Origin of the sequence: Sphingobium sp. LF-16, assembly GCF_003711185.1 — a bacterium.
Classification (GTDB): domain Bacteria; phylum Pseudomonadota; class Alphaproteobacteria; order Sphingomonadales; family Sphingomonadaceae; genus Sphingobium; species Sphingobium yanoikuyae_A.
In genome coordinates this window covers 2,212,442-2,267,608 of the sequence record NZ_CP029335.1, presented here as the reverse complement: position 1 = coordinate 2,267,608, position 55,167 = coordinate 2,212,442, and the positions used below count along the sequence as shown (strand labels likewise).

General features: G+C 64.5%; 56 protein-coding genes and 2 tRNA genes (2 of these 58 only partly in view). 40 read left to right on the top strand and 18 right to left on the bottom strand.

Features of this window, described 5'->3' with window-relative positions; genetic code table 11:
* The 3 genes from DIZ22_RS10635 to DIZ22_RS10625 all read left to right on the top strand — a co-directional run.
* Positions 1 to 690 carry the 3' portion of a 3-methyl-2-oxobutanoate dehydrogenase (2-methylpropanoyl-transferring) subunit alpha gene (locus DIZ22_RS10635; protein ID WP_010337241.1) on the top strand. 606 nt of this gene lie to the left of the window's left edge, so the window shows 690 of its 1,296 coding nt (coding positions 607-1,296); the start codon falls outside the window, past its left edge; it ends in the stop codon at positions 688 to 690.
* A 53-nt stretch (positions 691 to 743) separates the two neighbouring features.
* A complete protein-coding gene (locus tag DIZ22_RS10630; RefSeq protein WP_048937382.1) occupies positions 744 to 1,748 on the top strand; it encodes an alpha-ketoacid dehydrogenase subunit beta in 1,005 nt (334 codons plus the stop codon).
* Positions 1,749 to 1,851: 103 nt separating this feature from the next.
* Positions 1,852 to 3,147, top strand: coding sequence for a dihydrolipoamide acetyltransferase family protein (locus DIZ22_RS10625; RefSeq protein ID WP_048937346.1), 1,296 nt, complete (start codon positions 1,852 to 1,854; stop codon positions 3,145 to 3,147).
* Between the two features lie 48 nt (positions 3,148 to 3,195).
* Here the strand turns inward: DIZ22_RS10625 and DIZ22_RS10620 are convergent, their stop codons facing one another.
* Entirely contained in the window at positions 3,196 to 3,666 is a 471-nt protein-coding gene (locus tag DIZ22_RS10620) for a hypothetical protein (RefSeq protein ID WP_048937345.1), read from the bottom strand.
* Positions 3,667 to 3,831: 165 nt separating this feature from the next.
* Between DIZ22_RS10620 and DIZ22_RS10615 the strand changes: the two genes are divergently transcribed.
* The 3 genes from DIZ22_RS10615 (at position 3,832) to DIZ22_RS10605 (ending at position 5,261) form a co-directional block, all read left to right on the top strand.
* Entirely contained in the window at positions 3,832 to 4,986 is a 1,155-nt protein-coding gene (locus DIZ22_RS10615; RefSeq protein WP_004211703.1) for an AI-2E family transporter, read from the top strand.
* Positions 4,987 to 5,027: 41 nt separating this feature from the next.
* Positions 5,028 to 5,104: transfer RNA gene (locus DIZ22_RS10610), tRNA-Asp, on the top strand.
* An 80-nt stretch (positions 5,105 to 5,184) separates the two neighbouring features.
* Positions 5,185 to 5,261 (top strand) — tRNA-Asp (locus tag DIZ22_RS10605).
* 101 nt (positions 5,262 to 5,362) lie between these two features.
* On the opposite strand, the gene aqpZ is transcribed toward DIZ22_RS10605, so the two are convergent.
* The 5 genes from aqpZ to DIZ22_RS10580 form a co-directional block, all read right to left on the bottom strand.
* Entirely contained in the window at positions 5,363 to 6,094 is a 732-nt protein-coding gene (gene aqpZ, locus DIZ22_RS10600; RefSeq protein WP_048937381.1) for an aquaporin Z, read from the bottom strand.
* A 255-nt stretch (positions 6,095 to 6,349) separates the two neighbouring features.
* Complete coding sequence (locus DIZ22_RS10595; RefSeq protein ID WP_010337236.1) at positions 6,350 to 6,592, bottom strand: DUF2842 domain-containing protein; 243 nt, start codon at positions 6,590 to 6,592, stop codon at positions 6,350 to 6,352.
* A 5-nt stretch (positions 6,593 to 6,597) separates the two neighbouring features.
* Entirely contained in the window at positions 6,598 to 7,179 is a 582-nt protein-coding gene (locus tag DIZ22_RS10590) for a 5-formyltetrahydrofolate cyclo-ligase (RefSeq protein ID WP_048937344.1), read from the bottom strand.
* Positions 7,180 to 7,375: 196 nt separating this feature from the next.
* The gene (locus DIZ22_RS10585; RefSeq protein ID WP_048937343.1) at positions 7,376 to 7,711 is read right to left on the bottom strand and encodes a cell division protein ZapA; all 336 of its coding nucleotides are present in this window, start codon (positions 7,709 to 7,711) and stop codon (positions 7,376 to 7,378) included.
* Positions 7,704 to 8,036 carry a hypothetical protein gene (locus tag DIZ22_RS10580; RefSeq protein WP_137405447.1) on the bottom strand — a complete coding sequence of 111 codons (333 nt, stop codon included), beginning with the start codon at positions 8,034 to 8,036 and terminating at the stop codon, positions 7,704 to 7,706. The genes DIZ22_RS10585 and DIZ22_RS10580 overlap by 8 nt, the downstream gene beginning before the upstream one ends.
* Before the next feature lie 32 nt (positions 8,037 to 8,068).
* On the opposite strand from DIZ22_RS10580, the gene tkt reads away from it, so the two are divergent.
* The 3 genes from tkt (at position 8,069) to DIZ22_RS10565 (ending at position 12,357) form a co-directional block, all read left to right on the top strand.
* The gene (gene tkt / locus DIZ22_RS10575; protein WP_048937342.1) at positions 8,069 to 10,036 is read left to right on the top strand and encodes a transketolase; all 1,968 of its coding nucleotides are present in this window, start codon (positions 8,069 to 8,071) and stop codon (positions 10,034 to 10,036) included.
* A gap of 36 nt (positions 10,037 to 10,072) precedes the next feature.
* Positions 10,073 to 11,083 carry a type I glyceraldehyde-3-phosphate dehydrogenase gene (gap, locus tag DIZ22_RS10570; RefSeq protein WP_004211711.1) on the top strand — a complete coding sequence of 337 codons (1,011 nt, stop codon included), beginning with the start codon at positions 10,073 to 10,075 and terminating at the stop codon, positions 11,081 to 11,083.
* A 71-nt stretch (positions 11,084 to 11,154) separates the two neighbouring features.
* Positions 11,155 to 12,357, top strand: a complete 1,203-nt coding sequence (locus DIZ22_RS10565) for a phosphoglycerate kinase (RefSeq protein ID WP_037507546.1) — start codon at positions 11,155 to 11,157, stop codon at positions 12,355 to 12,357.
* 20 nt (positions 12,358 to 12,377) lie between these two features.
* Here the strand turns inward: DIZ22_RS10565 and DIZ22_RS10560 are convergent, their stop codons facing one another.
* Both DIZ22_RS10560 and DIZ22_RS10555 read right to left on the bottom strand, forming a co-directional pair.
* A complete protein-coding gene (locus tag DIZ22_RS10560; RefSeq protein ID WP_048937341.1) occupies positions 12,378 to 13,589 on the bottom strand; it encodes an MFS transporter in 1,212 nt (403 codons plus the stop codon).
* Positions 13,590 to 13,668: 79 nt separating this feature from the next.
* Positions 13,669 to 14,166 (bottom strand): TlpA disulfide reductase family protein, encoded by a 498-nt coding sequence (locus tag DIZ22_RS10555; RefSeq protein ID WP_053094329.1) that lies wholly within the window; start codon positions 14,164 to 14,166, stop codon positions 13,669 to 13,671.
* Between the two features lie 259 nt (positions 14,167 to 14,425).
* Here DIZ22_RS10555 and DIZ22_RS10550 point away from each other — a divergent pair, with 259 nt between their 5' ends.
* Positions 14,426 to 15,331 (top strand): fructose bisphosphate aldolase, encoded by a 906-nt coding sequence (locus DIZ22_RS10550; RefSeq protein WP_048937340.1) that lies wholly within the window; start codon positions 14,426 to 14,428, stop codon positions 15,329 to 15,331.
* 5 nt (positions 15,332 to 15,336) lie between these two features.
* Positions 15,337 to 15,906, top strand: a complete 570-nt coding sequence (locus tag DIZ22_RS10545; RefSeq protein WP_048937339.1) for a hypothetical protein — start codon at positions 15,337 to 15,339, stop codon at positions 15,904 to 15,906.
* On the opposite strand, the gene DIZ22_RS10540 is transcribed toward DIZ22_RS10545, so the two are convergent.
* Positions 15,818 to 16,945 carry a P1 family peptidase gene (locus DIZ22_RS10540; protein ID WP_048937338.1) on the bottom strand — a complete coding sequence of 376 codons (1,128 nt, stop codon included), beginning with the start codon at positions 16,943 to 16,945 and terminating at the stop codon, positions 15,818 to 15,820. The two genes, DIZ22_RS10545 and DIZ22_RS10540, sit on opposite strands and share 89 nt — an antisense overlap.
* Positions 16,946 to 17,019: 74 nt before the next feature.
* Between DIZ22_RS10540 and thiE the strand changes: the two genes are divergently transcribed.
* From thiE to DIZ22_RS10415, 25 genes are all read left to right on the top strand, one after another.
* On the top strand, positions 17,020 to 17,712 hold the full coding sequence (gene thiE / locus DIZ22_RS10535; RefSeq protein WP_010337227.1) for a thiamine phosphate synthase: 693 nt from the start codon (positions 17,020 to 17,022) through the stop codon (positions 17,710 to 17,712).
* Positions 17,713 to 17,786: 74 nt separating this feature from the next.
* The gene (locus DIZ22_RS10530; protein WP_004211722.1) at positions 17,787 to 18,155 is read left to right on the top strand and encodes a DUF1622 domain-containing protein; all 369 of its coding nucleotides are present in this window, start codon (positions 17,787 to 17,789) and stop codon (positions 18,153 to 18,155) included.
* Between the two features lie 48 nt (positions 18,156 to 18,203).
* A complete protein-coding gene (locus tag DIZ22_RS10525) occupies positions 18,204 to 19,322 on the top strand; it encodes a L,D-transpeptidase family protein (RefSeq protein ID WP_048937337.1) in 1,119 nt (372 codons plus the stop codon).
* Entirely contained in the window at positions 19,319 to 19,885 is a 567-nt protein-coding gene (locus DIZ22_RS10520) for a M23 family metallopeptidase (RefSeq protein ID WP_048937336.1), read from the top strand. Before DIZ22_RS10525 ends, DIZ22_RS10520 begins: the two co-directional genes overlap by 4 nt.
* 214 nt (positions 19,886 to 20,099) lie before the next feature.
* Complete coding sequence (gene efp / locus DIZ22_RS10515) at positions 20,100 to 20,663, top strand: elongation factor P (RefSeq protein ID WP_004211725.1); 564 nt, start codon at positions 20,100 to 20,102, stop codon at positions 20,661 to 20,663.
* On the top strand, positions 20,663 to 21,019 hold the full coding sequence (locus DIZ22_RS10510) for a hypothetical protein (protein ID WP_010337223.1): 357 nt from the start codon (positions 20,663 to 20,665) through the stop codon (positions 21,017 to 21,019). Before efp ends, DIZ22_RS10510 begins: the two co-directional genes overlap by 1 nt.
* A gap of 36 nt (positions 21,020 to 21,055) precedes the next feature.
* Complete coding sequence (locus DIZ22_RS10505) at positions 21,056 to 21,868, top strand: inositol monophosphatase family protein (protein WP_004211727.1); 813 nt, start codon at positions 21,056 to 21,058, stop codon at positions 21,866 to 21,868.
* Positions 21,869 to 22,163: 295 nt separating this feature from the next.
* Positions 22,164 to 22,538 (top strand): NADH-quinone oxidoreductase subunit A, encoded by a 375-nt coding sequence (locus DIZ22_RS10500; RefSeq protein ID WP_004211729.1) that lies wholly within the window; start codon positions 22,164 to 22,166, stop codon positions 22,536 to 22,538.
* 26 nt (positions 22,539 to 22,564) lie between these two features.
* Positions 22,565 to 23,083, top strand: a complete 519-nt coding sequence (locus DIZ22_RS10495) for an NADH-quinone oxidoreductase subunit B (protein ID WP_017501785.1) — start codon at positions 22,565 to 22,567, stop codon at positions 23,081 to 23,083.
* Position 23,084: 1 nt separating this feature from the next.
* Positions 23,085 to 23,873, top strand: coding sequence for an NADH-quinone oxidoreductase subunit C (locus DIZ22_RS10490; protein ID WP_048937335.1), 789 nt, complete (start codon positions 23,085 to 23,087; stop codon positions 23,871 to 23,873).
* Positions 23,873 to 25,108 carry an NADH-quinone oxidoreductase subunit D gene (locus tag DIZ22_RS10485; RefSeq protein WP_048937334.1) on the top strand — a complete coding sequence of 412 codons (1,236 nt, stop codon included), beginning with the start codon at positions 23,873 to 23,875 and terminating at the stop codon, positions 25,106 to 25,108. Before DIZ22_RS10490 ends, DIZ22_RS10485 begins: the two co-directional genes overlap by 1 nt.
* On the top strand, positions 25,108 to 25,791 hold the full coding sequence (locus tag DIZ22_RS10480) for an NAD(P)H-dependent oxidoreductase subunit E (protein WP_004211734.1): 684 nt from the start codon (positions 25,108 to 25,110) through the stop codon (positions 25,789 to 25,791). The genes DIZ22_RS10485 and DIZ22_RS10480 overlap by 1 nt, the downstream gene beginning before the upstream one ends.
* The gene (nuoF, locus tag DIZ22_RS10475; RefSeq protein ID WP_122928170.1) at positions 25,788 to 27,134 is read left to right on the top strand and encodes an NADH-quinone oxidoreductase subunit NuoF; all 1,347 of its coding nucleotides are present in this window, start codon (positions 25,788 to 25,790) and stop codon (positions 27,132 to 27,134) included. The genes DIZ22_RS10480 and nuoF overlap by 4 nt, the downstream gene beginning before the upstream one ends.
* A 2-nt stretch (positions 27,135 to 27,136) precedes the next feature.
* A complete protein-coding gene (nuoG, locus tag DIZ22_RS10470; RefSeq protein WP_048937333.1) occupies positions 27,137 to 29,143 on the top strand; it encodes an NADH-quinone oxidoreductase subunit NuoG in 2,007 nt (668 codons plus the stop codon).
* Positions 29,140 to 30,189 carry an NADH-quinone oxidoreductase subunit NuoH gene (nuoH, locus tag DIZ22_RS10465; RefSeq protein WP_017501781.1) on the top strand — a complete coding sequence of 350 codons (1,050 nt, stop codon included), beginning with the start codon at positions 29,140 to 29,142 and terminating at the stop codon, positions 30,187 to 30,189. Before nuoG ends, nuoH begins: the two co-directional genes overlap by 4 nt.
* Positions 30,186 to 30,671: an NADH-quinone oxidoreductase subunit NuoI gene (nuoI, locus tag DIZ22_RS10460; RefSeq protein ID WP_004211738.1), complete on the top strand. Its 486-nt coding sequence runs from the start codon at positions 30,186 to 30,188 to the stop codon at positions 30,669 to 30,671. The genes nuoH and nuoI overlap by 4 nt, the downstream gene beginning before the upstream one ends.
* Before the next feature lie 29 nt (positions 30,672 to 30,700).
* Positions 30,701 to 31,312: an NADH-quinone oxidoreductase subunit J gene (locus DIZ22_RS10455; protein ID WP_004211740.1), complete on the top strand. Its 612-nt coding sequence runs from the start codon at positions 30,701 to 30,703 to the stop codon at positions 31,310 to 31,312.
* A complete protein-coding gene (gene nuoK / locus DIZ22_RS10450) occupies positions 31,309 to 31,614 on the top strand; it encodes an NADH-quinone oxidoreductase subunit NuoK (protein WP_004211745.1) in 306 nt (101 codons plus the stop codon). The genes DIZ22_RS10455 and nuoK overlap by 4 nt, the downstream gene beginning before the upstream one ends.
* A gap of 10 nt (positions 31,615 to 31,624) precedes the next feature.
* A complete protein-coding gene (nuoL, locus tag DIZ22_RS10445) occupies positions 31,625 to 33,721 on the top strand; it encodes an NADH-quinone oxidoreductase subunit L (protein ID WP_017501780.1) in 2,097 nt (698 codons plus the stop codon).
* Positions 33,721 to 35,274 (top strand): NADH-quinone oxidoreductase subunit M, encoded by a 1,554-nt coding sequence (locus DIZ22_RS10440; protein WP_007714750.1) that lies wholly within the window; start codon positions 33,721 to 33,723, stop codon positions 35,272 to 35,274. Before nuoL ends, DIZ22_RS10440 begins: the two co-directional genes overlap by 1 nt.
* A complete protein-coding gene (gene nuoN / locus DIZ22_RS10435; protein ID WP_048937332.1) occupies positions 35,274 to 36,710 on the top strand; it encodes an NADH-quinone oxidoreductase subunit NuoN in 1,437 nt (478 codons plus the stop codon). Before DIZ22_RS10440 ends, nuoN begins: the two co-directional genes overlap by 1 nt.
* Complete coding sequence (locus DIZ22_RS10430; protein ID WP_080993553.1) at positions 36,707 to 37,420, top strand: biotin--[acetyl-CoA-carboxylase] ligase; 714 nt, start codon at positions 36,707 to 36,709, stop codon at positions 37,418 to 37,420. Before nuoN ends, DIZ22_RS10430 begins: the two co-directional genes overlap by 4 nt.
* Before the next feature lie 10 nt (positions 37,421 to 37,430).
* Positions 37,431 to 38,213 (top strand): type III pantothenate kinase, encoded by a 783-nt coding sequence (locus DIZ22_RS10425; protein WP_037507523.1) that lies wholly within the window; start codon positions 37,431 to 37,433, stop codon positions 38,211 to 38,213.
* Complete coding sequence (locus DIZ22_RS10420) at positions 38,210 to 39,847, top strand: ribonuclease J (protein ID WP_037507521.1); 1,638 nt, start codon at positions 38,210 to 38,212, stop codon at positions 39,845 to 39,847. Before DIZ22_RS10425 ends, DIZ22_RS10420 begins: the two co-directional genes overlap by 4 nt.
* A 168-nt stretch (positions 39,848 to 40,015) precedes the next feature.
* Positions 40,016 to 40,285 carry a DUF1467 family protein gene (locus tag DIZ22_RS10415; protein WP_007714730.1) on the top strand — a complete coding sequence of 90 codons (270 nt, stop codon included), beginning with the start codon at positions 40,016 to 40,018 and terminating at the stop codon, positions 40,283 to 40,285.
* A gap of 656 nt (positions 40,286 to 40,941) precedes the next feature.
* Here the strand turns inward: DIZ22_RS10415 and DIZ22_RS10410 are convergent.
* Positions 40,942 to 42,117 carry a VWA domain-containing protein gene (locus DIZ22_RS10410; protein WP_048937329.1) on the bottom strand — a complete coding sequence of 392 codons (1,176 nt, stop codon included), beginning with the start codon at positions 42,115 to 42,117 and terminating at the stop codon, positions 40,942 to 40,944.
* A gap of 146 nt (positions 42,118 to 42,263) precedes the next feature.
* Between DIZ22_RS10410 and DIZ22_RS10405 the strand changes: the two genes are divergently transcribed.
* Positions 42,264 to 43,628, top strand: coding sequence for a methyl-accepting chemotaxis protein (locus DIZ22_RS10405; protein WP_172438601.1), 1,365 nt, complete (start codon positions 42,264 to 42,266; stop codon positions 43,626 to 43,628).
* On the opposite strand, the gene DIZ22_RS10400 is transcribed toward DIZ22_RS10405, so the two are convergent.
* The gene (locus DIZ22_RS10400; protein WP_048937327.1) at positions 43,616 to 44,470 is read right to left on the bottom strand and encodes a DUF817 domain-containing protein; all 855 of its coding nucleotides are present in this window, start codon (positions 44,468 to 44,470) and stop codon (positions 43,616 to 43,618) included. The two genes, DIZ22_RS10405 and DIZ22_RS10400, sit on opposite strands and share 13 nt — an antisense overlap.
* Before the next feature lie 121 nt (positions 44,471 to 44,591).
* Between DIZ22_RS10400 and DIZ22_RS10395 the strand changes: the two genes are divergently transcribed.
* Positions 44,592 to 45,461, top strand: a complete 870-nt coding sequence (locus tag DIZ22_RS10395; protein ID WP_048937326.1) for a DUF3617 family protein — start codon at positions 44,592 to 44,594, stop codon at positions 45,459 to 45,461.
* A 60-nt stretch (positions 45,462 to 45,521) separates the two neighbouring features.
* Here DIZ22_RS10395 and DIZ22_RS10390 read toward each other — a convergent pair whose 3' ends face one another.
* From DIZ22_RS10390 to DIZ22_RS10360, 7 genes are all read right to left on the bottom strand, one after another.
* Complete coding sequence (locus DIZ22_RS10390; RefSeq protein WP_048937325.1) at positions 45,522 to 46,568, bottom strand: hypothetical protein; 1,047 nt, start codon at positions 46,566 to 46,568, stop codon at positions 45,522 to 45,524.
* Between the two features lie 250 nt (positions 46,569 to 46,818).
* Complete coding sequence (locus tag DIZ22_RS10385) at positions 46,819 to 47,664, bottom strand: MoxR family ATPase (RefSeq protein WP_010337204.1); 846 nt, start codon at positions 47,662 to 47,664, stop codon at positions 46,819 to 46,821.
* Between the two features lie 99 nt (positions 47,665 to 47,763).
* Complete coding sequence (locus DIZ22_RS10380) at positions 47,764 to 48,447, bottom strand: hypothetical protein (RefSeq protein WP_037507512.1); 684 nt, start codon at positions 48,445 to 48,447, stop codon at positions 47,764 to 47,766.
* 220 nt (positions 48,448 to 48,667) lie between these two features.
* Complete coding sequence (gene rpoD / locus DIZ22_RS10375; RefSeq protein WP_004211766.1) at positions 48,668 to 50,707, bottom strand: RNA polymerase sigma factor RpoD; 2,040 nt, start codon at positions 50,705 to 50,707, stop codon at positions 48,668 to 48,670.
* A gap of 43 nt (positions 50,708 to 50,750) precedes the next feature.
* Positions 50,751 to 52,640: a DNA primase gene (gene dnaG, locus DIZ22_RS10370; protein ID WP_122928169.1), complete on the bottom strand. Its 1,890-nt coding sequence runs from the start codon at positions 52,638 to 52,640 to the stop codon at positions 50,751 to 50,753.
* Between the two features lie 4 nt (positions 52,641 to 52,644).
* Positions 52,645 to 53,046, bottom strand: a complete 402-nt coding sequence (locus DIZ22_RS10365) for an endonuclease domain-containing protein (protein WP_080993551.1) — start codon at positions 53,044 to 53,046, stop codon at positions 52,645 to 52,647.
* A gap of 77 nt (positions 53,047 to 53,123) precedes the next feature.
* Positions 53,124 to 53,576 (bottom strand): GatB/YqeY domain-containing protein, encoded by a 453-nt coding sequence (locus DIZ22_RS10360; RefSeq protein WP_004211770.1) that lies wholly within the window; start codon positions 53,574 to 53,576, stop codon positions 53,124 to 53,126.
* Positions 53,577 to 53,729: 153 nt separating this feature from the next.
* On the opposite strand from DIZ22_RS10360, the gene carA reads away from it, so the two are divergent.
* Entirely contained in the window at positions 53,730 to 54,908 is a 1,179-nt protein-coding gene (carA, locus tag DIZ22_RS10355) for a glutamine-hydrolyzing carbamoyl-phosphate synthase small subunit (RefSeq protein ID WP_122928168.1), read from the top strand.
* On the top strand, positions 54,905 to 55,167 hold the 5' portion of the coding sequence (locus DIZ22_RS10350) for a ribonuclease E inhibitor RraB (RefSeq protein ID WP_010337196.1). 106 nt of this gene lie beyond the right edge of the window; only the first 263 of its 369 coding nucleotides appear in the window; the start codon lies at positions 54,905 to 54,907; its stop codon lies off the right edge, out of view. Before carA ends, DIZ22_RS10350 begins: the two co-directional genes overlap by 4 nt.

Sequence of the window (55,167 nt, the reverse complement as noted above, 5' to 3'; positions counted from 1 at the left end):
CCCCAGGCTGTGGGCTGGGCGATGGCGAGCGCGGCCAAGGGCGATACCCGCATCGCTGCCACCTGGTGCGGCGAGGGCTCCACGGCGGAGGGCGACTTCCATTCGGCCTGCACCTTCGCCAGCGTCTATCGCGCGCCCGTCATCATGAATGTGGTGAACAACCAGTGGGCGATCAGCAGCTTCTCCGGCTTTGCCGGGGCGGAAGCGACCACCTTCGCCGCGCGCGCGATCGGCTATGGCATTGCCGGGCTGCGCGTCGACGGCAATGACGTGCTGGCCGTCTATGCCGCCACCCGCTGGGCCGCCGATCGCGCCCGCGCCAATGGCGGCCCGACCCTGATCGAGCATTTCACCTATCGCGTCGAAGGGCACAGCACGTCCGACGATCCGACCGCCTACCGCTCGGCCGAGGAAAGCAGCAAATGGCCGCTCGGCGATCCGATCGCGCGGCTGAAGCAGCATTGCATCACGCTGGGCATCTGGGACGAGGAACGCCACGCCGCGATGGACCAGGAACTGGCCGAGATGGTCCGCGACGCCGCGCGCGAGGCCGAAAAGAACGGCATATTGGGCCATGGCCTCCACCATCCGATGGAAAGCATGTTCCAGGACGTGTTCGAGGACATGCCCTGGCACCTGAAGGAACAGCAGCAGCAGATGCTCGACGAATGGAAGGCGGCAGGGCTGTGAACGACATGCGCATGGAAACGGTCGCCGCCGGCGGCCAGGACGAACCCGTCCAGATGAACATGATCCAGGCGATCAACAGCGCGCTGGACGTGATGATGGGCCGCGACCCCGATGTCGTGGTGATGGGCGAGGATGTCGGCTATTTCGGCGGCGTGTTCCGCGCCACTGCGGGCTTGCAGCAGAAATATGGCAAGAACCGGGTGTTCGACACGCCGATCACCGAATGCGGCATTATCGGCGTCGCGGTCGGCATGGGTGCCTATGGCCTGCGGCCGGTCCCCGAAATCCAGTTCGCCGACTATATCTATCCCGCGCTCGACCAGCTGGTGAGCGAGGCGGCGCGGCTGCGCTATCGCTCGGCCGGCGAGTTCATCTCGCCGATGACGGTGCGCTCGCCCTTTGGCGGCGGCATCTTCGGCGGCCAGACCCACAGCCAGAGCCCGGAGGGCATCTTCACCCATGTGTCCGGGGTCAAGACGGTGATCCCGTCCACCCCCTATGATGCCAAGGGCCTGCTGATCGCGGCCATCGAGGATAATGACCCGGTCATCTTCTTCGAGCCCAAGCGCATCTATAATGGCCCGTTCGACGGCCATTATGACACGCCGGCCAAGAGCTGGGCGGGCCATGTAGATGCGCAGGTGCCGCAGGGCTATTATCGCATCGACCTTGGCAAGGCGCGGATCGCCCGCCCCGGCGCGGCGCTGACCATCCTCTGCTATGGCACGATGGTCCATGTCGTCGAAAATACCGTGGCGAAGCTGGGCATCGATGCCGAGATCGTCGACCTGCGCAGCCTGGTGCCGCTCGATATCGACACGATCGAGGCGTCGGTCAGGAAGACCGGCCGCTGCCTGATCGTGCATGAAGCGACGCGGACCAGCGGTTTTGGCGCCGAACTGTCGGCGCTGGTGCAGGAACGCTGTTTCTATCATCTCGAAGCGCCGATCGAGCGCGTCACCGGCTTCGACACGCCTTATCCGCACAGTCTGGAATGGGCCTATTTCCCCGGCCCCGTGCGCATCCGCGAAGCCATCAACAAGATCATGCGGGACTGACCATCCCGCACCCCTTCCGTTCGTTTCGAGCGAAGTCGAGAAACGGAAGCGCCGCCCTATGATAAACGTGTCTCGACTTCGCTCGACACGAACGGAGAGTAAGATGGCCCTATTCACCTTCAAGCTGCCGGACATCGGCGAAGGCATTGCGCAGGCGGAGATTGTCGGCTGGCACGTCCAGGTCGGCGACCGGGTCGAGGAAGACCAGCCGATCGCCGACATGATGACCGACAAGGCGACGGTCGAGATGGAAAGCCCGGTCGCGGGCACGGTCGTCCGCCTGGCCGGCGAGCCGGGCGATCAGGTGTCGATCGGATCGATGCTGGTGGAGATCGAGACGGAAGGCGAGGGGGCGGCTGCCGCGCCCGTGCCGTCGGTCGAAACGGTCGAGGCCTCCATTGATGCTCCCCTCCCTTCCAGGGAGGGGCCGGGGGTGGGTGGCGAGCAAAGCGAGCTGCCTGCCGTTGAGCCAGAAGCACCGGCTTCGCCGGTACCCACCCCTAACCCCTCCCTGGAAGGGAGGGGGCCTGATGTTGCCGCCCCCATCCTCGCGTCCCCTGCCGTCCGCGCACGCGCCAGGGAACTGGGTGTCGATCTCGCCCTGGTGAAGCCGAACGGCGACCATATCCGCCACGCCGATCTCGACGCCTATCTCCTCTACGGTTCGGGGCAGGGCTATCGCCCGGCCGGCCGTACCGCACCGCGCGCCGACGAGCAGGTGAAGGTGATCGGCATGCGCCGCCGCATTGCCGAAAATATGGCCGCGTCCAAGCGCCACATCCCGCATTTCACCTATGTCGAGGAAATCGACGTCACCGCGCTGGAGGAGGCGCGGGCGCAGCTCAACGCGCACCGCGGCGATCGGCCCAAGCTCACCATGCTGCCGCTGCTGATCGTGGCGATCTGCAGGACGCTGCCCGACTTCCCGATGCTCAACGCCCGTTATGATGACGAGGCGGGCGTGGTGACGCGCCATGGCGCCGTCCATCTCGGCATGGCGACGCAGACCGACGCGGGCCTGATGGTCCCGGTGATCCGCGACGCGCAGGACAGGAATGTCTGGCAACTCGCGACCGAGATCCGCCGCCTCGCCGACGCCGCGCGCAGCGGCAAGGCGACGTCGGCCGAACTGTCGGGTTCCACCCTGACCCTGACGTCGCTTGGGGCCCTCGGCGGCATCGCCACCACCCCGGTCATCAACCGACCCGAAGTGGCGATCATCGGCCCCAACCGGGTGATCGAGCGGCCGATGTTCCGGGGGAAGGAGATCGTCGCGGCAAAGCTGATGAACCTGTCGATCAGTTGCGACCATCGCGTGGTCGACGGCTGGGACGCGGCCAGCTTCGTCCAGGCGGTGCGCAAGCTGCTGGAAACGCCGGTCCTGCTGTTCGAGGGCTGATGAATGCACGGGACCGGGGCGGCCATTGTCGCCCCGGTCCAGCCTGCGTCAGCGCACCTGCGCCCGATAGGTCAGCCGTCCCGATTGTCCCGGTGCCACGCTGTCGGGCAGGCGCCAGCGTATATGGGTAATATCCTCGGGCGTAGCGCGGCGGACACCGCCCAGCGGCGTCGGCAGCCATAATTGCTCCAGTCGGCCCCAATGGGCGCCGCCATCGACCGATGCCTGCATGGCGGGATCGGTCAGGTCGAGCAGGGTGCCGCGCGGCACCTGGCGAACCACGGTCAGCCCATGGGCCGTCCGGCTGCCTTCATGGCGCCAGTCGACCACGACGATCAACTGGTCGCCCGACATGGCGCGTTCGGCATTGGCGATGGTGCGGCGCGGGCGGCCATTGATGTCGGCCTGCACCCGTTCGACGAAGGTCCGGCTGTCGAGCCGCATATCCTGCGCCCCGGCCTGCCAGGATGCGGCCATGCCTGCGATCAGGCCCAGTCCCGCGATCAACCCTCTTGCCATGCGATATCCCCCTTATCGAATGTCCGCATCTCCTACGGCCAGTCTCCCCAATATTTGGTTAAGCCCCTGTTTGCCGTCTTCCTGATGCGATTCGCCGATGGCATTTGACCGGCCGGAGCGCCGGGTGCAGAGCAACATGGCGAATGCACAGGGGACGGATCGGGCGTGACCACCAACGAGGAACTGGAAGTCAATCGGCGGCGCGACCGTTTGCTGGCGTCGATCGCCTTGTCCTCGGGCGTCGGCCTGTTGCTGGCCTTGCCCTTCGCGCTGCGCGCGGGGGCCGAATTTTTCCTGCCGCTGACCGCCGCGCTGGTGATCGCGATCGCGCTGGTGCCGCTGCTCGAATGGCTGGAGCGGCGCGGGCTGCCCTCGGGCCTGTCGGCGCTGCTGGCGGTCGTCGCCTTCCTCAGCGTCGCCAACACCGCGCTGGTGCTGATCGTGGTGCCGGCGACCGACTGGTTCCGCATCCTGCCCCAGCGCCTACCCAAGATTCAGGCGACGCTGGCGCCGCTCATCGATTTTTATTCGCAGGCTCAGCGATTCGTCGACGAAACCGTCCAGATGCTGGTCGCGGGGCCGGCATCGGTCGCGCACCGGGCGGCGGTGGAAACGCCCGGATCGCTGCTGCAGTTCGCGGCCGCCTCCGCCCCGTCCGCGATCATCCAGATGGTGTTTGCGCTGCTCATCATCTATTTCTTCCTTGCCGGCTGGACCCGGCTGCGCCGCCGCACGATCAACAGCCGGGGCAGTTTCGACGGCGCCATGGCGGTCGCGCGGGTGATCCAGAATGTGGTCGACGCGACCTCCGCCTATGTGATGACGATCGCCACCATCAACCTGTGCCTGGGGCTCGCCGTGGCGCTGGCGCTCTGGCTTATCGGCATGCCCTCGCCCTGGATGTGGGGCGGCATCGTCGCATTGCTCAACTTCATTCCCTATTTCGGGCCGATGCTGGCCGCCGTGCTGCTGGCGCTGGGCGGCCTCATGGTGTTCGACGATGTCTGGACGGCGCTGCTGCCCGCCTTTCTCCAGATCGGCTTCCATCTGGTGGAGGCCAATGTCATCACGCCCACCATCCTTGGCCGTCGCCTGACGATGAACCCGCTGCTGATTCTCGTCTCGCTGACCTTCTGGGGCTGGGTCTGGGGCACGCCCGGTGCGCTGCTCGGCGTCCCGTTGCTCATCATCGTGCAGACCGTGGTGGCCGCCGCCGGCACGCCCGACATTGCCGGTTTCCTGTTCGAACAGGGGACGCTGACGGTCAGCCGTCGCAAAGAAAATGCAACAAGTGAAGAAACTGATGGCGAGGACGGTTGACAGCTTGGCCGGACCCGCATAGACGGCCGCCCACACCGAACGCGGGTGTAGCTCAGTTGGTTAGAGCGCCGGCCTGTCACGCCGGAGGTCGCGGGTTCGAGCCCCGTCACTCGCGCCACTTTCCCTGACAGGAAAGTCGGAAGGTAAACAGATTTGCATCATCTGGTGGCCATGGGTCACGATAGGATGCCGCCCTGCGCGGGTGTAGCTCAGTTGGTTAGAGCGCCGGCCTGTCACGCCGGAGGTCGCGGGTTCGAGCCCCGTCACTCGCGCCACTTCATCTTTGAAGTGATCCGATCGCAAGGCGATCCCTTCTTCCTCACATCGACATTGGCGGCGGGCCGACACCAACGGTATCGGCCCGTGACGATTCGTCTCAGAGGTGCTCGCCGGTCACATGCGGCGGCAGCGGTTCGTTGGCGAGCCAGCGATAGACGCCGCCGGCGGCCAGCGCGCCGATGATCGGCGCCACCCAGAACAGCCAGAGCTGATGCAGGGCCAGCCCGCCGACCAGCAGGGCAGGGCCGGTGCTGCGCGCCGGATTGACCGAGGTGTTGGTGACCGGGATGCTGATCAGGTGGATCAGCGTCAGCGCCAGGCCGATCGCGATCGGGGCAAAGCCCGCCGGCGCGCGGCTGTCGGTCGCGCCCAGGATGACGCTCAGGAAGCCGAAGGTCAGCACCATCTCGATCGCCAGCCCCGATGAGAGCGTGTAGCCGCCCGGCGAATGCAGGCCATAGCCATTGACCGCCAGGCCGTTGGGCGCCAGCTCATAGCCCGGCTGGCCGCTGGCGATGAACAGCAGCAGGGCGGCTGCGATCACTGCGCCCACCAGTTGCACGACGATATAGGGGGCGATGTCGCGGGCCGGGAAGCGCCCGCCGGCCCACAGGCCGATCGTTACCGCCGGATTGAGGTGACAGCCCGAAATATGACCGATGGAGAAGGCCATGGTCAGCACCGTGAGGCCGAAGGCCAGCGCCACGCCCAGCAGGCCGATGCCGACATCGGGAAAGGCGGCGGCCAGCACGGCGCTGCCGCACCCGCCGAACACCAGCCAGAATGTGCCGAAACATTCGGCAAATAGTCGCTTGCTCAATGGAACCATCGGATCCTCCTGTTGCACTGTGCGCCCGCCACCGGACATGGCTTGAGACCGGTGCGGGGTGGCGCCGCCCGGAGAATGCAGGATGACAGGAGGGGCGGTCCGCGGCATGGGCGGCCGATGCTGGTGACTGGCGCATGGACATGCCGTTGCCCCCGTTTCCGGCGAGCCGCCTGCATCGCGCAGAGCCGCGATGCGTCCGTTACGGTCGCCTAACGCTCAGGGATAAGGCGAAACACCATGGGCTGGGCATCGGGATTAACCCTGACGCCAGCGCCCCGTTTCCATCCAGGCGAGCAGCCGCCGCAGCGGCAGGATCCAGATCCAGATCAGGCCCAGGAAAATATAGACCGGCACCTGGCCCCACATCGGCAACTGGCCGATCAGCGGCGACAGGCTGCCGACCAGCACGGCCCAGCCCAGGATCAGTCCCAGGATCGCGAACATGCCGGCCGGCTTGCGCCAGCTGGGCTGATGATAATGGCGCGGGTCGATGCTCATCGGGTTCAGCCTGCCTCGATCACGGCGGTTTCGGTCAGGATCATGTCGAGCGGCAGATCCCACGGGTCGGCCGGCACATCATCCAGTTCCTGCGCCGACCAGGCAAGGCCGACGCGCAAGGCATCGGGATGGCGGGCAAAGGCGCGGTCATAATAGCCGCCACCCTGGCCAAGGCGGTTCATCCGCTGGTCGAAACCCAGCAGCGGCGCGATGATGACATCCGGCACCACCGCACCGCCTGACGGCTCGGGGTGGCTGGTGCCGAACAGGCCGGGGAACAGCTGGTCCTCGGGACGCCACAGCAGGAAATCCATGCTGCCGAGCCGATCGAGTACGCGCGGCAACGCCACCTGCTTGCCCATAACGCCCAGTTGCGGGGCCAGACGCTGCGCCGGCGCCTCGTCATCCAGCGCCATGTAGAGTGCGATCACCTGCGCGTCGGCGATACGCTGGGCGAGCGGGGAGGGGACGGCCTTGAACGCCAGCCTGTGGGTCAGCGCGTCGAGCGAGGCGACGAAGTTGCGCCGCCGCTGCCGGGCGATCGCGCGCAGGGTCGACTTGTCGGCGGCATCACTGTCGTCGGGCATGGGGTGCCTTTGCTGGGAAGAGGAGGGTGACGGGACCGCCTTGGCCGTTTGCTGGAATATCCTCTGACGCCTCAACGTCAGGTGGGGACCATGTAGATCGGGCCAGAGCCCGCCCAGGGACAGCCCCCGTGGATGTGATTATCGCCTCAGGGATGTTCGCTAAAGCTCGCACCAGGCAGTGCCCGTCGCCGCCAATCTAGGCGTCGGCGGCGCGGGCGGCAAGAGCCTCGCTCAGCTTTTCTACGCGCGCAGCCAACGCCTCGACCGCGCGGGCGGTCGGTTCGTCATCGCCATCCAGCGCCAGTTGCTCCTGTCGGCCGGCTGCGGCGCGCTTCAGTTCGTTGAGTTCGTCCGCCATGAACAGCGCCGCGAACAGCAAGGTGCGCACCTCGGTCAGGCCCGGCGTGCTGCGCTGCGCCTGATAGGCCTTGTCCTCGATGATCTGGGCCAGATGCGCCATATGCGCTTCCTCGCCATCGCGGCAGCGCAGCTGATAGGGGCGGCCGGCGATCTGCAGCATGATTTCAGCCATCGGTGCGCCCTCGCAATTCTCCGATCAGATCGTCCAGCGATTGCAATGCCGCCTGGGCGGCCATCTGGTCGATGCCGGAATTGCCATGGGGGACAGCCTGCGAAAGGCTGGCCACATTCTGTTCAAGCCGACTGATCGCGCGCTCCAGCGTGCCGATCGCCTGCATCATGCGGTCGCTTGCCATATTTTCTGCATAGCCAATGTTTTCGCCTTGCAAAAGCGCTGTTTGGACGGCTTGCCGCGCGCCGCGCCCCGCCTGCGGTTGACGCATGTGGATTGACGCGACAAAGGGAACCCAAATCGACTCGCCCGTTCGCGCGGGCATTCCATGCCAGTCATGAAAGACATCTTCCCGCTATGACCGTTTCCGACACGCAGCTCGCCAACGCCATCCGGGCGCTTTCCATGGACGCCGTGCAGGCTGCCAACAGCGGCCATCCCGGCATGCCGATGGGCATGGCTGACGTCGCCACCGTGCTGTTCAAGGATTATGTGAAGTTCGATCCGGCCGCGCCGAAATGGGCCGATCGCGACCGCTTCGTGCTGTCGGCCGGCCATGGCTCGATGCTGATCTACTCGCTGCTGAACCTCACCGGCTATGCCCGTCCGACGATGGACGACATCCGCGACTTCCGCCAGCTCAACAGCCCCTGCGCCGGCCACCCGGAGAATTTCGAGCTGGCAGGGGTCGAAGCGACCACCGGCCCGCTGGGTTCGGGCCTTGCCACCGCCGTCGGCATGGCGATTGCCGAGCGTCACCTGAATGCCGAGTTCGGCGACGATCTGGTCGATCACCGCACCTGGGTGATCGCCGGCGACGGCTGCCTGATGGAAGGCATCAACCATGAGGCGATCGGCCTTGCCGGTCACCTCAACCTCTCGCGCCTGATCGTGCTGTGGGACGACAACAAGATCACCATCGACGGCGCCGTCGATTTGTCGAGCAACGAAGATGTCCGCGCCCGCTATGCCGCCACCGGCTGGCATGTCGTGTCGTGCGACGGCCATGACGTTGCCGATGTCCGCCGCGCTATCGACGAAGCACTGGCCGATCCGCGTCCCTCGCTGATCGCCTGTGCCACCAAGATCGGTTATGGCGCGCCGAACAAGGCCGGCACCTCGGGCGTCCACGGCTCGGCGCTGGGCGAGGCCGAAGTCGCCGCCGCCCGCGAGTTCCTGGGCTGGACCGCCGAACCCTTCGTCGTCCCCGCCGACATCGACGCCGCCTGGAAGGCGATCGGTGCCAAGGGTGGTGATGTTCGCAAGGCCTGGGAAGGTCGCCTGGCAAATGCTTCGGAAGGCGCTGAATTTTTGCGGCGTATGGCGGGCGAACTGCCGGCTGGCTTCTCGCTCGACGCCTATATCGACAGCCTGATCGCCAACCCGCAGAAGGTCGCCACCCGCAAGGCCAGCGAACTGGCGCTGGGCGCGATCAACGATCTGCTGCCCGAAACCGTCGGCGGCTCGGCCGACCTCACCGGCTCGAACAACACCAAGACCAAGTCGACCGGCCCGCTGACCCGTGACGATTATTCGGGCCGCTATGTCTATTATGGCATCCGCGAATTCGGCATGGCCTGCGCGATGAACGGCATGGCGCTGCATGGTGGCGTGATCCCCTATGGCGGCACCTTCCTGGTCTTCTCCGACTATATGCGCGCCGGCATTCGCCTCGCCGCGCTGCAGGAACAGCGCGTGATCCACGTCCTCACCCATGACTCGATCGGTCTGGGCGAAGACGGCCCGACCCACCAGCCGATCGAGCATGTCATGTCGATGCGCATGATCCCGAACCTCGACGTCTATCGCCCGGCCGACATCGTCGAGACGGCGGAGTGCTGGGAATTGGCGCTCAAGGATGCGACCGGCCCGTCGGTGCTGGCGCTGACCCGCCAGAACCTGCCGCAGCTGCGCCTGGAAAAAGCTGAGAATCTGTCGGCCAAGGGCGCCTATCGCCTGGTCGCCGCGACCGCCGATCGCAAGGTCGTGCTGCTCGCCACCGGTTCGGAAGTCGAGATCGCCGTCGCCACCGCAAAGGCGCTGGAAGAGCAGGGCATCGGCGCCGACGTCGTGTCGATGCCCAGCTGGGCCCATTTCGACGCGCAGGACGCCGCCTACAAGGCCGACATCCTGCCCGCCGGCGTGCTGCGCGCCTCGATCGAGGCCGGCACCACCTTCGGCTGGGAACGCTATACCGGCCTTGACGGCCTGCGCTTCGGCATCGACAGCTTCGGCGCGTCGGCCCCTGCCGAAGTGCTCTACGACCATTTCGGCCTGACCGCCGCCAAGATCGCTCCGCAGATCAAGGCCGCGCTCGGCGCCTGAGCCCAAGACCTACACGCAAACCGGGAGACAAGTGCAGTGGCAACGAAGGTAGCAATCAACGGTTTCGGCCGCATCGGTCGTCTGGTGGCGCGCGCCATCCTCTCGCGCACCGACCATGATCTGGAACTGGTGAGCATCAACGACCTGGGCGATGCCAAGGCCAATGCCCTGCTGTTCAAGCGCGACTCGGTCCATGGCAACTGGGCCGGCGAAGTCAGCGTCGACGGCGATTTCCTGGTGGTCGACGGCAAGAAGATCAAGGTGACGGCAGAGCGCGATCCCGCCAACCTGCCGCACGCCGAACTGGGCGTCGAAATCGCCCTGGAATGCACCGGCATCTTCACCAGCAAGGACAAGGCCGGCGCCCACCTGACCGCCGGCGCCAAGCGCGTCGTCATCTCGGCACCGGGTACCAATGTCGACAAGACTGTCGTCTTCGGTGTCAACCATGACGAGCTGACCGCCGACGACATCATCATCTCGAACGCCAGCTGCACCACCAACTGCCTGGCGCCGCTCGCCAAGGTGCTGAACGATTCGATCGGCATCGAACGCGGCTTCATGACCACGATCCACAGCTACACCAACGATCAGAACACGCTGGACCAGATCCACAAGGACATGCGTCGCGCCCGCGCCGCTGCCCTGTCGATGATCCCGACCACCACCGGTGCCGCCCGCGCCGTGGGTGAGGTTCTGCCGGCGCTCAAGGGCAAGCTGGACGGTTCGTCGGTCCGCGTGCCGACCCCGAACGTCTCGGTCGTCGACCTGAAGTTCATCCCCAGCCGCGCCACCACGGTCGAGGAAGTCAACGGCCTGCTCAAGGCTGCGTCGGAATCCGGCCCGCTCAAGGGTATCCTCGGCTATTCGGACGAGCCGCTGGTCTCGATCGATTATAATGGCGATCCGCGCAGCTCGACCGTCGACAGCCTGGAAACGGCCGTGATCGAGGGCAACCTGGTCCGCGTGCTCAGCTGGTACGACAATGAATGGGGCTTCTCGAACCGCATGATCGACACCTCGGGTGTCATGGCGAAGTTCCTCTAAGCCTTCTCAGCCCCGCCGGATCAACCGGCGGGGTTTTTCTTCTGATATAATTCCAAATTCTAGGAGCGATCATGGCAAAGCCGTTCAAGACACTCGACGACATGGGCGACATCACCGGCAAGGTGGTGCTGGTGCGCGAGGATCTGAACGTGCCGATGCAGGACGGTTCGGTCAGCGACGACACCCGTCTGCGCGCGGCGATGCCGACTATCCTGGAACTGGCCGATCGCGGCGCCAAGGTGCTGATCCTGGCCCATTTCGGCCGGCCCAAGGGTCAGAAGAACCCGGAATTTTCGCTGAGCAAGATCACCCGTCCGCTGACCCAGGTGCTGGGCCGCGAGGTGCAGTTCATTCCCGACTGCCAGGGTGAAGCCGCGACCGACGGTATCAAGGTGATGCGCAACGGCGACATCGCCATCCTCGAAAATACCCGCTTCCATGCCGGCGAGGAAAAGAACGACCCCGCGCTGGTCGATGCGATCGCCGCGATCGGCGATCTCTATGTCAACGACGCCTTTTCCGCCGCGCACCGCGCCCATGCTTCGACCGAGGGGCTGGCCCACAAGCTGCCCGCCTTTGCCGGCCGCTCGATGGAAAAGGAGCTGGACGCGCTCGAAGCCGCGCTCGGTGCCCCGGTCAAGCCGGTCGCGGCCGTCGTCGGCGGCGCCAAGGTGTCGACCAAGCTCGACGTGCTCAACAATCTCGTCACCAAGGTCGATCATCTGATCATCGGCGGCGGCATGGCCAACACCTTCCTCCATGCCCGTGGCGTCGATGTCGGCAAGTCGCTGTGCGAAAAGGATCTGGCCGACACGGCGGACGCCATCTTCGACAAGGCGGAAGAAGCCGGCTGCATCATCCATCTGCCCTATGACGTGGTCGTGGCGAAGGAATTTGCCGCCAACCCGCCGTCGGTCCGGACCTGCAACGTCCATGAAGTCGCCGAGGACGAGATGATCCTCGACGTCGGTCCGGCCGCGGTCGAGGCGCTGGGCGATGCGCTCAAGAATTGCCGCACCCTGGTGTGGAACGGCCCGCTCGGCGCGTTCGAGATCGCGCCCTTCGACGCCGCGACCGTCGCCCTTGCCAAGACCGCGGCGGCGCTCACCAAGGAAGGGCAGCTGGTCTCGGTCGCGGGCGGTGGCGACACCGTCGCCGCGCTCAACCATGCCGGCGCGGCCGCCGACTTCACCTTCATCTCGACCGCTGGCGGCGCCTTCCTCGAATGGATGGAAGGCAAGGAACTGCCGGGCGTGAAGGCGCTCTACGCCTAAGCCTTTTGACGGCGGGGGCGTCAGCGCGTGGCGCTGGCGCCCCGGTCGAACAGGATGAAGACCAGCGCGGCCACGCCGCCAATCGCTGCACCTGCGATCGCGCTCAGGCTCCAGCCGCCCGCTTCATAGGTGGTCGACCCGATCACCGATCCCAGCGCCCCCACCACGAACATCACCGTCATATAGGCCGCGTTGATCCGGCCGCGCGCATGGGGATCGAGCGAGAAGATCAGCTTCTGCCCGGTGATCTGGCTGACCTGCACCGCCGCATCGATCAGCACCGCCATGATGGTGAAGCCGATCAGGCTGCCCGCCGCCACCGTCCAGTCCGCCAGCAGGAAGCCGATCGATAGCGCGATCAGCGCGCCGAGCGAGGCCGGGCCGGTCAGGCGCCGGTCCGCCAGCCAGCCCGCCACCGGCGCCACCAGCGCGCCGCCTGCGCCAGCGAGCGCAAAGGCGCCGATGCCGTTATGGCCCAGGCCAAAGTCATGGATCAGGCTTAGCGGCGCGGCGGTCCAGAACAGGTTGAACGCCGCGAACATCGAGGCCTGGTAGAAGGCGCGCATCCGCACGACGCGATATTTGCCAAGCTGCGAGAAGGTGGAGCTTAGGACTTCGCCATAATGCATGCCGCCCTTGGGCCGGCGCTGCGGACAGGCGATCAGCAGCGCGATCGCGACCAGCGCGATCACCCCGGCCGACAGCAGGAAGGTCGCACGCCAGCCCATCGAACCAGCAAGGAAGCTGGCGATCGGCCGCGACAGCATGATGCCGAACAGCAACCCGCTCATCACTGTGCCGACCACGCGCCCCTGCCGCTCGGGTGGGGCGAGGTGAGAGGCCAGCGGGATCAGCACCTGCACGCCGGTCGCGCCGACGCCGGTCATGACCGACGCGATCAGGAAGGTCGCGGGACCATTGGACAGGGCGATGGCGATACAGCCCAGCACCGTCGCCACCGCCGATATCAGCACGATCCGCCGGTTCTCGAACAGGTCGGCCAGCGGCACCACCAGGATGATGCCCAGGCCATAGCCAAGCTGCGTCAGCGTGGTGATGAGGCCTGCGACCCCGGCCGACATGCCGATCTCCGGCCCGATCACGTCGATCAGTGTCTGGGCATAATAGAGGTTGGCCACCATCGTCCCGCACGCGACCGCCATCAGCAATATGGCAAAGCGGGACAGGGGCGCATCATCGCGCGGCAGGGGCAGGGCGGCAGAATGGGTCATGCCGCCCTAATGGTCACCCCCGGAAGCGCTTTCAACCCGATGACGGAAATTTCATTGTGCAATGCAACGGAAATTGGCCTCAGGCGGGCGGCTGTTCGTTGAGCAAGGGCACCAGCAGCGCATTGAGATCCTCCAGATCGAACGCGCCTGACTTGGCGTAGCGCAGCCGGCCCGCCCGATCGATGACGAAATTGGTCGGCACCCCGGTCAGTGGGCCATAAGGCCCCTTGATCCTTTTGGCCGACGGGATGTGCATCGCAGCGAACAATTGCTTCAGCTGCGCGATCGGCACCGATCCTTCGGTCGTGATCGCGAATATCTTCAGCCCATGTTTCTTCTGGAGCCCATAATAGCTGTCGAGCGTCGGTAATTCCTTGCGACACGGTACGCACCAGGTCGCCCAGAAATTGAGCAGCACCACCTGGCCCTTCAGTTCCGTCAGCGACACCTTGCTGCCGTCGATCAGCGTCAGCTCGAAATCCGGCGCCATCTCGCCGACGACCGGCTTGGTCGCCGCCTGCGCCGCCCCGATATCGAGCAGCCCCAGCATCAGCGCGGCCGCCATGACGGGCCGCATCTTCCCGATCCCCATTCTTCCCCCGATTCAGACCTTTGGCCACAGCCTATCAGGCACTTTCGCACGCGCCAACGATATTGGCGGCCGCCCCGTCGCCGCGCGGGGTCAAGCATCTTGCGGTGCGACATGGGACTAGCTAACAGCCCGGATACCGGCGGGCCTGACGGCGCGCTACAGTCATGCCCTCGGGTTTGCCCGATGGCTTCCATCTTTCCGCGCTGCCGAGGGGGCGGCGCGCCCCAAGAGAAGGTATGTGCAGATGCTGGATCAGGACATGGTCAAGAAGGTTTCCGACGGTCAGGGCTTTATCGCCGCGCTCGACCAGAGCGGCGGTTCCACGCCCAAGGCGCTCAAGGGCTATGGCGTCGAAGAAAGCGCCTGGAGCAATGACGAGGAGATGTTCGGCCTGATCCATGGCATGCGCAGCCGTGTCATCACTTCGCCCGCCTTCACCGGCGACAAGGTGCTGGGCGCGATCCTGTTCGAGCGCACCATGGACGGCACCGTCGACGGCAAGCCGACCCCGACCGCGCTGCTCGAACGCGGCGTCGTGCCCTTCATCAAGATCGACAAGGGGCTGGAGGATGAGGCGAACGGCGTGCAGCTGATGAAGCCGATGCCCGAACTCGACGCGCTGCTCGCCCGCGCCAAGGGCCTGGGCGTGTTCGGCACCAAGGAACGCTCGGTCGTCAACCTCGCCAACCGTGAGGGCATTGCCGCCGTGGTCGCGCAGCAGTTCGAAGTCGGCCGCCAAGTGCTGGCCGGCGGCCTGATGCCGATCATCGAACCCGAAGTGAACATCAAGTCGCCCGAACGCGCCGAGGCCGACCAGATCCTGCTCGAGGAAATCCTCAAGCAGCTCGACGCCCTGCCCGAAGGCGAGCAGGTGATGCTCAAGCTCTCGCTGCCCGCCAAGGCCGGCCTGTTCGATCCGCTGGTCGATCATCCCAAGGTGCTGCGCGTCGTCGCCCTGTCGGGTGGCTTCAGCCGCACCGAAGCCTGCGCCGAACTGGCCAAGAATCGCGGCATCATCGCCAGCTTCAGCCGCGCGCTGCTGAACGACCTGCGCCACCAGATGAGCGACGACGAATTCAACGCGTCGCTGGGCGGCGCGATCGACGAGATCTACGCTGCTTCGGCCACCAAGACCCCGGTCGCGGCCTGACGCATATGGACGGCGCCGGGCAGAGGGAAAATCCCGCCGGCGCCGTCTTTTCCTATCATCGCGCGGTCGCGCCGATGCTCTGGGTTTTATTGGGCCTGATGGTCGTCGAGACGTCCGTGGTCCATCTGCTGGTCGCGCTGTGGAGCCCGCGCGCGGCGCTTGTCCTTTCGCTGCTGAGCCTCGCCACGATCGGTTGGTTCATCCTTTTCATCCGATCCTTCCGCGACCATCCGGTGCGGATCGGCCCGGACGGGCTGGTCTGGCCTGTGGGCAAGCTGCGCAGCCTCTCCATCCCCTGGTCGCAAGTCGCAGGGCTGCGCGACGACTGGACGCTGGCCGATCTCAAGGCGGCAGGCCTCTTCAACGGCGCGCTGGTCGCCCATCCCAACGTCGTCATCGCGCTCGACCCACCGGCCAAGGCAGGTCGGCGCACGATCCGCTACCTTGCCCACCGGCTTGACGATCCAGTCGCCTTCATCGCTGCCTTCAGCGCGTGCGCTTCAGCATCGGCAGCACCTTGTCGAGCGGCAGGGCCTCTGCCGTCCCGCGATTGCCGGCCACGGTCTGCGCCCTGAACAGCGCGTTCAACACCGCTTCCTCGGTCGCCTCGATCGTCGCCTGGAACAGCGGCGAGATGCGGTCATTGGGCAGGTCATCGACCGCCGCCACGGCATTGCGCTTCGCCGTCGTGCGCCGCACTGCATCGCTGGTGGAGAAGGCGATGGCATAGTCGCCCGACCCGTTGGAGAAGCTCGACCCGGTCCGCGCGATGCCGCCAAAGGCGCGCTCGGCGACGCGGCGCAGGTTGCGGTCGGACAGCGGCGCATCGGTCGCGATCACGATCACGACCGATCCGTCCGCCTTCTTTTCCTCCACCTGCTGGCGATAGTCGTAGCGGCCAAGCTTCACCCCCACCGGCACGCCCGCGATCGTCAGCACCCCGCCATAATTGGCCTGGACCAGCACGCCCACGGTCCAGCCCCCGAGCGACGCAGGCAGCTTGCGGGAGGATGTGCCGATCCCCGCCTTGAAGCCGAACGCCACCGTGCCGGTGCCCGCGCCCACGCCGCCTTCCTCGACCGGGCCGGCCTTGGCGCTCTCGATCGCGCGCCGCGCGTCGGCGATGGTGACATGCCGCCCGCGAATGTCATTGAGCATGCCGTCATTGGTCTCGCCCACCACGGCATTGACCGACCGCACCTCCTCATTGCCGGTCTGCGCCAGCGTCCATTCGACCGAGGCTGCGCTCGCCTCCGCCACGTTCAGCGTATTGGTCAGCAGGATCGGCGTCTCGATCTCGCCCAGTTCGGCCACCTGGGTCGATCCCATGAACTTGCCGAACGCATTATAGGCGACGAAGCCGGCCGGCACCTTGTCCTGGAACAGGTTGCCGCCATGAGGCAGGATCGCGGTGACGCCGGTGTTGACGTCCTTGCTGCGCGGCAGCGTCACCTGGCCCACCTTCACCCCCGCGACATCGGTGATCGCGTTGAGCGGGCCGGGCTGGAGGATGCCGACGGTCACGCCTGCCTCCCGCGCGCGCGGCCGCGGCGCCTCCTGCGCCAGCACGGGCGCGGCGGACAGGAGCAGCAGGGCGGCGAAAGCATGGCGCATGGAATATCCTTCGGTATTGTGATCGCGGTCATAGCCGCACTTGGCGCGGCCGCGCGAGCGGCTATAAGGCGCGCATGACCGATTTCACTGACGAAGAACTGGCGCTCGACCCCCATTTTGCCGAGCAGTTCGAAAAGGGCTTTCGCCCCGCTTGCCAACTCTATCTGATTTCGCCGCCGGCGATCGACGAGACTTTCGTCGATCAGCTCGCCCAGGCATTCGACGGCGGCAAGGTCGCCGCCTTCCAGTTGCGCCTCAAAGGGATCGACGATCATGCCATCGCGGCACTCGCCGGGCCGATCCAAGCGCTCTGTGCCGAGCGCGAGGTCGCCTTCATCATCAATGACAGCATCGGCCTTGCCAAGCGGCTGAACGCTGATGGTGTCCATCTGGGGCAGGAAGATGGCGACCCGCGCGAGGCGCGCAAGCAGCTTGGCCCCAAGGTCCAGATCGGCGTCACCTGTCACGACAGCCGCCATCTGGCGATGGAAGCGGGCGAGGCGGGAGCCGACTATGTCGCCTTCGGCGCCTTCTACCCGACCACGACCAAGGAAACGACGCACCGCGCCGAACCGTCGATCCTGGGCTGGTGGACCACCCTGTTCGAACTGCCCTGCGTCGCGATCGGCGGCATCACGCCGGACAATGCCGCCCCCCTGATCGCGGCAGGCGCCGACTTCCTGGCGGTCAGCGGCACGGTGTGGAATCACCCCGAAGGGCCCAAGGCCGGGGTCGCCGCCTTCGCGTCGGTGCTGGGCGGCGCCTAATCGCGGGTTTATCCCGATAGGCAAAGGGCCGCCGCCGGGCCAGCATCCCTGCAATCGGGCAAGGGGTGCTGGGCATGGCGTTGGAAGAATTCGTCCATCAGTTGGCGGAATATGTCGCGCTGCTGGTCAATCTGCTGGCGATCCTGGCGATCGCCATCGGCTCCGTTCAGGGTGCGATCGGCCTGACCGGGCTGCTGCTTTTCAAGGCGGACGAATCGAAGCTCATGCCGGTCTGGATGAGCTTTGGCCGCTGGGCGGTCGCCGGACTGAGTTTCCAGCTTGCGGCTGATATCGTGGAAACCAGCATCGCCCCGACCTGGGCGGAAATCGGCAAGCTCGGGGCGATCGCGGCCATCCGCACCTTCCTCAACTATTTCCTCGATCGCGATCTGGAGGGGATACGCGAGCGCGAGAAGGCCAAGGCGGAGGCCGAAGCCATCTGATCGCAGCGGCACAGGCAGCTTTCCGCCGCCTGCTGCGTTGTCTCTTCCATGATGTGGGAGAGTATCGCCTTGAAATATCGTCTTCTCGGCCTGCCGCTGCTGTGCGCGGCCTGCAATGTGTCGACCACCGACGCCAATGAAAGCCAGCCAGCCGCTCCAACCAACCAGACACCGATCAACCAGACACAGGCCGCGCCCGACCCTTCGGCTGCCTATGCTTTCCAGGTCGTGGAGGAACCCGGCGGCAAGCCCTGGCAGCCCAACCAGATATTGCAGGCGCAGGTGGCGCTCGATCGCTGGGGCTTCTCGCCCGGCGTGATCGACGGCAAGGACGGGATAAGCTTCAAGGCGGCCTTGCGCGGCTTCCAGGAGGCGAACAAGCTGCCGGTCACTGGCGATTATGACCAGAAGACCTCGGCCGCGCTGCTGGAGGGGGAGGCGAAGCCGACCACCTGGCTGGTGCGCATTCCCGACGGTTTTGCCCGCGGGCCCTTCTTCGACATCCCCAAGGGCCTGAACAATCAGGCGAGCCTGCCCGCGCTTACCTATCGCAACCTGCTCGAAAAGCTGGCGGAGCGCTTCCACACCACGCCCGAAGTGCTGACCGGCATGAACCCGCCCGATACGAAGGTCGCTGCTGGTGCGACCGTCCGTGTGCCGGCGATCGCCAACCAGCCAGTGGCACGGATCGAGGGCGACGAGCGTGGCTGGGGCGAAACGCTCGCCAGCCTCGGCGTCGCCAGGGACCAGCCACAGGCCGACCATCTGGTGGTCGACAAGTCGGAAGGGCTGCTCAAGGTCTATGGCGCGGACAACCGCCTGATCGCGCAATTCCCGGTCACCACCGGGTCACAGCATGATCCGCTGCCGCTGGGCGAATGGACGATCAAGGGCGTCAGCCGCAATCCCGATTTCCATTATAATCCCGACCTGTTCTGGGATGCCGCGTCGAAGGATCAGAAGGCGGTGCTGAAACCCGGTCCCAACGGCCCGGTCGGCGTCGTGTGGATCGATCTGTCCAAGGATCATTATGGCATCCATGGCACGCCCGAGCCGCAACTGATCGGCCGCACCGAAAGTCATGGCTGCATCCGCCTCACCAACTGGGATGCCGCGCGGCTGGCGCAGATGGTGAAGAGCGGCGTCAAGGCGAAGTTCCAGGCATGAACGTCCGGCTGTGGGGCGGTGTCGCGGTCGCTCTGCTGCTCTGCATCGCCTTCGCCCGCTATTGCGTGCGGATCGTCCCGGCCGATGCGCCGGTGCGATCCGTTGCATCCGCGCCGCCAACCGTCAGCAACGGCGCGCTGCTGATCCCGGTGGAGGGCGTGCCGGCGTCCGCGCTCACCGACACCTTCACCCAGGCGCGGGCAGGCGGCGCCCGCCCGCATGATGCGATCGACATCATGGCGGCGCGGGGCAGGGCGGTGCTGGCCGCTGCCGACGGCCGGATCGAGAAGATCTTTTGGAGCGAGGTGGGTGGCCGCACCCTTTATGAACGCGCGCCCGACGGGCACACCCTCTATTATTATGCCCATCTCGACAGCTATGCGCCCGGCCTGCACGAAGGGCAGGCGGTCAGGCGCGGGCAGCGCATCGCGACCGTGGGCAGCACCGGCAATGCCGATCCCGCCGCGCCGCACCTCCATTTCGCCGTCAACCGCATGGCGCCGGCTGATCCCTGGTATGGTGGCCAGCCGGTCAATCCCTATCCGCTGCTGGTCGGCCAATGACCTGTCCTATCGGCCCGCGATCGGCTATCATCGGGGCCAGCCGCGACCGAAAATTGCTCAAGTAGGAAAGCGAATTTCAAAATGTGCGGGAAATGTGCGAAGTTAAGCGGAAACGCCGCCCTCTTGCCCTTGGCGCCGTCTCGCGGTAAAGGCGCGGCCAGCCTCGCAGAGGCCGGCTCTTTTCCACATTCAGACATATAGGCAGGCTCTTCCCATGAAGATCAGCGGCGTGGACATTCGTCCCGGCAACAATATCGAATATGAGGGTGGCCTGTGGCGCGCCGTCAAGATTCAGCACACCCAGCCCGGCAAGGGCGGCGCCTATATGCAGGTGGAGCTGAAGAACCTGATCGATGGCCGCAAGAACAATGTCCGCTTCCGCTCGGCCGAGAGCGTCGAGCGCATCCGCCTCGACACCAAGGATTTCCAGTATCTCTACCCCGAGGGTGACATGCTGGTGTTCATGGACACCGAAACCTATGACCAGATCAACCTGCCGATGGACCTGGTCGGCGATGCCGCCGCCTTCCTGCAGGACGGCATGATGGTCATGCTGGAAATGTATGAAGAACGTCCGATCAGCGTCCAGCTGCCCGAGACGGTCGAAGCGACCATCGTCGAAGCCGACGCCGTGGTGAAGGGCCAGACCGCATCGGCCAGCTACAAGCCGGCGATCCTCGATAATGGCGTCCGCGTCATGGTTCCGCCGCACATCGTCACCGGCACGCGCATCGTGGTCGATGTCTATGAGCGCGAATATGTGAAGCGGGCCGACTGATGCGGTTCGGGCGCAGCACGGCAGTCGCCGCCATCCTCGCGATCGGCGCTGTGCCGGCTGCGCTCCCTGCCCAGACGGTCAACAAGCCGTCCAAGGCGCAGATCGACAGTGCGGCCTATGTGCTGCAGGTCATCAGCAGCGCGCTGGAGTCGAAGGAGGTCGAACAGCCGGTCAAGACCGCGCTGTTCGAATGCCTCTACAGCAATTCGCTGTCGCAGATCAGTGCGGCGACCGACAAGGTGATCGCGGGCAATCCGGGCAAGGTGAACCGCAAGGATCCCTCGCAGATGCTGGCGGTGATCGCCGGCACCTGTGGCTATCGTCCGGCCGCCGCCAAGCCCGCCCCCAAGAAATAAAGCAAAGGCCGCCCACCGGGGCGGCGGAGATTTTACATGGTATCCCATTCCGGCCTTCTCACCGTCATGGAACGCGCCGCCCGCAAGGCCGGCTCCAAGCTGCGCCGCGACTTCGGCGAGGTCGAGCATCTGCAGGTATCGCGCAAGGGGCCGGCGGACTTCGTGTCCAAGGCCGACAAGCAGGCCGAACAGACGCTGGTCGAGGAATTGCAGAAGGCGCGTCCCGACTGGGGCTTCCTGCTGGAAGAGGGCGGGGTAATCGAAGGAGATCCCAACAAGCCGCGCTGGATCATCGATCCGCTCGACGGCACCACCAACTTCCTGCATGGCATCCCGCACTTCGCCATCTCGATCGCGGTCGAGGAGCCGTTGTTCGGCGGCAAGCGCGAAGTGACCTCGGGCCTGATCTACCAGCCGGTCACCGACGAAAGCTATTGGGCGGAAAAGAATCGCGGGGCCTGGCGTCATGATCAGCGCCTGCGCGTCTCGGCCCGTCGTGACCTCGCCGACTGCCTGATCGCCACCGGTATTCCGTTCATGGGTCATGGCAACATGGCCGAATGGACGCGCATCTTCGGTGCGGTGGCGCCTTCGGTCGCCGGCCTGCGTCGCTTCGGTGCCGCCTCGCTCGACCTCGCCCATGTCGCCTCGGGCCGCTATGACGGCTTCTGGGAAAGCGGCCTCCAGCCCTGGGACGTGGCGGCTGGCATCCTGATGGTGCGCGAAGCTGGTGGCTTCGTCAGCGACTTCCGCGGCGGCGACCAGATGATCGACCGCAAGGAAGTGATCGCCGGCAATGACGCGACCCACAGCAAGCTGCACAAGCTGGTCGCAGGCGCGCTGCGCTAAGAGCCTGGTCGCGATTGGGGGAGGCGCTCCGCGCTTCCGCCGATGGCGTGAATCGGGCTCTGCTAAGCTTCTGATTTAAGAGCAAAGGGCGTCGGCCCACCGCGGCGAGTCTTCGGGCTTCCAAAGGTGGTCCGGCGCCTGTTTTTTTGTGTCTGCGGCAATCGTCTCTTGCGCTTTTGGTAACGCGATCAAGCCTTTGCAATTGTTGCGAATCATTCTCATAGGTTCGCCCCTTGCTTCGCATATGCAGCAGGCCTAAAGGCCCCCCAGAACAATTTTCGCCCAGGGGATTCCATTGGTCGATCTCAGCCAATATCTGCCGATCCTGATCTTTCTCGGGATCGCTCTGCTGCTCTCCAGCACCTTCGTCTTCTTGCCGATGCTGGTTGGCCGCCTGACCGGTGCGCACAAGCCCGATCCTGCCAAGCTGTCCGAATATGAATGCGGCTTCCCCGCATTTGAAGAGCCGCGCAGCCAGTTCGACGTGCGTTTCTACCTTGTCGCCATCCTGTTCATCATTTTCGACCTGGAAGCGGCATTCCTCTTTCCCTGGGCGGTGAGCCTTGACCAGATCGGCTGGGCCGGCTGGGCGACGATGATGATCTTCATAGCGGAGCTGGTGCTCGGCCTCGTCTATGCGTGGAAGAAGGGAGCACTCGATTGGGAGTAGAACTGACCAGCCCCATTCCCGGCACCATGCCGCCAATGGGGACGCAGCCCGACCAGGACTTCTTCAACGCGCTCAGCAGTGAAGTCAGCGACAAGGGCTTCCTTGTCACCTCGACCGAGGAACTGTTCCAGTGGGCCCGCACGGGTTCGCTGTGGTGGATGACCTTCGGTCTCGCCTGTTGCGCGGTGGAAATGATCCACGTCAACATGCCGCGCTACGACATGGAGCGCTTCGGCGCCGCGCCGCGCGCGTCTCCGCGTCAGTCGGACGTGATGATCGTCGCCGGCACGCTGTGCAACAAGATGGCTCCGGCGCTCCGCAAGGTCTACGACCAGATGTCCAACCCGAAATATGTGATTTCGATGGGCAGCTGCGCCAATGGCGGTGGTTACTACCACTATAGCTATTCGGTGGTCCGTGGCTGCGACCGCATCGTGCCGGTCGACATCTATGTGCCGGGTTGCCCGCCGACTGCCGAGGCTCTGCTCTACGGTATCATGCAGCTGCAGCGGAAGATCCGCCGGATCGGGACGATTGAGCGTTAATATGGGCCATTCTGCACCCAAGATCGTGAACCCCGAGGGGATTGCCGAGGAAATCGCCGCCCTGCTGGGTTCGATGCTGGTCGAAACCGTCGACCATGCCGACGAACTGAGCTTTACCGTCGTGCGCGAGGATTTGGCCAACGCCATGGTCGCGCTGCGCGACATGGGCCATTATCAGCAGCTGATGGAAATCGCCGGCGTCGACTATCCGGAGCGTCCGGACCGGTTCGAGGTCTGCTACCATCTGCTGAGCGTCACGCGGAACCATCGCGTTCGCGTGAAGGTATCGACCGACGAGGATACGCCGGTGCCGACCGTCACGCACCTCTGGCCGGTCGCCGGCTGGCTGGAGCGCGAAGTGTTCGACATGTATGGCGTCATCTTCGACGGCAATACCGACCTGCGTCGCATCCTGACCGATTATGGCTTCAAGGGGCATCCGCAGCGCAAGGACTTCCCGCTGACCGGCTATGTCGAGCTGCGCTATTCCGAAGAAGACAAGCGCGTCGTCTATGAGCCGGTGAAGCTGGCCCAGGACTTCCGCAGCTTCGACTTCATGTCGCCCTGGGAAGGCGCGCAGTACGTGCTGCCGGGTGACGAAAAGGCCGCAGCACCTGCTGCTGCGCCCGCAGCCGCACCCACGCCCAAGGCGACGGAAAGCAAGGCCGACACCGGTGCTGGCGATGCCGCCAACAAGAAGGCCGAGGAAAAGTCGGCCGACGCGCCGGCCAAGCCCGCCGCCGAAACCGATGAAGGCAAGGGGGCTGCCAAGCCCGAAGGTAAGGCCTGATGTCCGACTATCTCGAAAAGATGGATCATGTCACCGATGCGGCCGACCCGGCCTATGGTGACACGGAAATCCAGAACTACACGATCAACTTCGGTCCGCAGCACCCTGCGGCGCACGGCGTTCTGCGTCTGGTCATGGAACTGGACGGCGAAATCGTCGAGCGCTGCGACCCGCATGTCGGCCTGCTGCATCGCGGCACCGAAAAGCTGATCGAGCACAAAACCTATATGCAGGCGCTGCCCTATTTCGACCGGCTGGACTATTGTTCGCCGCTCGGCATGGAGCATAGCTATGTCCTGGCGGTCGAAAAGCTGCTGAACCTGGAAGTGCCGCTGCGCGCGCAATATCTGCGCGTGTTCTTCGCGGAACTGACCCGCATCTGCAATCACATGCTGAACCTGGGTTCGCACGTCATGGACGTCGGCGCGATGACGCCGAACCTGTGGCTGTTCGAAATTCGCGAGGACTGCCTCAACTTCTTCGAGCGCGCGTCGGGCGCCCGCATGCACTCGGCCTATTTCCGGCCGGGCGGCGTGCATCAGGACGTGCCGCTCAAGCTGCTGACCGACATCGCCGACTGGCTCGACACCCGTCTGCCGCGCCTGTTCGAGGACGCGATGAGCCTGGTCGTCGACAACCGCATCTTCAAGCAGCGCAATGTCGACATTTCGATCGTCAGCAAGGAAGACGCGCTGAAGTGGGGCTTCTCCGGCCCGATGCTGCGTGGCTCGGGCATCGCCTGGGACATCCGCAAGGCGCAGCCCTACGACGTCTATGACCGCATGGACTTCGACGTTCCGGTCGGCACTGCGTTCGACTGCTATGACCGTTTCATGGTCCGCGTCGAGGAAGTGCGCCAGTCCGCGCGCATCATGAAGCAGTGCCTCAACGAGATGCCCGAAGGGCCGATCGCCAGCTTCGACCGCAAGGTCTCCCCGCCCAAGCGCGGCGAGATGAAGAAGTCGATGGAAGCGCTGATCCACCACTTCAAGCTCTATACCGAGGGCTTCCACGTCCCCGCGGGCGAAGTCTATGTGGCGACCGAAAGCCCCAAGGGCGAATTCGGCGTCTATCTGGTCAGCGACGGCTCCAACAAGCCCTATCGCTGCAAGATCCGCCCGACCGCCTTCAGCCATCTGCAGGCGATGGACTTCATGATGAAGGGCCACATGCTGGCCGATACAACCGCTGTACTGGGCGCGATGGACATCGTGTTCGGAGAATGTGACCGATAATGGCTGACGCAGTTCATATCCCCGATGAGGCCGAAACCCGCGCGCGCTGGGGCGCGTTCGAGTGGACGCCCGAAAATGCCGAGCAGGCCAAGAAGGTCATCGCGCGCTATCCCGCCGGTCGCCAGCAGTCGGCGGTGATGCCGCTGCTCGACCTGGCCCAGCGTCAGGTCGGTGCGGAAACGCAGACCAATGGCTGGCTGCCGGTTCCGGTCATGGAATATATCGGGCGCCAGCTCGATATGCCGTACATGCGCGTCTATGAGGTCGCGACCTTCTACACCATGTACAATCTGGCGCCGGTCGGCCGCTATCATGTGCAGGTCTGCGGCACGACGCCGTGCATGCTGCGCGGGTCGGACGATGTCTTCGCCGCGTGCAAGAACAAGGGCCTGGTCAAGGGCGGCACGACCCCCGACGGCCTGTTCACCCTCAATGAGGTCGAATGCCTTGGGGCCTGCGCCAACGCGCCGATGGTCCAGATCAACGACGATAATTTCGAAGATCTGACCTACGACAGCACCATCGCCATCCTGGAAACGCTGGCCGCCGGCGGCCAGCCCAAGATCGGCCCGCAGATCGATCGTCAGACCAGCGCGCCGGAAGGTGGCCCGACCACCCTCAAGGAGATGGTCGGCGAAAATCACGACTATCGCGGTCAATGGAACGAAGGAGCGACGGCATGACCGATGCACCCGCAGCAGCTCCGACTCCGGCCCCCTTCGTCGGGCCGCTGTCCGACAAGGACCGCATCTTCACCAACGTCCACGGCTTCCAGGATTGGGGCGTCGACGCCGCGATGAAGCGTGGCGATTGGGACAATACCAAGAAGCTGATGGAAATCGGCCAGGACGCGATCATCGACACCATCAAGGCGTCGAACCTGCGCGGCCGTGGCGGCGCCGGCTTCCCGACCGGCATGAAGTGGAGCTTCATGCCCAAGGAAAGCAAGGACGGCCGTCCCAGCTTCCTGGTCATCAACGCCGACGAATCCGAACCGGGTTCGTGCAAGGACCGCGAAATCATTCGCCACGATCCGCACAAGCTGATCGAGGGCGCGCTGATCGCCGGTTTCGCGATGCGGGCGCGTGCCGCCTACATCTATATTCGCGGCGAGTTCATCTATGAGGCGAAGGTGCTCTTCTCCGCCGTCGAACAGGCCTATGAAAAGGGCTTCATCGGCAAGAATGCCTGCGGTTCGGGCTATGATTTCGACGTCTTCGTCCATCGCGGCGCGGGCGCCTACATCTGCGGCGAGGAAACCGCGCAGATCGAAAGCATCGAAGGCAAGAAGGGCCAGCCCCGCCTGAAGCCGCCTTTCCCGGCGGGCGCAGGTCTCTATGGCTGCCCGACCACTGTGAACAATGTGGAATCGATCGCGGTTGCGCCGACGATCCTGCGTCGCGGCGCGGCCTGGTTCAACGGCTTCGGTCGCGAGAATAACCGCGGCACGAAGCTGTTCCAGATCAGCGGCCATGTGAACAAGCCGTGCGTCGTCGAGGAATCGATGTCGATCCCGTTCCGCGAGTTGATCGACCGCCATTGCGGCGGCATTCGTGGCGGTTGGGACAATCTGCTCGCGGTCATCCCCGGCGGTTCGTCGGTGCCTCTGGTTCCCGCAAAGGAGATCATGGACGCGCCGATGGATTTCGACGGCCTGCGTGCGCTGGGCTCCGGCCTTGGCACCGCCGCCGTCATCGTCATGGACAAGTCGACCGACATCGTCCGCGCCATTTCGCGTCTCTCCTACTTCTACAAGCATGAGAGCTGCGGCCAGTGCACGCCGTGCCGCGAAGGCACCGGCTGGATGTGGCGCGTCATGGAGCGTCTGCGCACCGGCGACGCCGACCAGAGCGAAATCGACATGCTGTTCCAGGTGACCAAGCAGGTTGAAGGCCACACCATCTGCGCGCTCGGCGACGCGGCGGCATGGCCGATCCAGGGGCTGATCCGGCACTTCCGTCCGGAAATCGAGCGCCGGATCAACGAGAACAAGGGTAGTGCCCCCGTCATGGAGGCAGCGGAGTAACCATGCCGAAGGTCAAAGTAGACGGCGTAGAACTCGAAGTCCCGGCGGGCGCCACAGTCCTCCAGGCTTGCGAGCAGGCGGGGAAGGAAATCCCCCGTTTCTGCTATCATGAGCGCCTTTCCATCGCCGGCAATTGCCGCATGTGCCTGGTCGAGGTGAAGCCTGGACCGCCCAAGCCGCAGGCTTCGTGCGCGCTTCCGGCCACGGAAGGCCAGGAAATCCGCACCGACAGCGAAATGGTCAAGAAGGCCCGCGAAGGGGTGATGGAGTTCCTGCTCATCAACCACCCGCTGGATTGCCCGATCTGCGACCAGGGCGGCGAGTGCGATCTTCAGGACCAGTCGGTGGCCTATGGCCGCGGCTCGTCGCGCTATGACGAAAACAAGCGCGCCGTCACCGAGAAGAATATGGGTCCGATCGTCAAGACGGTCATGACCCGCTGCATCCAGTGCACCCGTTGCGTGCGCTTTGCGGAAGAAGTCGCGGGCGTGCCGGAAATCGGCGCGATCTATCGCGGTGAGAATATGCAGATCACCACTTATCTCGAACATGCCGCCAAGAGCGAGCTGTCGGGCAACGTGGTCGACCTCTGCCCGGTCGGCGCTCTGACGTCGAAGCCCTACGCATTCGAAGCGCGTCCGTGGGAACTCAAGAAGACCCATGCGATCGACGTGATGGACGCGGTCGGCACCAACATCCGCCTCGACAGCCGTGGCCGTCAGGTGCTGCGCGCCGTGCCGCGCATCAATGACGACGTGAACGAAGAGTGGGCGTCGGACAAGACCCGGCACAATGTCGACGGTCTGGTCCGCAAGCGCCTCGACAAGCCGTTCGTGCGCAAGGATGGCAAGCTGGTTCCGGCGACCTGGGCGGAAGCTTTCGCCGCCGTCGCCGCTGTCCAGCATGGCGGCAGCGTCGCGGCGATCGCCGGCGACCTGCTCGATTGCGAAACCATGTTCGCCGGCAAGGCGCTGGTCGAAAAGCTCGGCGGTTCGCTGCTGGAAGGCCGCCAGACCGGCCTGTCCTACGATGTGTCGAGCCTGTCGTCGGTGGTGTTCAACACGCCGCTCGCCGATCTCGAAACCGCGGACGTCATCCTGCTGGTCGGCACCAACCTGCGCTGGGAAGCGCCGCTGGTGAACACCCGCATCCGCAAGGCGATCAAGAAGGGCGCGAAGGTCTTCGCCGTTGGTCCCGAATTCGACCTTACCTACAAGGTCGAATGGCTGGGCAATGACGCGTCGCTGCTGGCCAAGCTGCCGGACGCCGTGGTCGAAGCCTTCAAGGGCGCTGCCCGTCCGGCGATGATCGTCGGTGGCGGCGTGCTGGCCAAGGACGGCGCGCATGGCGACACGCTGGCGCTGGTCGAGACGCTGGGCCTGATCAAGGACGGCTGGAACGGCTATAATGTCCTGCACTTCGCGGCGGCCCGCATGGGCGGCCTGATGCTGGGCTATGCGACCAAGGGCGGCATCAAGGCCGTGGCCGCTGCCGCGCCCAAGCTGCTCTTCTCGCTCGGCGCCGACGAGGTCGACTATTCGGCCTTCGAGGGCAGCTTCAAGGTCTATGTCGGCCATCATGGCGATCAGGGCGCCCATGCGGCGGACGTGATCCTGCCGGGCGCAAGCTATGCCGAAAAGGCCGGCACCTACGTCAACCTGGAAGGCCGGGTGCAGTTCGGTGAAAAGGCTGTGTTCGCGCCGGGCGACGCCCGCGAAGACTGGTCGATCCTGCGCGCCCTGTCGGAAGCGCTGGGTGCCAAGCTGCCGTTCGACAGCTTCGACGCGCTGCGCGCCGAAATGGTCAAGGCGGTTCCCGCGCTCGGCGTCGAGGGTATCGCCGACTATGGCTGGTCGGTCCCGTCGCTGCCGACCGGTGCGACCGGCGAGCTGGGTTCGCCGATCAAGGATTTCTACCTCACCAACGCGATCTGCCGCGCCAGCCCGACGATGCAGCAATGCTCGGCCGAGCTGATCCATGGTGAAAGCTTCGCGGAGGCCGCAGAGTGACCGCTTTCTTCCAAGGCCTTGGCCTGCCTTTCGAGGGCGCCTGGCTGCTTTCGACCATTATCGGCATTCTGGTCATCGCACTGCCGCTGATGCTGGCCGTCGCCATGATCATCTATGCCGACCGCAAGATCTGGGCGGCCATGGCGCTGCGCCGTGGTCCCAACGTCGTCGGCCCGCTGGGCCTGCTTCAGTCCTTCGCGGACGGCCTCAAGGTCTTCCTGCAGGAAACCATCGTTCCCTCGGCGTCGAACAAGGCGCTGTTCCTGATCGCGCCGATCATCACCTTCACCGTGGCGCTGATGGCCTGGGCCGTCATCCCCTTCGGCGTCGGCGTGATGGTGTCGAACGTCAATGTCGGCCTGCTCTACATCCTCGCCATCTCGTCGCTCGGCGTCTATGGCGTAGTGCTGGCGGGCTGGGCGTCCAACTCCAAATATCCCTTCTACTCCGCGATCCGTGCCAGCGCGCAGATGATCTCCTATGAAGTCTCGATCGGCTTCATCCTGATCACCGTCGTGCTGTGGGCCGGCAGCTTCAACATGTCGGCGATCGTGGAAAGCCAGAAGGGCTATTATGGCTTCCTCAACGGCAACGGCTTCAACCCGCTGCTGTTCCCGATGGCGATCATGTTCCTGATTTCGGCCATGGCGGAAACGGCGCGCGCGCCGTTCGACCTGACCGAAGCGGAATCCGAACTGGTCGCGGGTTACCAGACCGAATATTCGTCGATGGCCTTCGCCCTGTTCTGGCTCGGCGAATATGCCAACGTCATCCTGATGTGCGGCCTCAACGCGATCCTGTTCTGGGGTGGCTATCTGCCGCCGTTCGACTGGGCGCCGCTGTATCTGGTGCCGGGCATCATCTGGTTCCTGCTCAAGATCGCCTTCTTCTTCTTCGTCTTCTCCTGGGTGAAGGCGACGGTGCCCCGCTACCGTTATGACCAGCTGATGCGGCTGGGCTGGAAGATCTTCCTGCCGACCTCGCTCTTCTTCGTCTTCCTGGTTTCGGGCTTCCTCATGCTGACGCGCTATGGAGGCGCACAATGAGCCTCGGTTACTACGTCAAAAGCTTCACCCTCTGGGAGTTCGTGAAGGCGCACTGGCTGACCTTGAAGTATTTCTTCAAGCCCAAGGCGACGATCAACTACCCGTACGAGAAGAACCCGATTTCGCCGCGTTTCCGTGGTGAACATGCGCTGCGCCGCTATCCCAACGGGGAAGAGCGCTGCATCGCGTGCAAGCTGTGCGAGGCCATTTGTCCGGCGCAGGCGATCACCATCGAGGCGCAGCCGCGCGACGATGGCAGCCGCCGCACCACGCGCTACGACATCGACATGACCAAGTGCATCTATTGCGGCTTCTGCCAGGAAGCCTGCCCGGTCGATGCGATCGTCGAGGGCCCGAACTTCGAGTTCGCGACCGAAACCCGCGAGGAGCTGATCTACGACAAGGCCAAGCTCCTGGAAAACGGTGACAAGTGGGAGCGTGCCATCGCTGCCAATCTTGCTGCCGATGCCCCCTATCGTTAAGCCGCCGGCGTCAAAGGGAATATGAACCTGTGATCCACGTCCTCGCCTTTTACCTGTTCGCCATTCTGGTGGTGAGCAGCGGCGCGCTCACGATATTGTCGCGCAACCCGGTCCACTCGGTCCTCTGGCTGATCCTGGCCTTCTTCAACGCTGCCGGTCTGATGATCCTGCTCGGCGCCGAATTCATCGCGATGCTGCTTGTCATCGTCTATGTCGGCGCGGTCGCGGTGCTGTTCCTGTTCGTCGTCATGATGCTCGACATCGACTTCGCCGAACTGCGCGCCGGCTTCGTCAGCTATCTGCCGTTCGGCCTGCTGATCGCGCTGGTGCTGCTGGCGGAAATCGTCCTGGGCATCGGCCTGTGGAGCGCCGGTCCGATCGAGCTTGCGCAGCGTGCGGCCCCGGCCAATCCGGAACTTTCCAACATCCAGGCGATCGGCGGCATTCTCTATACCCGCTACATCTTCCTGTTCGAGGCGGCGGGTATCGTCCTGCTGGTCGCGATGATCGGCGCCATCGTGCTGACCCATCGTGCCCGTGGCGGCGTCCGTGGTCAGAATGTTGCCAAGCAGAACCGCCGTCGTCCGCAGGACGCCGTGCGCAACATCAATCAGCCCGTGGGGCAGGGGGTGGAGCTGTGATCGGCCTTCAACATTATATGGTGGTCAGCGCCATCCTCTTCGTGATGGGGGTGCTCGGCATCTTCATCAACCGCAAGAATGTCATCATCATCCTGATGGCGATCGAGCTGATCCTCCTCAGCGTGAACATCAACCTCGTGGCCTTCAGCGCCTTCCTGGGCGATCTGGTGGGCCAGGTCTTCTCGATGTTCGTGCTGACCGTCGCGGCGGGTGAAGCGGCCATCGGCCTCGCCATCCTCGTCATTTACTTCCGTGGTCGCGGCACCATCGCCGTCGACGATGTCAACCGGATGAAGGGCTGAGCCAAATCCCATGATCCAGCTTATCGTCCTTCTCCCGCTGCTCGCCGCAGCCATCGCCGGCCTTGGCAACAAGGCCCTGGGCAAGATCCCGGCGAAGATCGTCACGACCGGCGCGCTGTTCGCAGCCTGCGCCATGTCCTGGCCGATCTTCATCAGCTTCCTGACCGGCCACGCCGAACCCTATGTCGCGCCCGTCTTCACCTGGATCGAAAGCGGCAGCTTCGATGCCCAGTGGGCGCTGCGGGTCGACACCATGACGGCGGTCATGCTGGTGGTCATCACCAGCGTGTCCAGCCTCGTCCACCTCTATAGCTGGGGCTATATGGACGAAGAGCCGGATCAGCCGCGCTTCTTCGCCTATCTCTCGCTCTTCACCTTCGCGATGCTGATGCTCGTGACCGCGAACAATCTGCTGCAGATGTTCTTCGGTTGGGAAGGCGTGGGTCTGGCCTCCTACCTGCTGATCGGTTTCTGGTTCCGTAAGCCGAGTGCAAACGCGGCTGCGATCAAGGCGTTCGTCGTCAACCGCGTCGGCGACCTTGGCTTCATGATGGGCATTTTCGGCACCTATCTGGTGTTCAATACCATCTCGATCCCGGAAATCCTGGAAATGGCCCCGTCGATGGCCGGTTCGACCATCGGCTTCCTGGGACACCGCTTTGACACCATGACCGTGCTCTGCCTGCTGCTGTTCATCGGCGCGATGGGCAAGTCGGCACAGCTTGGCCTCCACACCTGGCTTCCCGACGCGATGGAAGGCCCGACCCCGGTGTCGGCGCTGATCCACGCGGCCACCATGGTCACCGCTGGCGTCTTCATGGTTTGCCGTCTGTCGCCGATGTTCGAAATGTCGCCGACCGCGCTGACCGTGGTCACCTATGTCGGTGCCGCCACCTGTCTGTTCGCCGCCACCGTCGGCACCGTGCAGACCGATATCAAGCGCGTCATCGCCTATTCGACCTGTTCGCAGCTGGGCTACATGTTCTTTGCGGCCGGTTGCGGCGCCTATGGCGCGGCGATGTTCCACCTCTTCACCCATGCCTTCTTCAAGGCGTTGCTGTTCCTGGGCGCCGGCTCGGTCATCCATGCGATGCACCATGAGCAGGACATGCGCTACTATGGCGGCCTGCGTAAGAAGATCCCCGTGACCTTCTGGACCATGACGCTCGGCACGCTCGCCATCACGGGCGTCGGCCTGCCGCTCGTCGGCGTCGGTTTCGCCGGCTTCTATTCGAAGGACGGCATTCTCGAAGCGGCCTTCGCGTCGGGCGGTGCGGGCATCGGTGCCTATTATGTCGGCGTGTTCGCCGCGCTGCTGACCAGCTTCTACAGCTGGCGCCTGGTCTTCCTGACCTTCTTCGGCAAGCCGCGCTGGACCCAGTCCGAGCATATCCAGCATGCGCTCCATGATGCCCATGGGCATGACGATCACGGCCACGGCCATGACGATCACGCCCATGCGGGCCATGGTCATGACGATCATGCCCACGCCCACGCCGATCATGGCCATGACCATCATGCCCATGACGCTGGCGACGGCACCGGTGGCTACCATCCGCATGAAAGCGGCCTGGTCATGCTGATCCCGCTGCTGGTGCTCAGCCTGGGCGCCGTGTTCGCCGGCTTCGTCTTCCACGACCAGTTCATTGGTCCGGAAGGGGGCATCGAGTTCTGGAAGGGCGCGCTCGCGTTCGACAGCCACCTGATGCACGCCGCGCATGAAGTGCCGACCTGGGTCAAGTTCGGTCCGTTCACCGTGATGCTGACCGGCCTGGTCATTGCCTGGCTCGCCTACATCAAGAACACCGACTGGCCGCAGCGCTTTGTCGCCACCTTCGGCGCCCTGCACCAGTTCTTGCTCAACAAGTGGTATTTTGACGAGCTGTACAACTTCCTGTTCGTCAAGCCCGCCTTCGCCATCGGCCGCTTCTTCTGGCAGTTCGGTGACGTCGGCTTCATCGACCGCTTCGGCCCCAACGGGCTGGCTGCTCTGGTCGTGCAGGGCAACAAGATCACCCGTCGGCTTCAGTCCGGCTACCTCTACACCTATGCGCTGGTGATGCTGATTGGCCTCGCCGCGGCTGCAACCTGGGCGATGACACGATAATGGACGGCTTCCCCATCCTCTCCCTGATGATGGCAGTGCCGATGGCTGGTGCCATCGCCTGCCTCTTCGCTGGCGCCAATAATGCGCGCTGGATTGCGCTGATCGCCACGCTGGTCGATCTGGTCCTGGGCATCGTCCTGTGGGTCAACTTCGATCAGTCGGGCGCAGGCGCCCAGTGGCAGTTCACCGAATATGCGCCGATCTTCGGCCGCTTCGCGTGGGCGCTCGGGATCGACGGCATCGCCTTGCTGCTGATCGCGCTGACCGTGTTCCTGATGCCGATCTGCATCGGCGCCAGCTGGAACGCGATCAACAAGCGCGTCGGCGAATATATGGCGGCGTTCCTGTTCATGGAGGTGCTGATGATCGGCGTCTTCACCGCGCAGGATCTCTACCTCTTCTACATCATGTTCGAAGCCGGCCTGATCCCGATGTATCTGATCATCGGTATCTGGGGTGGTGCGAACCGTATCTACGCCTCGTACAAATTCTTCCTCTACACGCTGCTCGGCTCGGTCCTGATGCTGATCGCGATGATGTGGATGGTGCATGAGGCCGGCACGACCCGCATCCCCGACCTGATGGCCTACAACTTCGATCCGAAGATCCAGATCTGGCTGTTCCTCGCCTTCTTCGCCAGCTTCGCGGTGAAGATGCCGATGTGGCCGGTCCATACCTGGTTGCCCGACGCGCACGTTCAGGCGCCGACCGCCGGTTCGGTCATCCTGGCAGGCGTGCTGCTGAAGATGGGTGGCTATGGCTTCATCCGCTTCTCGCTGCCGATGTTCCCGGAAGCCTCGGCGCAGCTCGCGCCCTGGGTCTGGGGCCTGTCGATGGTCGCCGTCGTCTATACCAGCCTCATCGCGCTGGTTCAGTCGGACATGAAGAAGCTGATCGCCTATTCGTCGGTCGCGCACATGGCGATCGTCACCATCGGCCTGTTCGCCTTCAACCAGGCGGGCCTGGAAGGCGCGATGATGGTCATGCTGGGCCACGGCCTCGTCTCGGGCGCGCTGTTCCTCTGTGTCGGCGTCATCTATGACCGCCTGCACACCCGTGAGATCAACCGCTATGGCGGCCTCGCGATCAACATGCCGCGCTACGCCGTGCTGTTCCTGCTCTTCACCATGGCTTCGGTCGGTCTGCCGGGCACCAGCAACTTCGTCGGTGAATTCCTGTCGCTGATGGGCATCTATCAGGTCTCGACCTGGGCAGCACTGATCTGCACCACCGGCATCATCCTGGGTGCGGCCTATATGCTCTACCTCTATCGCCGCATCTGCTACGGCGATCAGGTGAACGCCGATGCCGCCGCCATGCCTGACCTGTCGGCGCGTGAAATCTGGCTGCTCGCCCCGATTGCCGCGGCGGTGCTCTGGATGGGCGTCTATCCGGAAAGCTTCCTGGCCCCGATGCGTCCCGACATCCGCGCGCTCGAAGCGCGTCTCGCCCCTGCGGCTCCCGCAGGAGATTCCCAGATCAAGATGGGTGCGCCCAAGCCGGTAGGCGAGGGCCATCATGAAGAAGCCGCTGCGCACGGGGAGGCGCACTAATGATCGAAACCGCTTCCCTTCTGGCCGTACTGCCGGAACTCATCCTCACCGGCTCTGGCCTGGTGCTGATGCTGATCGCCGCCTTCGGTGGTGACCGCTCGACCCATGCCGTCAACTGGCTGGCAGTGCTGGCACTGCTCGCCGCCGGCCTCAGCCTCTGCACCTCGATGGCGCATGGCCCGGTCGCGTTCGACGGCCTGGTCCGTGCCGACGCCTTCTCGGTCTACGCCAAGGCGCTGATCTATGGCGCGGCCGGTGCGGCCATCCTGCTGGCCCCGCGCTTCTTCGCCACCGGCGGCGCGCTGCGTCCCGAATATGCCGTCCTGATCGTCTTTGCCGCCATCGGCATGGGCATGATGGTCTCGGCCGGTGACATGCTGACGCTCTATGTCGGCCTGGAAATGAACAGCCTCGCATCCTACGTGCTGGCCAGCTTCATGCGCCAGGACGAGAAGTCGTCGGAAGCGGGCCTCAAATATTTCGTGCTCGGTTCGCTGGCCAGCGGCATCCTGCTCTACGGCATCTCGCTGCTCTACGGCTTCACCGGTTCGACCGCGTTTGACGGCATTGCCATTGCCATGGGTGACGGCGTGTCGAAGGGCGAGCTGTTCGGCCTGGTCTTCGTGCTCGCGGGCCTCGCCTTCAAGATCAGCGCCGTGCCGTTCCACATGTGGACGCCCGACGTCTATGAAGGCGCGCCGACCCCGGTCACCGCCTTCTTCGGCAGCGCGCCCAAGGTCGCCGCGATGGGCCTGATGGTCCGCGTCGCGATCGAAGCGCTTGGCCCGGCCGGCCTCGACTGGCAGCAGATCATCATCTTCGTTGCGCTCGCCTCGATCCTGTTCGGTGCAGTCGCGGCGATCGGCCAGACCAGCCTCAAGCGTCTGATGGCCTATTCGTCGATCAACAATGTCGGCTTCGCGCTGGTCGGCCTCGCCGCCGGCACGCCCGCCGGCGTTGCCGCGACGATGAGCTACATGGCGATCTATGTCGTCATGACCATCGGCGCCTTCGCCTGCATCCTCCAGATGCGCACCGCCGACGGCAAGCCGGTCGACACGATCGCCAGCCTTGCCGGCCTGTCGCAGTCGCGCAAGGGCCTGTCGGCCGCTTTCGCGATCTTCATGTTCTCGATGGCCGGTATCCCGCCGCTGTTCGGCTTCTGGGCGAAGTTCCTGGTGTTCGATGCCGCGGTCGCCGCCAATCTGACCGCGCTCGCCGCCTTCGGCATCGCCATGTCGGTGATCGGCGCCTTCTATTATCTCAAGATCATCAAGACGATCTATTTCGACGAACCGGCCGCGCCCTATGAGGCGAAGGGCGGGGCGGTCGAGAATATCATCATGGCTGCCTGCGCCATCGTGATCGTCTTCGGTTATCTGCTCAACCCGCTGCTGGACAAGGCCAGCGCGGCTGCGGCGGCTTCGCTGTTCTGACGCAGTTTCGCACCGTAGAAGAAACCGGCTCCACCAATGCCGACATGCTGGCATTGGCGGAGCAGGGTGAAACCGAGGGCCTCTGGCTGCGCGCAAAGCGACAGTCCGGAGGCCGCGGTCGTTTGGGCCGGGCGTGGGAAAGTCCGGTCGGCAATCTCTATTGCTCCACCCTGATCCGGCTGCAGCCGGGCGACCCGATGGCGCACACGCTGGCGCTGGTCGCGGCGAACGCCGTCCATGCGCTGGTCGCGCCGCTCTGTGCCGGACAGGCGCGGATCAAATGGCCCAATGACATATTGGTCGACGGCGCGAAGATCGCCGGCATCCTGCTGGAACGCACCGGCGATGCCGTGGTGGTCGGCATCGGCATCAATGTCACCCATTTCCCGGAAGGGCTCGACCGTCCGGTGACCAGCCTCGTCGCGCAAGGCGCGGACGGGCAGGGCGCGGACGCCGCCGCGCTGCTGGAACGGCTCGCCCAGCTTTTCGGCCATTGGCTGGCGATCTGGCGTGCCCAGGGACTTGATCCGGTGCGCACCCATTGGCTGCTCAACGCCCATCCGACCGGCACGCCGATGCGTGTCGTCCAGCCCGATGGCGACGTGGTGGAGGGTGGCTTCGGCACGCTCGACAGCCAGGGCATGTTGATCCTGCGCTTGGCGAATGGCGATACCCGTGCCATTCATGCCGGCGATATCTTTCTCATCTGAGGGTTCGGCCATGCTTCTCGCGATCGACGCGGGCAACACCAATGTCGTTTTCGCGCTGCTCGACGGGCGTGAGATCAAGACGCGCTGGCGCATCGCCACCGACCCGCGCCGCACGGCCGACGAATATGCCGTGTGGCTGAACCAGCTGCTGATGCTGGAAGGCTATGCCATGGCCGATGTCGACGCGGTGATCGTCGCCACGGTCGTGCCGCGCGCGCTGCATAATCTTCAGGTGCTGGCCGACAAATATTTCAAGACGACCGCGCTGGTCGCCGGCCAGTCGCCGGTCGACTGGGGCATCGAACTGGACGTGGCGGAACCGGCCTCGGTCGGCGCCGACCGGGTTGTAAACGCGATCGCGGCCCACCATCTTTATGAGGGCGACCTGATCGTCATCGATTTCGGCACGGCGACGACTTTCGATGTGGTGGACTATCGCGGCGCCTATAAGGGCGGCATCATCGCGCCGGGCATCAACCTGTCGCTCGATGCGCTGGTGGCGGCCGCGGCCAAGCTGCCCCGCATCGCGATCGCCCCGCCAGAGAACCGATCGGTTATCGGTCGGACCACGGCCGACGCCATGCTGATCGGCGTCTTCTGGGGCTATGTGGCGATGATGGAGGGGCTGGTCGCCCGGATGCGGGCCGAGATCGGCCGCCCGACCAAAGTGATTTCGACCGGAGGACTCGCTGTCCTCTTCAATGACAATAGCGATATTTTCGATGCGATCGCGCCCGACCTGACGATCCAGGGCCTCGCATTGCTGTACGAACGGAGTTTACAGACAGAATGACACCCAAGGACGAGCTGCTCTTCCTGGCCCTCGGCGGCTCGGGCGAGATCGGCATGAACGTCAATCTTTATGGTTGCCAGGGCAAATGGGTCATGGTGGACCTCGGCCTGACCTTTGCCGATCCGCTTTATCCCGGCGTGGAGCTGGTGCTGCCCGACCTTGCCTTCATCGAGGAGCGCAAGGACGACCTACTCGGCATCGTGCTGACCCATGGCCATGAAGACCATATCGGCGCCATCCCCTACCTCGCGGCGGACCTGGGCGTGCCGCTCTATGCCACGCCCTTCACTGCAGGCCTGATCCGCCTGAAGCTGGAGGAAGAGGGCCTGACCAAGGAGGTCAAGCTCCACGTCATCGAGAATGAGGGCAGCTTCAATCTCGGCCCGTTCGGCTTCCGTTATGTGCCGCTGGCCCACTCGATCCCGGAGGGCAATGCCGTCCTGATCGATACGCCGCACGGCCGCATCTTCCACACCGGCGACTGGAAGCTGGACGCCGCCCCGCTGCTTGGCCAGCCCTCCACCCCGGAGGAACTGACCGCGATCGGCGACGAGGGCGTGCTGGCCTTGGTGTGCGACAGCACCAATGTCTTCAATCCAGAACCATCGGGTTCTGAAAGCACGGTGCGCGATGGCCTGATGCAGACCGTCGCAGCGGCGAAGGGCCGCGTGCTGGTCACGACCTTCGCCTCCAACGCCGCGCGCGTGCAGACGCTGGGCGAGGTCGCGGCCGCCACCGGGCGCAAGCTGTGCGTCGCCGGCCGCTCGCTCGACCGCATTATCAGCACTGCCAAGGCCGCCGGTTATCTCAAGGATTTCCCGCCGCTGGTCGACTGGGATGATGCGATGGACCTGCCGCGTTCGGAAGTGATGTTCATCGCCACCGGCGGCCAGGGCGAGGCGCGCGCCGCGCTCTCGCGCATCGCCTTTGACAGCCACCCGATCAAGCTGGCCGAGGGCGACACCGTCGTCTTCTCGTCCAAGCAGATTCCGGGCAATGAAATCGCGATCGGCCGCATCCAGAATGCGCTGGCGACCAAGGGCATCATCATGGTGACCGACCGCCAGGCCGAGGTCCATGTCTCGGGCCATCCGGGCCGTCCGGAACTGGAATCCATGTATCGCTGGATCCGCCCCGCCATCCTGCTGCCGGTTCATGGCGAGCGCCGCCACATGGCGGAACAGGCGCGGCTTGGCCTCGCCACCGGCATCCCCGATGCCGTGGTCCAGTCGAACGGCGACCTGCTGCGCCTGGCACCGGGGAAGCCGACGATCATCGGCCATGAGGATACCGGCCGTCTGGTCCTCGACGGCGACGTCATCCTGCCCGCCGACGGCGCGACCATGAACGAACGGCGCAAGCTCGGCCTGCACGGTCAGATCAGCGTCGCCGTGGCGCTCGACGCGAAGAACCGCCTGATCGGCGAACCCGTGCTGCGCACCCAGGGCGTGCCGGTGGAGGAAGACAAGGACGCCTTCCTCGCCGAAGCGGCCGAGGAAGCGGCGGCGGCCGTCGCCAAGGGATCGATGGAGCAGGAAGCCCTGCGCGAACGCCTGCGCCTCGCCGTGCGCCGCACCGCGACCCGCTGGACCGGCAAGAAGCCGATCGTCGACGTACTGCTGATCCGCGCATGATATAAGAGAGCGCCGTTCGCTATCCTGCGGGAGCAACGCGAACGGCGCTTTCGTTGACAGCCGGAAGCCTTTAGGCTCGGGCCGATCAAAATTGAATCGTCATAGCGAGCGAAACGCCGCTGTGACGGGAGAGGGTAGAGGCATGCGCTGCAATAACGGGCGGGCCGGATGAACTGGTACGCCATCTTCGCCATCTATGTGCTGTTCTGGGTGATCAGCGCCTTCCTCGTCCTGCCCTTCGGCCTGCGCACGCCCGACGAGACGGGCGAGCTACTGCTGAAAGGCCAGGCGGACAGCGCCCCCAGCAACTTCCGTCCCGGTCGCGTCATGCTGCGCGCAACCCTGCTCTCGGCCGTCCTGTTCGGCCTCTATTATGCCAATTATGTGCAGGGCTGGGTCACGATCGACAATATCCCCGGCCTCCATCCGCCACGCTGAGTGGGGATGACGGAGTTGGGTTGGAACAAGACATAGCCCCTCCCTTCCAGGGAGGGGTTGGGGTGGGTGGCGAGCGTAGCGAGCTTCTGCCCTATCGACCGTAGACCGCCGCTACGCGGCGCACCCGCCCCCAGCCCCTCCCTGGAAGGGAGGGGAGTAGGAAACGTCCGCAAGTGGTCGCTAGCTTCCATCCCCATCCCGTCATGCCGGGCTTGACCCGGCATCCCGCTTTTCTTGCTTTGCGAGTGCGACCCAACCAAGGGCGCGCACCCTCTGTCCTATTCGGCCCGTTCATGATCTACTCCGGCCATGAAAAACCGTCCCCCTCACGCAAACATGTCCAGAATTGTCGCGCCGCTGTCGCGTCCCTGTCGCCTGACTGTCGCGTCGGTGGTGCGGGACAGTGACCCTGATCGTGACGCAATAGTCGCGCCACAGGCGCGTCGGTGTCGCGTCGCGGGCGCGTGACAGGTGCAAAAGGCCCGAAATGGCCCGACGACACTGTGAACTTCGGGCCGAAATATACTGTCGCGTCATCCGCCTGACCGACCAACCCTAGGGCAACAAATTCGCGCTGTCCTACACCGCACCCCTCAGCCACTATGCGGATGGCTCTTTGACCTGTCGGATATGCCCGCGCGCCGCAGAGGCCGATCCTACCGCTTGCGCGTCAATTCCCGCATCGCCTCATCCAGCCCCTCCAAGGTCAGCGGATACATGCGCTCGCTCATCAGGTCACGGATGATGCGGGTGGACTGGCTGTAGCCCCAATGCTCCGCCGGCGCGGGGTTCAGCCACACGGTCGCGGGATAGGTATGGGTGACGCGCTGCAGCCAGACGGCACCCGCTTCCTCGTTCATATGCTCCACCGACCCGCCCGGATGGCTGATCTCATAGGGGCTCATCGCCGCGTCGCCGACGAAGATCACCTTATAGTCATGGCCATATTTGTGCAGCACGTCCCAGGTCGGGGTGCGCTCGGCAAAGCGGCGGCGATTATCCTTCCACACGCCTTCATAGAGGCAGTTATGGAAGTAGAAGAATTCCATATTCTTGAATTCGCTGGTCGCGGCGGAAAACAGCTCCTCGCACAGCTTGATATGCGGGTCCATCGATCCGCCCACGTCCAGGAACAGCAGCAGCTTGACCGCATTGTGCCGCTCGGGCCGCATCCGGATGTCGAGCCAGCCCTGCCGGGCGGTGCCGCGGATCGTCGCGTCCAGGTCCAGTTCGTCGGCCGCCCCCTCCCGCGCAAACCGGCGCAGCCGGCGCAGCGCCACCTTGATGTTGCGGGTCCCGATCTCGCGATTGCTGTCCAGATTGGCGAATTCGCGCTTTTCCCACACCTTGATGGCGCGCTTGTGTCGGCTTGTCCCCCCGATCCGCACGCCTTCGGGATTATAGCCGCCATGGCCAAAAGGGGATGTGCCGCCGGTGCCGATCCACTTGCTGCCGCCCTGATGGCGCTCCTTCTGCTCCTCCAGCCGCTCCTTCAGCGTCTTCATGATCTCGTCCCAGTCGCCCAGCGACTTGATCTTCTCCATCTCCTCGGGACTGAGGAACTTCTCCGCGACCAGGCGCAGCCATTCCTCGGGTATCTCCGCCTCAACCCCGTCCTGGCCCAGCAGCCCCTTGAACACGCGGGCAAAGACCTGGTCGAACCGGTCGATCAGCCCCTCATCCTTCACATAGGTGGCGCGGGCGAGATAATAGAAATCCTCCGGCCGTCGCTCGATCACGTCGCGGTCCAGCGCCTCCAGGAGCAGCAGATGCTCCTTGATGCTGGCGGGGATGCCGGCGGCGCGCAGCGCGTCGAGGAAATTGAGCATCATGGTGCCGATCTTGTCGGCCAGCGCGGCGGGCGATGCAAGCGTCGGGCGGATCGCATTGGCGAAATATTAAGTGTTGCGCCGCACGGTAAACAGTTCAGTATTCATTGTGACAGTTAAGTTGCGGGGGCGGCTTGGAAAACGGAGAATTGTTGGCTGACCTGGGGGAACGGTCGGGCGACATAGCATTGCAATGCAGCGAAACCGCTGGATTTCTGGGCGAAGTGAACCGCCGGATCCAGGGCGATTCGGCGCGCCTGTCGGACTTGCAGGCGAACATGCAGACGCTGACCGCCAGCCAGAATGAGAGCGTGGCGGCGGCCCAGGAACTGAGCCTCACCGCCGGGCGCGCCGGGCGCATCATTGCCGAGGGGCATGATGTCATCACCCTGTCGCTGGGCGAGGTGGCGGGGCTGGTCGAACATGTCACCGGCCTTGAAGGCCATCTGCGCCAGTTCCTGCAGGTGATCGAGGCGGTGGGCGGCATTTCCGATCAGCTTGGCACGATCGCCCGCCAGACCCGCCTGCTGGGCGTCAACGCGGCGATCGAGGCGGCGCGCGGCGGCGAGGCGACGATGGGCTTTGCCGTGGTGGCGGAGGAAATCCGCCGGCTGGCCGAACAGGCGGCCGAATCCTCGGCCTCGGTCGGCAGCAAGCTTGGCCAGCTCGACCGCGATGCCCGGCATCTGATCGGCGGGGTGGAGGCGAATATCCAGCGCGGCCGCGACGTCGGCACCCATATCGACCAACTGCGCTTGTCGATGGCGGAAATCGCCTCGCTCGTGACCCAGTTCGGCGAGCGATCCAGCGCGATCGTCGCCTGCACCGACGAGGCGGACGCTCATGTCGCGGCGCTGGACCAGGGGCTGGCGCTGTTCGGCCGCTCCTCGACCGAGAGTGCGGGACGTGTCGACATGGCCCGCGACAAGATCGAGACGCTGGAGAGCCTGGCCAACGACATGCTCAACACGGCGGCGCAGAGCCGGCTGCGCACCCGCAACAGCCATTATATCGCGCTGGCCGAGGATGGCGCGGCCGAGGTTACGGCGCTGATCGAGGATGCACTGGCCCGCGGCGAATTGTCGCAACAGGCGCTGTTCGATCGCAGCCATCGACCGATCGCGGGGTCCGAACCGACCCAATATCAGACCGGTTTCACCGCCTATGCCGATCTGCGGGTGCGGCCGTTGCTCGACCGCCATACCGCGAAGGACGCGACCATCATCGGCTGCTGCCTGATCGACATGGACGGCTATCTGCCCACCCATATCAGCGCGCGCAGCCAGCCGCAGCGCATCGGCGATCCGCGTTGGAACATGGAACATGCCCGCAACCGGCAAATCTTCATGGACGCCCAGACCCGCCGCGCGCTCGACGGCGACGATGATTTCTACCTCTTCACCTATCGCCAGAATCTGGGAGAGGGGCGCTACCGGGCACTGCGCAGCGTGTTCGTGCCGCTGCGCTTCGCCGGCCGCCGCTGGGGCCTGTATGAGGTCGGCTATCTGATCTGATCCACCCGCCTTATGCCGTGGATCAGCGAGACCAGCACGAAGGAGATGATCATCAGCAGATACCAGGCGCCCAGTTTCATCAGGCTGACCATCTCCCAGCCATGGCGCTGGCTGGGGTAGGTCCAGGCATTGGAGAAGGTGCCGATATTCTCCGCCAGCCAGATGAATAGCGCGACCAGGAAGAAGCCGAGCAGCAGCGGCATCCGCCGTGCTTCCCGCCAGGGCGTGAACCAGATCCAGGTTCGCCCAAACAGCAGGATGGCGGCGGCGAACAGGGCGATCCGCACATCGGGCAGCCAGTGATGGGCGAAGAAATTGACATAGATGGCGCTCGCCAGCAGCACCGTCGCCCAGACCGGCGGATAGCGGCTGAACCCGAAGTCGAAGATGCGCCAGACCCGCGCGATATAGCTGCCGACGGCGGCATACATGAAGCCGGAAAAGAGCGGAACGGCGCCGATATGGAGCAGGCTGGCCTCCGGATAGACCCAGCTTCCCGCATGGGTCTTGAACAATTCCATGATCGTGCCGATCAGGTGGAAGGCGCAGATCACCAGTGCCTCGCGCGGACTTTCCAGCCGCAGGGCCAGCATCGCGATCTGGATCGCGACTGCGGCCAGGGTCAGGAAATCATAGCGATGCAGCGGCGCGCCGGCGGGATAGAAAAGATGGGTCGCGAGCAGCAGCGCCAGCATCAGTCCGCCGAACAGGCAGGCCCAGCCCTGTTTGAAGCCGAACAGCAGGAACTCATAGGCCCAGGCGCGCGGCCCCGCCGCGACGCGGACCGATTCCAGATGGGCGCGTATCCGCGCAAAGCGGGTCGCGCCCGTGGGGTCGTTCATGTCCCGATGTCTAGCGCGCCATGGCCCGGACGCCAATCATTCCGGCCCCGACGAAAGGGCTTTGCAGCGCGCGCATGATCGTTAAGCTGACGGAACGACAAAAAATGAGGAGAGGCTGCCGATGGCGGGACGGCGATGGACGCGGGGTGTGGCTTTGGCGCTGCTCGGCGCGTCGGGCGCGGCGCTGGGGACCGATACGCCCCAGCAGGCCCAGGACGAGATCGTCGTGATCGCCGCCCGGATGAAGATCATCAACATCGAATATGCGCTTCGTGGCCCCTGGCTCAAGGCCTGCAATCTCGACGGGACGACCGGCACGCCGGCCGCCGACCGGGCGATCTGCATGTTGCTGCAGCAATGCCTGCTCGACGGGAAGACAAGGCGCGAAGAGGCCAAGCAATGTGTCAATGCCCGGATCGATGATCTCGCCAATCATCGGGGTACCCTGCCTGCACTGGTAAGCGAGGCCGCACTTGAAACCGCCCCTGCCGGGCAGGATGCACAAGCGGACGAAGCCGAAAAATCCGACGCGATCATCGTCACCGGCGCGCGCCATGCCATCAATCCTGGCCTGTGGCGCTTTACCGAGATCGGGACCTATGTAAGCAGCATATCCGGACATCATCCTCCCGGCACCCGCCAGTGGGAGGCGTGCATCCCCGATCGCCGCGATGATCTGGCGATCCGCTATGCCGTGGAGGGGCCACCTCTGCCGGCTGGGGCCGGTGGCCCGCATGGATGCCGCCAATGGCGGGTCACTGTGTCAGGGCGAAAATTCGAGGGGCGACTATATTGCGGCCGTGCGCATGGCGGCTTTTCCTATGGCAGGATGAACGGAACGGTCACGGGCGATGCGCTGGAGGCATCTGCCGAACACAAGACTGTTGGCGGACGGGGGCCGCGCGGCAAGGGCCCCGAGAAGCCGCGCTTCTTCGGCAGCCTGAAGACCGAATTGTCGGGGGAACGCGTCGGCGTGTGCCCCGGCCGCTGATCGGAAGCGAAAGGGCGCTCCGGATAATGTCCGGAGCGCCCAGGATTTTCTAAAACCGCCTCAGTTGGGCTTGCGCGCGCCCTGGCTGATCGTAACCTCGCCATTGGCGGCATAAAGTGCCGTGGCTTCGGCCTGGGCGGTCTGGGGATCCTTGCCGTCCAGGATCGCGGCGATCTGGCGGCCGCTCGGCACCTTGTCATAGACGCCGTAAAGGTCGGTCTGGCCGACCATATGGATCGACAGTTGATAGCCAAGGTCGCGGGTGGCGGGATCGAAGGCGAGGACAGTGCCGCTATCGTCGACCGGCACGATGATCGCGCCATCGCTGCGCCCCGTCTGCTGCAGCATGTCATAGCTGCCCTGTGCGGTCTGGACGGTGCCGCGAATGCACAGATTATCCTTGCCCTCGCGCGGGATGCGGACCTCCTGCGGCACGGGCTGGCCGGCGGTGCCGCTGGGCACGGCCTTGGTCAGGCGGGCGTCGCTGCCATCGCCGGTCGGGCAGGCACCGAAGCTGGCCGGGCTGGTCGCGTGAAGGCTTGTCGCATCGTCGAATTTCAGGCCGGCCAGCATGCCGTCCAACCCGGCCAGCACTTCGGCGCGGCGTTCGGTCGGCCCGGTGACGCGCAGCTTCACCATCCAGCGCCCGGCATGGGCGAAGGCGGCCGCCGTCGTCAGCGCGCCATCGGCGGCATCGTCATAGACGGCGCGGATCGCCGTGCCCGCGCGGCCGCCGGCGGCGACGCTGTCATAAGCGGTGCGATGGGTCTTGCCGCCGAACCGCTCCATAACCGCCTTGTCGGTCATGTAAGCGGCGAGTGAAGCGTCGGCATAGGTGGGCAGATAGACATAGAGGGTCGCCTGGATGGCGCCATCCTGCGAAATATATTGGGCGTAATTGTCGATGCCCTTGCCGCCGTTCGATACTTCGCCGCTCTTGGTCAACGACAGGCTGGCGACCGTCTGCGGCAGGCTGATGCCGGCGGCGGTGGCACGTATGGCAGTATCACTGGGCGTCCATGCCTCGATATCGTCCGCAGCCTGCGCCAGCGAGGGCAGAGCCAGGCAGAGGGCCATCGAACATAGGAACAACGCACGTCGGGGCATTGGCATCCTCTCTCTCGATCCAGACCGTCTTGGCGCGGCCTTGAATGACAGAGGATCAGAAAATCACGGATTCCGCAGGGGCGCAAGCCGCCTTCACGCCGGCGGGGCCATTTGCCCCGGAAATCGCGACAATTGCGGGCCGTGACAGGTCCATTGCGGCGCAGCATCGGTGGGGATGACGCCTTCGGCCACGACCAGGCCGGGTTCGCCCAATGTCAGGAGCGCGATTCGGCCAGGCTGGCCGGCGGCCTCAGCGCCCCTGGCGCCGCGCCATGAAGGCCAGGCGCTCGAACATCATGATGTCCTGCTCATTCTTGAGCAGCGCGCCGTGCAGCGGCGGGATCGCCTTGGTCGGGTCGGCATTCTGCAGCACGTCGAGCGGCATATCCTCGTTCAGCAGCAGCTTCAGCCAGTCGAGCAATTCACTGGTGCTGGGCTTCTTCTTGAGACCGGGCACCTCGCGAATGTCGTAAAAAATGTCCATTGCCCGGCTGACCAGCATCTTCTGGATGCCGGGGAAATGGACATCGACGATCGCCTGCATCGTCTCGCGATCCGGGAACTTGATATAGTGGAAGAAACAGCGACGCAGGAAGGCGTCGGGCAATTCCTTCTCGTTGTTCGAGGTGATGATGACGACCGGCCGTTCCTTGGCCGCGACCGTCTCGCCGGTCTCATAGACATGGAAGGCCATGCGATCGAGTTCCTGCAACAGGTCGTTGGGAAATTCGATATCGGCCTTGTCGATCTCGTCGATCAGCAGGACGGGCAGGGTGGGGGAGGTGAAGGCCTCCCATAGCTTGCCCTTGCGGATATAGTTGGCGATGTCGTGGACCCGCTCGTCACCCAGCTGGCCGTCACGCAGGCGGGCAACCGCATCATATTCATACAGGCCCTGATGCGCCTTGGTCGTCGACTTGACGTTCCATTCGATGAGGGGGGCGTTAATGGCCTTGGCGATTTCCTGGGCCAGCACGGTCTTGCCGGTGCCCGGTTCGCCCTTCACCAGCAGCGGCCGGCGCAGCAGCACCGCGGCATTGACCGCGACCTTCAGATCGTCGGTGGCGACATAATCCTGGGTGCCCTCAAAGCGCATGGCTCTCTTCCGCTCCATCATTGCTGGAGGACCGGACTAGGCAAAGCGGGATTGGGGCGCAACGCGTTTGTGCGTTGCGGCAAGCGGTGGGGCGATGGATCAGTCCTGCTGTTGCCGGCGGATGGCGGCGCGCGCCTCCAGCACATCCCACAGACCGCGATGCTGGGCCAGCAGCTGGCGCATGCCGAACTGGATCGCGCGATCAACGGCCGGATCGCCACCAATGGCGCGCGCCACGTCCAGCGTTGCCCGATGATCGGGCAAAGAGCAGGGAACCGGTTCGATGCCCGCACGAAGCGCGGCAATGTCCAGCAGCTTGCGCACGGCGCGCCAGTCCAGCACCAGCGCGATCGCTGCGCCCATGGCGCAACCGCGCCGGTCGGACTGGGCCAGCATGTCGAGCGCATGGCGCTGCTGACTGACGATGGTTTCGCAACTGCTCTGGCCCGCCGTGCTGGGGGCGGGGCCAGCAGCCACGGTGACCTGGGTCAGATAGGCGCGCTCCCGCGCAAAGGCGTCGGCGGCCTCGATCAGCCAGCGGCGCGCGGCATTGTCGACCGAGCGGGTGGCGGCATGGTCGATCACGCCGGGATGGCGACCATGGAGCAGGCAGAGATAATAAGCGGCATCGGCAAGGTCGGGCAGGCCAAGGCCATCGCGCGAGCGGGCATCCTGGCTCGCCTGGGCCAGATAGCTGTGGCTATAGCTGCCATCGGCCCGAACCAACATGTCCAGGATTTGCGCAATATCGTCGCCCCGGCGCAGCGCCGTCACTTCGCTCATAGAAATTTCCCTGTGGCAACGGCGTAAGGGGCGCCGCTGGGTATAATTTAGGGCATGGTGCGTAAACGCCGGGTTAAACTTGTCGCTTCGGCTGGTCGCAAATGTGGCACCAATGGTCTAGGCCGTTATGGTTAACAAATGATGCTATCGTCTTGAAAAACAAAAGGCCCGGCTGGAATGTCCGGCCGGGCCCTTGTTTGAAGCGATAATCTGACCGGATTTACTGGTCCAGGAAGCTGCGCATCTTGCGGCTGCGGCTGGGGTGCTTCAGCTTGCGCAGCGCCTTCGCCTCGATCTGGCGGATACGCTCGCGGGTCACGCTGAACTGCTGGCCCACTTCCTCCAGCGTATGGTCGGTGTTCATGCCGATGCCGAAGCGCATGCGCAGTACGCGTTCCTCGCGCGGGGTCAGGCTGGCAAGGACGCGGGTAACCGTTTCCTTGAGGTTCGCCTGGATCGCGGCATCCACCGGGATGATCGCATTCTTGTCCTCGATGAAGTCGCCCAGATGGCTGTCTTCCTCGTCGCCGATCGGCGTTTCGAGCGAGATCGGCTCCTTGGCGATCTTCATCACCTTGCGCACCTTTTCGAGCGGCATCGACAGGCGCTCGGCCATTTCCTCCGGCGTGGGCTCACGGCCCTGCTCGTGCAGGAACTGGCGGCTGGTACGGACCAGCTTGTTGATCGTTTCGATCATGTGGACCGGGATACGGATGGTCCGCGCCTGATCCGCGATCGAACGGGTGATCGCCTGACGGATCCACCAGGTCGCATAGGTGCTGAACTTGTAGCCGCGGCGATATTCGAACTTATCGACTGCCTTCATCAGGCCGATATTGCCTTCCTGGATAAGGTCCAGGAACTGCAGACCGCGGTTCGTGTACTTCTTCGCGATGGAGATGACGAGGCGCAGGTTCGCCTCGACCATTTCCTTCTTGGCGATGCGCGCCTCACGCTCGCCCTTCTGCACCATGTTCACGATGCGGCGGAATTCGCTGAGCGACATGCCGGTCGCCTGGGCGATCTCGCTCACTTCGTTGCGGATGCGCTCGACCGCGCGGCCTTCGGCAGCGGCAAAGGCGGCCCATTTCTTGTCGAGGCCCTGCACCTTTTCCAGCCAGGCATCGTCCAGTTCATGGCCCATATAGCGCTCGAGGAAGTCCTTGCGGCTGACCTTGTGGCGCTCGGCCAGACGCAGCATCTGACCACCCAGCGCGGTCAGGCGCCGGTTATAGGCATAGAGCTGGTCGACCAGATATTCGATCTTCTGCTGGTGGAACTGGACGCTCTCGACCTCGGCGGTCAGCTGCTCGCGCAGCTCATGATAGCTGTCCTCGGCCTTCTGGCTCAGGCTCTCGCCGTTCGCCATGGCGACCATGCGCGATTCCTGGGCCTTGGAGAAGGCGCGGAAGATTTCGGTGATGGTCGCAAACTTCTCTAGCGCCATCGGCTTCAAAGTCTCTTCCATCTGGGCGAGGGACAGGGTGTTGTCCTCTTCCTCGTCCTCCTCGCGACGGGCGCGGGGCGCACCATCCTCGTCCTCGTCGCCGTCGGCGGATTCCTCCTCCGGCTCTTCCTCTTCCTTGAAGCTGGGGCCAGCGGTCTTCTCGCTGATCTCGCCATCATCATCCTCGGCGCCTTCCTCCATATTTTCAGGAGCAGGATCCTTGGACAGCATGGCGTCGAGATCGAGGATCTCGCGCAGCTGCATCTCGCCATTGTTGAGCGCGGTCGACCATTCGATGATCGCGTTGAAGGTGGTCGGGCTTTCGCACAGACCCAGGATCATCGTGTCGCGGCCGGCCTCGATGCGCTTGGCGATGGCGATTTCGCCCTCGCGGCTGAGCAGTTCGACGGCGCCCATTTCGCGCAGATACATGCGCACGGGATCGTCGGTGCGATCGACCGTTTCCTTCTTTTTCTCGGTGACGAGCTTGGGGCCGTCATCGTCGCTCGAATCATCGTCGGCGTCGTCGGCTTCCTCGCGCTCGCGCTGCTCGTCGCCGTCTTCGCTCGCCTCTTCATTCTCGACGATGTTGACGCCCATCTCGTTGAGCGCCGACATGATGTCCTCGATCTGCTCGGAGGACATCTGGTCCTGCGGCAGGGCATCGTTCAGTTCGTCATAGGTGATGTAGCCGCGCTTCTTCGCGCGGGCGATCAGCTTCTTGACGGACGCTTCGTTGAGGTCGAGCAGGGGGGCATCGCCATCCTCGCCATCGCCCATCCCGCCATTCTTGCTGTTCGCCTTGGTCGCCATCTATTCGCCTTAACTCCGTCGTCCCGACAGGAACGAGCCTCAATCAAACAATGTCTTCGGACTGCGCCAGTTCCGCCAGGCGGCTGTCGTGATCGGCTTTCAGCGCGCGGACGCGCTGCTGTTCAGCGAAATTCTCTTCGCTGAAGTCGCTCTCGAACCGTCTAGTAGCCTCCGTCAGCGCCGTTTCCAGCTCCGGTCCTTGCGCCATCACCCGGATGGCCTCGTCCAGGTCGCGTTGCACGCGACTGGGGTCGGTTGTCATCCTATGTGGGGTGAATGTGAACGTATCGGCCCGGAGCATCCCCTTAGCCATATTATACAAGTCACCTTGCCCCAATATGGTAAGGAGGGCCTGCGTTTCAACTGTTTCTTTGCGGAAGGATGCGGCGATCATCGCATCCAGCAATCGCGCCAGCGCGGGATCACCGATTCGCAGGCCTGACAGCGTCTCGCGGTGCAGGACAATCTGCTCCGGATCGCGCAGCAGGCTGGCCAATATCGCCCGCAGCAGCCGATGTTCCATGCCGCTCGCGCCGATCTCCCGCGCCTCGTTGCCGGCGGGCGGGACGGGGGGCTTCCAATTGCCCTTCTTGTCGCGCTGCCAGCCGGCGCGGCTGCCACCGCCACCGGAGCCGCGCGGGGCACGCTGGCCGCCGCCAAACCGATCCGGCCGGGCAAAGAAGAGTGCGTCATAGCGCTCCCGGAATGCCTGGGCATAGAGCGCGCGGACATCGGGATGCTGGATCGAGTCGCTATGGGCGGCCAGCCGCTGCTTGAGCGCCGCCTTCTGCTCGGGCGTGTCGAGCGGGCCGACCTTCTGCTCATGCTCCCACAGGCGATCGACCAATGGCTGGGCGCCCGCCAACACGGCGTCCATCGCGCGCGGCCCCTCGGTGCGGAGCAGGTCGTCGGGGTCTTGCCCGGCGGGCAGAGTGGCGAAGGCCAGGCTATGGCCGGGGCGCAGCAGGGGGAGGGCGCGGGTCGCCGCGCGGATCGCTGCCTTCTGCCCGGCCGCATCGCCGTCGAAGCACAATATCGGCACCTCGACCATCTTCCACAGCCGCTCGATCTGATGCTCGGTCAGCGCCGTGCCGAGCGGCGCGACCGCATCACCGAAACCGGCCTGGGCGAGCGCGATCACGTCCATATAGCCCTCGACCACGATCACCCGGCCGCTCTGCCGGCTGGCGGGGGAGGCGCGGTCGATATTGTAGAGGGTGCGCCCCTTGTCGAAGAGCGGGGTGTCGGGCGAGTTCAGATATTTGGGTTCGCCTTGGCCGATGATCCGACCGCCAAAGGCGATCACCCGTCCGCGAATATCGCGGATCGGCAGCATCAGGCGACCGCGGAACCGGTCATATGTTTCACGTTCGCCGTCAGGGTCGATGAGCAAGCCGGCCTCGACCAGCATCGGCTCGCCAAATTCCTTGAGCGCGCCTTTCAGCTTCCCGCGCGAATCCGGCGAATAGCCAAAGCCAAACGTGCGCCGGGTCGCGTCGCTGATGCCGCGCTTGGCGAGATAGGCGCGGGCGTCGCCGCCGTCGATGCTGCCAAGCTGGTCCTCGAAGAAGCTCTGCGCGGCGCCCATCGCGTCATGCAGTCCCTTGGCCTGCTCGGCGCGCTTGGCCGCGCGCGGATCGGCGGCGGGCACTTCCATGCCGGCGGTTGCCGCCAGTTCCTTCACGGCCTCCATGAAGGGCAGGCCGCGCTGGTCGGTCATCCAGCGGATCGCATCGCCATGCGCGCCGCAGCCGAAGCAGTGATAAAAGCCCTTCTCGTCGTTGATCGTGAAGCTGGGCGTCTTCTCGTTATGGAAGGGGCAGCAGGCCTTATACTCGCGGCCCGCCTTCTGCACCTTCACGGTCTTGCCGATCAACGTCGAAAGCGACGTCCGCGCGCGCAGCTCGTCCAGCCATTGGGGCGTGAGGGTCATCTAATTAAAGCCCCTCCCTTCCAAGGGAGGGGTTGGGGTGGGTGATCTTCTGCCTTTCCGGCATGGCGCGGGCACGATCCAGAATGACGCTCAGCACGCCTTCCAGATTATCCCGAATGTCGATGTTGGAGAAGCGCAAAACCAGATAGCCCTGATGTGCAAGGTCAAAGTCTCTATCTCGATCCTTGATAGCATCATGGCTATCATCATCGACTTCTATGATGAGGCCGAGGAGGGGGCAGAGAAAGTCGCAGATATAGGGTTCGATCACGGCTTGTCGGCGGAATTTGAAGCCGTCCAGCTGGGAACCGCGTAGGGCGCCCCAAAGGCGGCGTTCATATTCCGTGGGCTCGCACCGCATCTTGCGCGCAAATTGACCGAGTCTCGCATTGATGCGCAGCGCCATCACCCACCCCAACCCCTCCCTTGGAAGGGAGGGGCTATTATGTCAGTATCGCATGCGCGTGTCAGCCCGGTGCTAACTCAGCTCAGCGCCGCCTTCACCAGCCCGCTCGCCTTGCTCATGTCGATCACCGCGCCATGGCGTTCCTTGAGCACGGCCATCACCTTGCCCATGTCCTTGACGCTTTCCGCGCCGATCTCGGCCTTGATGCCCTCGATCGCGGCGCGGGTCTCGTCCTCGCTCAGCTGCGCAGGCAGGAAGGTTTCGATCACGTCCAGCTCGGCCTGTTCCTTGGCCGCCAGTTCGTCGCGGCCACCGCTCTTGAACATGTCGATCGATTCGCGGCGCTGCTTCACCATCTTCTGCAGCACCTCGACCACGACCGTGTCGTCGTCGGGCACATTGCTGGCGGTGCGCAGTTCGATGTCGCGATCCTTGAGCTTGGCCAGGATCAGGCGCACGGCGGCCAGGCGATCCTTGTCGCCGGCCTTCATGGACTCCACTTGGGCGCTCTTGATGGTGTCGCGAATCATGGGCGAATTAATCCTGTTTCTCGGGAAAGGAGTAGATATAATGCGAAAAGAGATTTTTAACAGACGTTGACCTTCACGCGTTGCGGGAATAGGTGACCGGCCGTTTAACCCGCACCAGACGGGTTCCCGCAAAAGCATAAAGGACCGCAGACCATGGCTGACGCCAAGACCCTCATTGTGCCCAAAGGAGCGACAGGGGTATTGGTTTTTGCCGATGGCTCCGCCGTCTTCGGTCGCGGCTTCGGCGCGGTCGGTGACGCGGTCGGCGAACTCTGCTTCAATACCTCGATCACCGGCTATCAGGAGATCATGACCGATCCCTCCTATGCCGGGCAGATCATCACCTTCACCTTCCCGCATATCGGCAATGTCGGCACCAATCTCGACGACGTCGAAGCCGACAGCCCCTATGCGCTCGGCTGCATCGTGCGCCAGGACGTCACCGCGCCCAGCAATTTCCGCAATGTCGAACCGTTCGACCAGTGGATGAAGGACAACGGCCGCATCGGCCTCGCCGGTGTCGATACCCGCGCACTGACTCGCATGATCCGTGAGAAGGGCGCGCCCAACGTCGTCATCGCCCATGATCCGGATGGCAATTTCGACATCGCCGCGCTCGCTGCCAAGGCGGCCGCCTGGCCCGGCCTTGAAGGCATGGACCTCGCCATCGAAGTCACGGGCAAGGCAAGCCGCCTGTGGAAGGATGGCATCTGGACCATCGGCCATGGCTATGGCCTCAATGAAGCGGGCGAGGAACGCCCCCATGTCGTCGCCATCGATTATGGCGCGAAGAACAACATCTTCCGCAATCTGGTGAAGGCCGGCGCGCGCGTCACCGTGCTGCCCGCCACCGCGACCTTCGATCAGGTCAAGGCGCTCAATCCCGACGGCGTGTTCCTGTCGAACGGTCCGGGCGATCCGGCCGCGACCGGCGAATATGCCGTGCCGGTGATCCAGCAGGTACTGGCCGCCGACATCCCCGTCTTCGGCATCTGCCTGGGCCACCAGCTGCTTGGCCTCGCCGTCGGCGCGAAGACGATCAAGATGCATCAGGGTCATCGCGGCGCCAACCATCCGGTCAAGCGCCTGTCGGACGGCCTGGTCGAGATCACCAGCATGAACCATGGCTTCGCCGTCGATGTCGACACGCTGCCGGCCAATGCGCGCTCGACCCATGTCTCGCTGTTCGACGGCAGCAATTGCGGCATCGAACTGACCGACAAGAATGCCTTTTCGGTCCAGTATCACCCCGAAGCCTCGCCCGGCCCGCAGGACAGCTTCTACCTGTTCAAGAAGTTCGTCGATGGCCTCAAGGGCGCGGTCGCGGCGTGAGCCAGAACCTGCCCCCGGTTGACGAAGCGCGCCTTGCCGCAGAGTGGGAGGCGGACCGTGAGGTTCTCGCCAACCTGAAGCGCAATGGCGACGTCGCGCGTCTCGCGCGGCCCGTGGACGTCAGCTTCCGGGGCAGCGAGAAGGATTTCGAGCGTGTCCTCACCATCGCCAGCCAGTTCGGCTTCGTCGAACTGGACCGGGAGGAGGATGAGGAAGGCGACCTGTTCCTGTTCCTGGAATGCGTGCAGCCGGTCGACGA

Excerpts from the sequence above, each read along its gene's own strand:
- DIZ22_RS10495 (WP_017501785.1), top strand. The coding sequence starts at position 22,565 with ATGCCGCCAATGGGGACGCAGCCCGACCAGGACTTCTTCAACGCGCTC.
- DIZ22_RS10565 (WP_037507546.1), top strand. The coding sequence starts at position 11,155 with ATGGCAAAGCCGTTCAAGACACTCGACGACATGGGCGACATCACCGGC.
- DIZ22_RS10525 (WP_048937337.1), top strand. The coding sequence starts at position 18,204 with ATGATGTGGGAGAGTATCGCCTTGAAATATCGTCTTCTCGGCCTGCCG.
- DIZ22_RS10360 (WP_004211770.1), bottom strand. The coding sequence starts at position 53,576 with ATGATTCGCGACACCATCAAGAGCGCCCAAGTGGAGTCCATGAAGGCC.
- dnaG (WP_122928169.1), bottom strand. The coding sequence starts at position 52,640 with ATGACCCTCACGCCCCAATGGCTGGACGAGCTGCGCGCGCGGACGTCG.
- carA (WP_122928168.1), top strand. The coding sequence starts at position 53,730 with ATGGCTGACGCCAAGACCCTCATTGTGCCCAAAGGAGCGACAGGGGTA.
- DIZ22_RS10530 (WP_004211722.1), top strand. The coding sequence starts at position 17,787 with ATGGCGTTGGAAGAATTCGTCCATCAGTTGGCGGAATATGTCGCGCTG.
- nuoL (WP_017501780.1), top strand. The coding sequence starts at position 31,625 with ATGATCCAGCTTATCGTCCTTCTCCCGCTGCTCGCCGCAGCCATCGCC.
- DIZ22_RS10480 (WP_004211734.1), top strand. The coding sequence starts at position 25,108 with ATGGCTGACGCAGTTCATATCCCCGATGAGGCCGAAACCCGCGCGCGC.
- DIZ22_RS10415 (WP_007714730.1), top strand. The coding sequence starts at position 40,016 with ATGAACTGGTACGCCATCTTCGCCATCTATGTGCTGTTCTGGGTGATC.
- DIZ22_RS10510 (WP_010337223.1), top strand. The coding sequence starts at position 20,663 with ATGCGGTTCGGGCGCAGCACGGCAGTCGCCGCCATCCTCGCGATCGGC.
- DIZ22_RS10580 (WP_137405447.1), bottom strand. The coding sequence starts at position 8,036 with ATGCCCGCGCGAACGGGCGAGTCGATTTGGGTTCCCTTTGTCGCGTCA.
- DIZ22_RS10425 (WP_037507523.1), top strand. The coding sequence starts at position 37,431 with ATGCTTCTCGCGATCGACGCGGGCAACACCAATGTCGTTTTCGCGCTG.
- DIZ22_RS10485 (WP_048937334.1), top strand. The coding sequence starts at position 23,873 with ATGTCCGACTATCTCGAAAAGATGGATCATGTCACCGATGCGGCCGAC.
- DIZ22_RS10385 (WP_010337204.1), bottom strand. The coding sequence starts at position 47,664 with ATGCGCTTTGAGGGCACCCAGGATTATGTCGCCACCGACGATCTGAAG.
- DIZ22_RS10400 (WP_048937327.1), bottom strand. The coding sequence starts at position 44,470 with ATGAACGACCCCACGGGCGCGACCCGCTTTGCGCGGATACGCGCCCAT.
- DIZ22_RS10595 (WP_010337236.1), bottom strand. The coding sequence starts at position 6,592 with ATGAGCATCGACCCGCGCCATTATCATCAGCCCAGCTGGCGCAAGCCG.
- tkt (WP_048937342.1), top strand. The coding sequence starts at position 8,069 with ATGACCGTTTCCGACACGCAGCTCGCCAACGCCATCCGGGCGCTTTCC.
- DIZ22_RS10440 (WP_007714750.1), top strand. The coding sequence starts at position 33,721 with ATGGACGGCTTCCCCATCCTCTCCCTGATGATGGCAGTGCCGATGGCT.
- DIZ22_RS10505 (WP_004211727.1), top strand. The coding sequence starts at position 21,056 with ATGGTATCCCATTCCGGCCTTCTCACCGTCATGGAACGCGCCGCCCGC.
- DIZ22_RS10540 (WP_048937338.1), bottom strand. The coding sequence starts at position 16,945 with ATGCGCCATGCTTTCGCCGCCCTGCTGCTCCTGTCCGCCGCGCCCGTG.
- DIZ22_RS10410 (WP_048937329.1), bottom strand. The coding sequence starts at position 42,117 with ATGATGCTCAATTTCCTCGACGCGCTGCGCGCCGCCGGCATCCCCGCC.
- DIZ22_RS10620 (WP_048937345.1), bottom strand. The coding sequence starts at position 3,666 with ATGGCAAGAGGGTTGATCGCGGGACTGGGCCTGATCGCAGGCATGGCC.
- DIZ22_RS10365 (WP_080993551.1), bottom strand. The coding sequence starts at position 53,046 with ATGGCGCTGCGCATCAATGCGAGACTCGGTCAATTTGCGCGCAAGATG.
- DIZ22_RS10590 (WP_048937344.1), bottom strand. The coding sequence starts at position 7,179 with ATGCCCGACGACAGTGATGCCGCCGACAAGTCGACCCTGCGCGCGATC.
- nuoG (WP_048937333.1), top strand. The coding sequence starts at position 27,137 with ATGCCGAAGGTCAAAGTAGACGGCGTAGAACTCGAAGTCCCGGCGGGC.
- nuoN (WP_048937332.1), top strand. The coding sequence starts at position 35,274 with ATGATCGAAACCGCTTCCCTTCTGGCCGTACTGCCGGAACTCATCCTC.
- DIZ22_RS10490 (WP_048937335.1), top strand. The coding sequence starts at position 23,085 with ATGGGCCATTCTGCACCCAAGATCGTGAACCCCGAGGGGATTGCCGAG.
- DIZ22_RS10380 (WP_037507512.1), bottom strand. The coding sequence starts at position 48,447 with ATGAGCGAAGTGACGGCGCTGCGCCGGGGCGACGATATTGCGCAAATC.
- DIZ22_RS10395 (WP_048937326.1), top strand. The coding sequence starts at position 44,592 with ATGGCGGGACGGCGATGGACGCGGGGTGTGGCTTTGGCGCTGCTCGGC.
- DIZ22_RS10520 (WP_048937336.1), top strand. The coding sequence starts at position 19,319 with ATGAACGTCCGGCTGTGGGGCGGTGTCGCGGTCGCTCTGCTGCTCTGC.
- DIZ22_RS10550 (WP_048937340.1), top strand. The coding sequence starts at position 14,426 with ATGCTGGATCAGGACATGGTCAAGAAGGTTTCCGACGGTCAGGGCTTT.
- DIZ22_RS10555 (WP_053094329.1), bottom strand. The coding sequence starts at position 14,166 with ATGCGGCCCGTCATGGCGGCCGCGCTGATGCTGGGGCTGCTCGATATC.
- rpoD (WP_004211766.1), bottom strand. The coding sequence starts at position 50,707 with ATGGCGACCAAGGCGAACAGCAAGAATGGCGGGATGGGCGATGGCGAG.
- DIZ22_RS10560 (WP_048937341.1), bottom strand. The coding sequence starts at position 13,589 with ATGACCCATTCTGCCGCCCTGCCCCTGCCGCGCGATGATGCGCCCCTG.
- DIZ22_RS10545 (WP_048937339.1), top strand. The coding sequence starts at position 15,337 with ATGGACGGCGCCGGGCAGAGGGAAAATCCCGCCGGCGCCGTCTTTTCC.
- DIZ22_RS10390 (WP_048937325.1), bottom strand. The coding sequence starts at position 46,568 with ATGCCCCGACGTGCGTTGTTCCTATGTTCGATGGCCCTCTGCCTGGCT.
- nuoI (WP_004211738.1), top strand. The coding sequence starts at position 30,186 with ATGAGCCTCGGTTACTACGTCAAAAGCTTCACCCTCTGGGAGTTCGTG.
- DIZ22_RS10630 (WP_048937382.1), top strand. The coding sequence starts at position 744 with ATGAACATGATCCAGGCGATCAACAGCGCGCTGGACGTGATGATGGGC.
- thiE (WP_010337227.1), top strand. The coding sequence starts at position 17,020 with ATGACCGATTTCACTGACGAAGAACTGGCGCTCGACCCCCATTTTGCC.
- aqpZ (WP_048937381.1), bottom strand. The coding sequence starts at position 6,094 with ATGGTTCCATTGAGCAAGCGACTATTTGCCGAATGTTTCGGCACATTC.
- DIZ22_RS10585 (WP_048937343.1), bottom strand. The coding sequence starts at position 7,711 with ATGGCTGAAATCATGCTGCAGATCGCCGGCCGCCCCTATCAGCTGCGC.
- DIZ22_RS10420 (WP_037507521.1), top strand. The coding sequence starts at position 38,210 with ATGACACCCAAGGACGAGCTGCTCTTCCTGGCCCTCGGCGGCTCGGGC.
- nuoF (WP_122928170.1), top strand. The coding sequence starts at position 25,788 with ATGACCGATGCACCCGCAGCAGCTCCGACTCCGGCCCCCTTCGTCGGG.
- efp (WP_004211725.1), top strand. The coding sequence starts at position 20,100 with ATGAAGATCAGCGGCGTGGACATTCGTCCCGGCAACAATATCGAATAT.
- DIZ22_RS10625 (WP_048937346.1), top strand. The coding sequence starts at position 1,852 with ATGGCCCTATTCACCTTCAAGCTGCCGGACATCGGCGAAGGCATTGCG.